This window comes from Lactobacillus sp. UMNPBX19 (genome assembly GCF_002553805.1).
Taxonomy (GTDB): Bacteria; Bacillota; Bacilli; order Lactobacillales; family Lactobacillaceae; genus Lactobacillus.
The window spans coordinates 115,343-161,815 of the sequence record NZ_PCYR01000001.1 but is presented as its reverse complement, the minus strand read 5'-3'; the positions used below and the strand labels follow the sequence as shown (position 1 = coordinate 161,815).

Here is a 46,473-nt window from a genome sequence, read left to right as displayed (position 1 = left end):
TAAGAGTTGGATTGATCGTCTTTTGGTATCTGAAAGTTAGTTTTTTCCCAGACACTTTGTAATTAATCCATTAGTGGATTATTACCATCTTCTTTTTTCTTGATTGCTGGTAAAATCAATCCTAAAGCGATCAAGATAATTGGAGTAATAATATTAAGGAAAAGTGTAAATGGATCAGGAGAGTAAATTCCTAAAATACAACATGCAGCTGTTACAATGAAACACCAAATTCCAGCAGTATACGCAAGACCTTGATTTTTTGTCATTTGATAAGAAGTATCAAATTTTGTTTGATGCTTTCTAAGAGCAATATAAGCTGCAAATACCCATAAATAACGCATTGGCATTGTAGTAGAATTTAATTTAACTAATTGTGCCATAACAGCTTGTGCATCTGGTAGTAAAGCTTGAGCTGCAATTAAACCACCGGAAAGGATAACAACCATCCAAATACCGTTGATATATGCTCAATGTTTATTAACTTTAAGGAGTTTCTTAGGGATGAAGTTTTTAGCTTCCTTACTACCTAATAACATTCTAAGTGGAGCATCGATACTAATAACTAAGGTAGAAAATTGTCCAATAACGTTACACCATGAATAGATATACATAAACAAGCCACCAACATGGTAATATTCACCTAAACGCTGGAATGCCATATAAGCACCGTTTGAAATATATTCATTTAAGTTATTGTTAACGACCTTAGGATCAAACATCAAAGCCATGGCAAATGTTCCTAAAATAGCAGAAATCATAACCATAATAGCAAGAGCCATCATTGCTTTCGGGAAGTTTTTTGAAGGGTCTTTAACTTTATTTACAATAGGGAGATATTTTTTCACATCCACCAACAGCAAAAACTAGAATTGAAAGAGAAGTTAAATACTTAATATTGAATGTTGGCGTTAAACTTTTCCAATTAAAGTTAATTGAATAATATCCTGCGTGAGGGTTAATTGCTGGAGCAGCAAACATCATAATGATAAACAAAATGGACATGATAAACATTGATGATCCAGCAATAGTGGCTAAACTTTTAAGAACAGGAATTCCTTTACTAGTGACCCAGCAGAAAAATAGGAAAACAACTAAAGTAGCAAGTTGAGTCCACGCTGTTGGAAGACCATCGTACCATTTGGTATTTCCAAAAATTCCCCAAGCCATCGCTCTTAAGCCACCGGTACCTTTACTGGAAATATAAACGACGTGACAAGCTCAATACGTCCATCCGGCATAATATGCCCATTTTGCACCCATGGTCGCATTAACCCAAGATGAGACACCACCGTTGGCATTTTTAAATGTAGCGCCTAATTCTCCAACCATTAACGCATAGGGAACAAAATAGAGTAAAAACATTAGAACCCAACTGAAAACGACCTTAGTACCATCGAAGTAAACATAACCATTTACAACATTGCCAAAGCCCCAAACAGTTGAAAATGCCATCATTGCCAGTGTAGACCAAAGCATTTTTTTGGCGTCAGACTTTTTTCTTCTTCGATCATAAAATAACCTTCTGTCTATGTACATAATTAACACCAAGTCTAATTATAACGAAAACGCTTACAAATGATAGGCTATTTCTAAATAAACCGAGTAATTAAATGATACAAAAAAGCAGCCAGCATACGCTGGCTGCTTTTATGCGCCCCCTGAGAGTCGAACTCAGATTTTAAGAACCGGAATCTTACGTGCGATCCATTACACTAAGGGCACGACAAACTAAAATAAGTATATCAGAAAATGTAGAAAGTACAAATTAATTATTCTGAATGATATATCTTGAATTTAAAAAAAGATATTGCTATACTAAAAACTGTCGAGAGAGAAATGTGAATTGAAATATAGTTAATTCGCGTCTCTCTAATATTTTTAAGCTTTTTGGGTCGCTTACCGTCATATGGTGGTATCATTTTTGACCCAATAGAGGGAGCGAGCAATGGACTCGGATTTAACCTTGTTGCAAAGCTTAGTTCCTGATGTTTTAAAAATAATTCGGCAACGTTTTCTTGTTCTTGAACAGATTTCGCTGTTAGCTCCAGTTGGGCGAAGAGTTGTTGCTAAAAAATTAGGATTAAGCGAGCGCAATGTGCGAACTGAAACTGATTATTTACGGCAGTTAGGACTCATTAATATCCAGAGCTACGGTATGGAATTAACTGATAAAGGAAAGAGAACTTTAAAAGAAGCTGCTCCTTTAATCGATCGTTTGTTTAACGCTAGTCAAACTGAAATTGAATTGGCACAAAAATTAGGGATCGATCGAGCTATTATTGTTCCTGGTGATATGGATCGACAAGAGCGCGTTGTTGACTTAATGGGTGAACAACTTAACTCGGCACTTGATTTACTTTTACCATTAGGAAAAAGTATTATTACCGTTTTAGGTGGTACTACTGTGGCGGGAGTGGCACATCATCTTTCTCCTAAATTAAGCCGCTATCGGGATTTGTTATTTGTTCCCGGAAGAGGAGCAGTTGGAGAAAGCGTTGAAATCCAGAGTAATACTGTTGCTCAGATGATGGCTTCTGAGACAGGTGGAAAGCATAAAGGGCTATATTTACCTGAAAATGTTTCATCTGAGGCTTTGACTTTATTGCTTCAAGACACAGATATTGCGAATGCGATTTCAAACATTTATAATAGTGATATGGTGATACATGGAATTGGGAGAGCAGATGTCATGTCAAAAAGACGTGGCTTAGATGTAATGACTAGTTCCAAGCTTCGAAATGATGGAGCTGTGGCCGAATGTTTTGGGTATTTCTTTGACCAACAAGGTAGACTTGTAAAACGTATCCCACGGATCGGTCTTCAATTAGAAGACTTAGATAAAATACCTCATGTATTTGCAATTGCTGCTGGGGCTAGTAAAGCCTCTGCAATTGTAGCTTACATGCATCATGCTCCTAAACAAACGTGGTTAATCACGGATGAAGGAGCCTCAAACTTGGTTTTAAAGGGGAAGTAATTCCCGTTTAAAATAAATTGTTACTTACATATTTCCTAAGGAGGAATATAGGATATGACAGTTAAAATTGGTATTAACGGTTTCGGCCGTATTGGTCGTTTAGCATTCCGTCGTATTATGGATTTAGGCGAAAAGTCTTCAGATATTGAAGTTGTTGCAATCAACGACTTGACTACTCCAGCACTTTTAGCTCACTTACTTAAGTACGACTCAACTCATGGTACTTTCAACCACGAAGTTTCAGCAACTGATGACTCAATCGTAGTTGACGGTAAGAAGTACCGTGTTTATGCTGAACCACAAGCACAAAACATTCCTTGGGTTAAGAACGATGGCGTTGACTTTGTTCTTGAATGTACTGGTTTCTACACTAGCAAAGCTAAGTCAGAAGCTCACCTTAAGGCTGGTGCAAAACGTGTATTAATTTCTGCACCTGCAGGTTCAGACTTGAAGACCATTGTTTACGGCGTAAACGATGATACTTTGACTGCTGATGACAAGATTGTTTCAGCTGGTTCATGTACTACTAACTCATTAGCACCAATGGTTAATGCTTTACAAAAAGAATTCGGCATTGAAGTTGGTACTATGACTACTATCCACGCTTACACTTCAACTCAAATGCTTTTAGATGGTCCTGTACGTGGTGGTAACTTACGTTCTGCACGTGCTGCAGCTATCAACATTATTCCTCACTCAACTGGTGCTGCTAAGGCTATTGGTCTTGTTGTTCCAGAATTGAACGGTAAGTTGAACGGTCACGCACAACGTGTTCCAGTTCCAGATGGTTCTGTAACTGAATTAGTTTCAATCTTAAGCAAGGATGTAACTGCTGACGAAGTTAACGAAGCAGTTAAGAAGTACGAAAGTCCTTCATTTGCATACAACGACCACAATATCGTTTCTAGCGACGTTTTAGGTATGACTGCTGGTTCAATCTTTGACCCAACTCAAACCATGGTAACTACTGCAGGTGACAAGCAATTAGTTAAGACTGTTGCTTGGTACGACAACGAATACTCATTCACTTGCCAAATGGTTCGTACTTTATTGAAATTTGCTACTCTTTAATCATTAATTGTTTATTACTGATTTTAAGTAAGCAGACGAGAGAAGGCGGAGGGAATTACTTCCTCCGCCTTTTTTCAAATAATCTATCGGAGGTAAATTAGTTTAAATGGCTAAATTAATCGTTTCAGACCTTGATCTTAAAGGTAAAAAAGTTTTAGTTCGTGTTGACTTCAATGTTCCAATTAAGAATGGTGTTATTGGTGACGACAACCGTATTGTTGCTGCATTACCAACTATTAAATACATCATTGATCACGGTGGTAAAGCAATTTTGCTTAGCCACTTGGGTCGTGTTAAGTCAGATGCTGACAAGAAAGAATTGTCATTACGTCCAGTAGCAGAACGTTTAAGTGAATTATTAGAAAAGCCTGTAACTTTTGTACCAGAAAACGAAGGTAAAGAAGTAGAAGAAGCTATCGACAACATGAAGGATGGCGACGTTGTCGTTCTTGAAAACACTAGATTCCAAGATATTGACAACGACTTTGGTAAGCGTGAATCTAAGAACGATCCAAAGCTTGGCGAATACTGGGCAAGTCTTGGTGATGTATTTGTAAACGATGCATTTGGTACTGCTCACAGAAGTCACGCTTCAAACGTTGGTATTGCAACTGCTATGAAGAAGGCTGGTAAGCCTGCAGCAGCTGGTTACTTACTTGAAAAGGAAATTAAGTTCTTAGGTGATGCTGTTGAAAACCCAGTTCACCCATTTGTAACTATTCTTGGTGGTGCAAAAGTATCAGATAAGATTGGTGTCATTGAAAACTTAATTCCTAAGTCAGATCACATTTTAATCGGTGGTGGTATGGCTTATACTTTCTTAGCTGCACAAGGTCACAAGATTGGTAAATCATTGTTTGAATCTGACAAGGTAGAACTTGCTAAGAGCTTGCTTGAAAAGGCTGGCGACAAGATTGTTCTTCCAGTTGATAACGTTGCAGCTACTGAATTCTCAAATGATGCTCCTCACGAAGTTGTTGGTGACGATATTCCTGACAACGAAATGGGTCTTGACATCGGTCCTAAGACTGTTGAAAAATTCAGAGATATCTTAAAAGATGCTAAGACTGTTGTATGGAACGGACCTATGGGTGCATTCGAAATGCCAAATTACGCAGAAGGTACTTTGGAAGTTGGTCGTGCATTAGCTGACTTAAATGATGCTGTAACTATTATTGGTGGTGGTGACTCAACTGCTGCTGCTAAGCAATTAGGAATCGCTCCTAAGATCAGCCACATTTCTACTGGTGGTGGTGCTTCACTTAACTACCTTGAAGGTAAAGAATTACCAGGAATCGCTTGTGTTTCTGACAAGTAAAATTAGGAGGAATTTTTAATGCGTACACCAATTATTGCTGGTAACTGGAAATTACACATGAACCCTGAACAAACCATTGAATTTGTTAATGCAGTTAAGGGTAAGTTGCCAGATCCAAGTAAAGTTGAATCAGTTATTGCTGCACCTGCAGTTGATCTTTATGTTTTAAAGAAGACTGCTGAAGGCTCAAACTTACATACTGGTGCAGAAAATGCATACTTTGAAGTTGAAGGTGCCTTTACTGGTGAAACTTCACCTAAAGTTTTGAATGAAATGGGTATTGACTACTGTATTATTGGTCACTCAGAACGTCGCGGTTACTTCCACGAAACTGATGAAGACATTAACAAGAAAGCTAAGGCTTTATTTGCTAATGGCGTAACTCCAATTATTTGCTGTGGTGAATCTCTTGAAACTCGTGAAGCTAACAAGCAAGATGAATGGGTAGTAGCTCAAATTAAAGCTGCTTTAGATGGCTTAACTGCAGAGCAAGTTTCTAAACTTGTTATTGCTTACGAACCAATTTGGGCTATCGGTACTGGTAAGACTGCTTCTGCTGATCAAGCTGAAGAAATGTGCAAGACTATTCGTGAAACTGTAAAAGACTTGTACAATGAAGAAACTGCTGAAAATGTTCGTATCCAATACGGTGGTTCAGTAAAACCAGCTAACGTAAAAGAATTAATGTCTAAGCCTGACATTGATGGTGGTTTAGTTGGTGGTGCTTCTCTTGATCCAGAATCATTCTTAGCATTAGTAAACTACCAAGATTAATTAACAATTTATTTAAACGGAATTAGAAGAAAAAAGGAGAATCTCCATGTCTGTTATTACTGATATTCACGCACGTGAAGTTCTTGACTCTCGTGGTAATCCAACCGTTGAAGCTGAAGTTTACACTGAATTAGGTGGCTTTGGTCGTGCTATTGTACCATCTGGTGCTTCTACTGGTGAACATGAAGCAGTAGAATTACGTGATGGTGACAAGTCTCGTTTTCTTGGTCAAGGTGTTTTAACTGCTGTTGAAAACGTTAATGGTGAAATTGCAAAAGCTATTATTGGCTTAGATGTAACTGATCAACGTTTAATTGACCAAACTATGATTGACCTTGATGGTACTCCAAACAAGGGTCGTTTAGGTGCTAACGCTATGTTGGCTGTTTCATTAGCAAGTGCACATGCTGCAGCTGATGAATTAGGTTTACCTTTATACGAATACTTAGGTGGACCAAACGCTCATGTTTTACCAACTCCAATGATGAATGTTATTAACGGTGGTAAGCACGCAGATAACAACGTTGATATCCAAGAATTCATGATTATGCCAGTTGGTGCTAAGTCTCTTCATGAAGCTGTTCGTATGGGTGCAGAAACTTTCCATACTTTGAAGAGCTTGCTTCAAGAACGTGGTGAATCAACTGCTGTAGGTGACGAAGGTGGTTTTGCACCAAACTTGAAGAACAACGAAGAACCATTTGAAATTTTAGTTGAAGCTATTCAACGTGCTGGCTACAAGCCTGGTCAAGATATTTCTATTGCATTTGACTGTGCAGCTTCTGAATTTTACAACAAGGATACTAAGAAGTATGTGACTGTTGCTGATGGCCGTGAGTACACTGCTGAAGAATGGACTTCACTTATGGAAGACATCGTTGACAAATACCCAGTTATTTCCATTGAAGATCCTTTGGACGAAAACGATTGGGAAGGTTGGAAAGTCTTCACTGAACGTTTAGGTGATAAGGTACAAATCGTTGGTGACGATTTATTCGTAACTAACACTAACTACCTTGAAAAGGGTATTAAGATGGGTGTTGCTAACTCAATCTTAATTAAGCTTAACCAAATCGGTACTTTGACTGAAACTTTTGAAGCTATTGAAATGGCTAAGGAAGCAGGTTACACTGCTGTTGTTTCTCACCGTTCTGGTGAAACTGAAGATACTACAATTGCTGATTTAGTTGTTGCAACTAATGCTGGTCAAATTAAGACTGGTTCAATGTCAAGAACTGATCGAATTGCTAAGTACAACCAATTAATGAGAATTGAAGAAGCTTTGGGTTCAACTGCTCAATACAAAGGGATTCATAGTTTCTACAACTTACACAAACAATTTTAATTAATATTTGAAATAAAAGAAAAAGGGACGTTGCTTTAGGTGACTCCCTTTTTCTTTTAGCATTCATTAGCTAAATATGGTAAAATCAGTACAGTAAGAAATTTAGGTAATGGAGGCAGCGCTTTGTATAATATCGTCATGACGCTACTCATCATTGTTAGCTTTTTAATTATTATTGCTACGTTGATGCAGCCGCAAAAGCAACAAGATGCCTTAAACGCATTGTCCGGCGGTGCAGTATTTAGCGGCCAGACAAAGAAGCGTGGATTTGAAGCATTAATGGAAAGGATTACCGCTGTATTATTGGTTCTCTTTTTTGCTCTTGCTTTGATCTTGGCAGTACTTTCATCCAAGTAAAAAAAACCTTCCGGTCACAGGAGGGCTTTTTTAATTTCTTTTAACTTAACTTATTTTATAAAGAAATTGAGGCAATTTATATAATGACACAGAATGAACGAGTTTTAGCTGATGTTTATGAAACATTTAGACATAATCCTCAAGAACAATATGATGTGGATCAACTTGAAAATGATCTTAGTCGTAGCCAAAGATTGAATTTTCCTGATTTGGTTAAAGCTTTAACTTTTTTAGAGCATAGTAAAAAGATTGTAACTGATGGTCAGGGAAAGTACCAGTTGAATCAATTAAACACCGTTGCTGAAGGTACCTTTAAGGCAAATGATAAAGGCTTTGGTTTTGTCAGATTTGATGATGAAAGCATGGAAGATGCCTTTATTGATAAACATAATACTAAATTTGCTATTGATCGGGACCGCGTTAAAGTAAAAATTATTGCTGGTGCTAATCCATGGAATGGCAAAGGTCCAGAAGGTAAAATCGAAGAAATTACTGAACGTGGTGTAGAAACTTTAGTTGGAGAATTTCATCCATACTCTGATGAAGTAGTGAAATCAAGTGGATTTTACGGTTATGTTGTTAGTGAAAATAGAAAATTAAAGAAATATAAAATTAATATCACTGATAATGGTGTTAAGCCACAAATGGGTGATATGGTGAAAATTTCTATTACTAAATATCCTGATGAAGATCAACCAGATGAAATGCAGGGTGTAGCACTTCTCACAATCGGTAATAAGAATGATCCTGGTGTTGATATCATGTCAATTGTTGTTGATAATGATATTCGGACTGATTGGCCTGAAGAAGCAATGGATCAAGCAAATAACATTCCTGATCATGTAACTGAAGAAGAAAAAAGTAAACGGGTTGATATTACCGATCAACCAGCTGTAACAATTGACGGTGACGATTCTAAAGACTTTGATGATGCAGTCGTAGTTTGGAAACTCCCTAATGGTAACTATCACTTAGGAGTACATATAGCTGATGTATCTCATTATGTAAAAGAAGGCACACCGCTAGATAAAGAAGCTTTTGCTCGTGGTAACAGTACATATTTAGTTGATCGTGTTATCCCAATGCTTCCATTTAGATTATCAAATGGTATTTGTTCTCTTAATGAAGGTGTAGAACGTTTAGTTCTATCATGTGATATGGAAATCACTCCAGAAGGTAAACGTGTTGGATATAGAATTTATCCATCAGTTATGAAGTCACATGGACGTTTAACCTACAATAATGTTAATAAAGTTCTTGATCCAAATAATCATGAAAAGCTAGAGCAAAAGTATGCAGATGCAGCCCCAATGCTTCATGAAATGGCTGATTTACATAATACTTTGTATAAAAAACGTCACCAACGTGGGGCTATTGATTTTGAAGAACCAGAAGCAAAAATTGTAGTTGATGATAAGGGTAAGCCAACAGATATTGTTCTTCATGAACGTGGAACTGCTGAAAAGATGATTGAATCCTTTATGTTGATGGCAAATGAAACTGTTGCCGAAGATTACTATAAGAAACATACACCTTTCCTTTATCGTGTACATGAAACTCCAGATCAAGAAAAAATGCAATCATTCTTTGAGTTTGTAAGTGCATTTGGACTAAACGTAAAGGCTGATCCAAGTGATGTAAAGTCAAAAGATTTGCAAAAGATTGTAGCTAAAACTGAGGGCACACCTGAAGAAGCTGTTGTTCAAATGATGATGCTTCGTAGCTTAAAGCAAGCACATTATTCTCCTGAACCACTGGGTCACTTTGGTTTAGCAGCTGAGTACTATACTCACTTTACTTCACCAATTCGTCGCTATTCTGATTTAATGGTCCACCGTATGATTCATGAATATGCAAATGAAAATATGGATCAAGATATTCAAAAACACTTTAATGCTCAACTTCCAGATGTTGCTGAACAAACTTCAACACAAGAAAGAAAATCAATTGATACTGAGCGAAGTGTAAACGATCTCAAGATGACTGAGTTTATGGCTGATAAAGTTGGTCAAACATTTGATGCAATAGTTTCTTCAGTAACAAGTTTTGGAATGTTTATTCAATTACCAAATACTGTTGAAGGTTTAATTCATATTTCTAATTTAAATGATGACTACTATAATTTTGATGAAAAATCATTAACTTTAACTGGACGTAATTCACATAAGCAGTTTAAGATTGGGATGCCAATAAAAGTTAAGTTGATTAGAGCTGACGTGGAGCAACATCAATTAGACTTTGAAATTTATGATCCGAATGCACCAAAGCGTCCTCAAAGAAGTAATAGTCATAGAAAACGTAGCTTTGATAAAGGACGTAAAAATAATGTAAACAAGAGAAATAGCAATACTTCTCATGTAAACAATGGTCATAATTTCAAGATTCGTCATCGTAAAACAACAGCTGTTAAGTCTAATAAAAAATAATTAGGAAGAAAACGATGAAACAAAAAGCAGATAATTTGATTGCTCAAAATAAAAAAGCAAGTCATGATTATTTTATTAAAGAAACTCTTGAAGCCGGAATTGCGTTAACTGGAACGGAGATTAAATCAATTCGTGCACGTAGAATTAATTTACGGGATGGATATGTTCAAATTATTAATGGATCTGCTTTTTTAGAAAATGTTCATATTAGTGAATATAAAGAAGGTAATCGCTATAATCATGATCCTCTACGATCACGGCGCTTGTTGCTTCATAAAAAGGAAATTGTTCGCTTAGCTGGAATTCAAGCTCAACAAGGAATGGCTATTATTCCTTTAAAAGTCTACTTAAAACATGGATTTGCTAAAGTTTTAATTGGTGTGGGACAAGGTAAGAAGCAATATGATAAACGTCAAACTATTAAAAAGCGTGATCAAGACCGTGAAATTCATCGTAAGTATGGGATTTAGTAGGTGAATTAAATGATTAGAAAGGCAAAATTAACTGATTTTCCTTTAGTTTATCCAATTTTAAAACAAATCTTTGACGAGATGGATATGGATACTATTAAAGCTCTTCCAGAGAGTCAGTTTTATGATTTAATGAAGCATGGCTTTTATTCTCCTCATTATCGTTACTCACATAATCGAATGTGGGTAGAAACAGATGATTTAGATCGACCAATTGGTCTCATAGTAATGTATGGCTATGACGATCAAGGTTTAATCGATATTTCATTAAAAAGTTCTTATCCGAAAGTTGGCTTGCCTCTGGATGCAGTTATTTTTTCAGATAAAGAGGCACTCCCGCATGAATGGTATTTAGATGCTATTGCTGTTTCTCCAAAACACTGGGGAAAAGGAATTGGACAGAAATTAATTAAAATCGCCCCTGAGATAGCACGACAAAATGGATATAAAAAGATAAGTTTGAATGTTGATCAAGATAATCCTAGAGCTGCTCGTTTGTACGATTATGTGGGCTTTAAAACTACTTCTACCATGACAATCGGAGATCGGATGTATAACCATATGGTTAAAAAAGTTAATTAAAATAAAAGAGAATCAATCATTAAAGAAAGATTGATTCTCTTTTTGTTATTAAATTTAAAGAAATATTTAAAAATAACATTAATTACATTATTAATATTGCACACAACTTAAAAACCTGTTAAAATAGTAAAGCTATGTAAGATTGGAGAGTGATCATAGTTTAATTAGAAAGGAAATTAGAATGAAATGCTGGATGAATTACAACGAGTTCAAATGGCTTTACATGATATGTTATCTCAACCAGACTTAAAGAAAATAAATATTTCTAAACTTTGTATTGAAGCCGGAATTAGTAGAAGAACTTTCTATTTACGATATGGAAAAATAAATAACTGTATTGAAGCTTGTATTTTGTTGGAGCTAAAAACAGAGTTACGTAAAAATGAAAAAAATAACTTAAGACAAATTCTTAATAGTTTATGTAGCTATATTCAAAAACATAAACAATATTTCTATAATGCATATAACTTCAGTGAAGAAAACTGTATGTGTGAAAAGATGAGGGAACATTTTTTTCAATATATTCGCTCATATGTTTACAAGCGAGGAAGTTTTTCAGAGCTCATCCTTAAACAATTGACTAATATCCTATATGATCGAATTTGTTTTTGGATTAGTCATAGCTGCAATAAAAGTTATAGTTATTTATTGGAAGATTTAGCAATCATTATTGAATTAATTGATTTTCAAAAGCACGTTTGTTCTCATCAATATCAAGTGTTTAATTTCTCACATTATTATTTAAACTGTGATTAAGAAAGTGCATTAATTTGATTTTGAAAATTAAAAGTTGGCAAAAATAGTGGTTTAGTATGCCACTGTGTAAAAAGCAAACTAATTAAAATAATAAAGGGGACGTCTTCAGGGCGTGAGATATCACAGCTCCAGGTAAGCCCCATGTCAGTGACTAGTGAAGAAACGCTAGCCACTTTTTTAATACCTGAGTAAAATCCGTATCTTCCTTGTTTTAAACTTCCTTTGATCCAATAATTTAACCGAGTAATATAGAATAAATTAGTAAAACGACTATTAAGTTTTTTTACTTTGATTAGAGAATGATTAACCACATCAACACTATAACTTGCTAAAAGATGGTTAGAGTCTAAATAAAGTCGACCAATTTCATTATGGTTAATATCAGTTAAAATGATTGGCTGGTTAAATTCATTAAGATTACCTTTTAAGATATAAACTATTTCACCCTGATCATTTTTTACTGGAATTTGACCACAAGTTTGACCATGTGTAAGTTGGACAGTATAAAGCATAATTTCATCTGCCTTTAGGAAAATTATGTTTATTTACAAAAATGACGAATTGCGTATGCAACTCCATTATTATTGTTACTTTTAGTAATAAAGCTAGCAATTTTCTTGATTTCAGGTGCAGCATTTTCCATTGCTACACCTACGCCAGCCATGCGAATCATTGATTCATCATTAAGATTGTCGCCAATGGCCATTACTTCATTTGGTTGGTAGCCTTGCAAGCGAGCATAATCCATTAAAGCAATCCCTTTTTGAGCTTTAATATTGTTAATTTCGATATTAGTAGAAGAACTCGCAGTGACAATTAAATCACCCATTTTTCCGATTTCTTCACGAATATGTTTAAATACTTTAGGGCCATCAGGATGAAAAGCAACAAATTTCATGGCTTCAAAGTCTGGTTTTTCAAGCAAATCTTTAAAGTCAGAAACATATTTAATTCTCATGATTTCATCTGAGCTAGCAGCAAAAGAAACTGCCTTTTTAAAAGTTAATTTTTTGTTGAGATCAACTAATAGATCAGAAAAGTTAGCAATTCTGCGCAAACGAGAATCTGAATAAACATTATCTGCAGCAACTATTTCAGAGTAAAAACCAGAATCTTTGAGTAATTTATTGATCTTAATGCTTTGGTCTTTAGGAATTGGTTCATTTACAATTAGTTTGCCAGCAGTATTAAAGACCATGGCGCCATTCAAATTAATGAATCCGGTATGAAGTCTGGCTTTAGCAAGTATGCCCTGAGATTCGGAAGGCGCCCGACCTGTTGCAACTAAAAATTCAACGCCTTTTGCTTGTGCTTCTTTTATAGCAGCAATGTTTTCAGATGAAATTTGCATTTGTTTATTTAACAACGTGCCGTCCATGTCACTTGCAATAAGTTTAATCATTTTAAGTCCTCCAATCTTTTATCTATATGATATCATGAACTTGGATTTCTTAGAGAGACAAGAGGATAGAATAAGTATGAAAAAATTAATTGGAAATGATTGGGATGAAGTTTTAGCACCAGCTTTTGAAAGTGAAAAGTATCAAGAATTACGTAATTTTTTAAAGAAAGAATATCAAACGAAACAGATATTTCCCGATATGTATCATATTTTTACTGCTTTTAAATTAACAAGTTTTGCAGATACGAAAGTTGTAATTTTAGGACAAGATCCATATCATAATCCAGGTCAAGCTACTGGGATGAGCTTTAGTGTTAATCCAGGAGTTCCATTGCCTCCATCTTTAAAAAATATTTATAAAGAACTATATGATGATGTGGGTGCAGTCCCAGTAAATCATGGCTACCTCAAAAAATGGGCAGATCAAGGGGTATTACTCTTAAATGCAGTTTTGACTGTACCATATGGAAATGCTAATGGGCACCAAGGTAAAGGATGGGAACTAATTACGGACACAACTATTAAGGCGCTAAGTGACCGAGGAAAAGTTGTCTTCATTTTGTGGGGAAAATTTGCACAAAATAAAATTCCTCTAATTGATGAGGGAAAGAATGTAATTATCAAATCTCCTCACCCTAGTCCTTTTTCAGCAGATCGTGGCTTTTTCGGTTCACGTCCGTTTTCTAGATGTAATGATGCTTTGATTAAATTTGGTGAAAGTCCAATTGATTGGCAATTACCACAAGAAGTAAACCCAGCAGATATGGCATAGTTTTTGTTTTGAGAAAAAGCTTTGAAATTGTAAAATATTATCTATAAATAAAAAAAGAAAGGCTTAATTTGTTATGAAAGTATTTGACTCACTTAAGAAAAAGGCAGAAGAATCAAAGAAAGTAATTGTTTTTCCAGAAGGAAACGATGACAGAATAATAAAAGCTGCTGTTCGCCTCGAAAAAGAAGGTATTGTTAAACCACTTTTGCTGGGAAAGCCTGATGAGGTAATAAAGACTGCCCAAAGTTTGAATGTTGATCTAGGCTCAATTGAAATTATTAATCCAGCAGTTTATCCAGATTTTGAAAAAATGTGTCAAGACTTTGTTGAGCTAAGAAAGGGAAAGAATACTTTAGCCGAAGCAAAGGAAATTTTACAAGATGTTTCTTACTTTGGCACTATGTTAGTATATGAAGGAAAAGCCGACGGGATGGTTTCAGGAGCTACTCATTCTACTGCTAATACTGTGCGTCCAGCTCTTCAAATTATTAAGACTAAAAAAGGTATGAGCCGTGTTTCAGGAGCTATGATCATGGAACGAGGAGATGAAAAGTATATTTTTGCTGATTGTGCTATTAATATTGATCCAAATAGTGAAACTCTAGCTGAAATTGCTTATCAATCAAGTAAAACCGCTGAAATGATTGGTCTTGAGCCTAAAATTGCAATGCTTAGCTTTTCAACTAAGGGATCAGCAAAGGGCCCAATGGTAACTAAGGTGCAAGAAGCGGCTGAGTTAGTACACCAAAAATATCCAGACTTAATTTGTGATGGAGAATTACAATTTGATGCTGCAATTGTTCCTCGGGTTGGAGAAGCAAAAGCCCCAGGTTCTGCAGTTGCCGGACATGCAAATGTGTTTATTTTCCCAGAACTACAATCTGGTAATATTTCTTATAAAGTGGCAGAACGTTTAGGTGGATTCAGCGCAATTGGTCCTGTATTGCAAGGTCTTGCTGCTCCAATTAACGATTTGTCACGTGGATGCAAGACGGAAGATGTGTATTTATTAGCTATTTTAACTGCTGCTCAAGCTAATATGGAGAAATAAAATGAACTCATTAGAAATAAATTCTGATGAACAGATGCAAAAGTTAGGCAACGCAATTGGTAAAAGTAGTAAGGGTCATGATTTATTGCTCTTATCTGGTGATTTGGGTGCCGGAAAAACTACATTAACTAAAGGGATTGCAAGAGCTTTAGGAATTAAACGTCCTGTTAAAAGTCCCACTTTTACAATTGTTAGAGAATATCGGGAAGGTAAGAGACCACTTTTCCACATGGATATGTACCGTCTAGAAGATGGAGACTTATCAAGTATTGATATGCCTGGATATCTAGCTGAAGATGGGTTGGTCGTAATCGAATGGCCGCAATTTATTATTGAAGACCTACCTAATGATTATCTTGAATTATCGATTAAGCGTGTAGATGATTCATGGGATTCTACCAAGCGAATAGTTGAATTTAAAGCTGTCGGAGAAAGAAACAAGCTTTGGTTGTCAGAAATAAAAAAATATTTTGAATAATAAAAAATGGTTAAGCTTAGATAGGCTTAACCATTTTTTTGATTGGATCATCTCCAACACGTTTATTTTCCTCAATTAAAATACCTGCACAAGCTTCGCTATCGCTTAAAGCATTATGGTGGTGCCATAAATTGATATTTAAAGCTTCTGAGACTGTATCTAGTTTATGATTAGGAAGATAGGGTTCAAACGCTTTACTAGTTGCTAAAGTATCAATTGCAAAGTAATGGGGTGCCGGAATATTATAGCGAGCCAGCGATTTCTCCATTACGCGGCAATCAAAGCGAGCGTTATGGGCAGCTACTAACATTCCTGGTTGATATAATTTTTTTATTTTTGGCCAGACTTCAGCCATTGTTGGAGCATTTTTTATGTCTTCAGCTGTAATGCCATGAATTCTTATATTTCTTCCATCAAAAGGCATTTGTGGATTGATAACTGTATAAAAACGATCCACAATTTCATTATTTCTAACCATAACTAAAGCAAGAGAACAGGCACTTTCCGGATGACTGTTTGCCGTTTCAAAATCCATTGCAGTAAAGTTCATTTTTATCCTCTAAATAAAACATTATTTTTCTTTTTAGTATAACACTTAAGGTAGAAAACTATCCATTTAATGCGGTATGATTAAAGAGATGATTATTTAAGGAAAAGAGAGATAAAAATGCAACTGATGGATTTAAAAAAACAGGGGATTGACATTCAAGAAAATATTCCATTGAGCCGTTTTACTTTTACTAAGACGGGAGGACCTGCGCAGTATCTTGCTTTTCCTAAAAATTTAAATGAGCTCGAACTATTAGTAGATACGATTAAAGAAAATAATATTCCTTTAACTGTTATTGGAAATGCTTCTAACTTGATCATTAGAGATGGTGGTATTTCTGGTTTAGTTTTGATTTTGACAAAAATGGACACAATTGTTGCAAATAAAGATGAGGCGACTGTTACAGCGGATGCTGGGGCAAGAATTATTGATACATCTGAAGCAGCATGTGAAGCTGGTCTAAGTGGACTAGAATTTGCGGCTGGTATTCCTGGTAGTGTAGGAGGAGCCGTCTTTATGAATGCGGGCGCCTATGGCGGTGAAACGGAATTTGTTATTAAGTCTGTTCGTGTCTTAACTCGTGCTGGTGAATTTAAGACTTACACACATGATGAAATGGAATTTGGCTATCGCCACTCCTTGGTTCAAGAAACTGGAGATATTGTTGTGAGTGCTACTTTTGGTCTTGAGCCCGGAGATAAATGGGCTATCAAAGCAAAGATGGAATATTTTAATGGTTTACGCAGAGCAAAACAACCACTAGAATATCCTTCTTGTGGAAGTGTTTTTAAACGTCCAGCAGGACATTTCGTAGGACCAATGATTATTAAAGCAGGTCTGCAAGGTAAAAGAATTGGTGGAGCAGAAGATTCAATGAAGCATGCAGGCTTTATTGTTAATGTTGGCGGTGCTACAGCTACTGATTATTTAGATTTAATTCATTTAATTCAAAAAACAATAAAAAAAGACTTTGGTATTGATTTACAAACTGAAGTAAGAATTATTGGAAAAGAAAAAGATTAGATACTAGTACAAAGCTACAAGTAACGGCTTGCAGCTTTTTTTATGAGGTAGATGGTGAGAAAAAAATGAGCGATATTATTAAATTAAAGCATGTTCGTAAGGAATATGATGATGGTTTTGTAGCACTAAAGGACATTAATTTAACGATTGGATCGGGAAAATTTTATTCTTTATTAGGACCATCGGGTTCTGGGAAAACTACTATTTTAAGAATAATTGCTGGATTTAGCGAACCAACGAGTGGACAAGTTTTTTTTGATGGGAAAGATATTACTAATTTAGATGCTGCTAAAAGGAAAATTAATACTGTTTTTCAAAATTATGCTTTGTTTCCTCATATGAATGTTTTTGAAAATGTAGCATTTGGTTTACAAATTAAGAAAAAGAATAAGCAAGAAATAAAATTAGCTGTTAAAGAAGCTTTACACATGGTTCAATTAGATGGTTTTGCGAATCGAGAAATTTCTGAATTAAGTGGTGGACAGCAGCAGCGAGTTGCAATTGCTAGAGCAATTGTTAATCAGCCAAAGGTACTACTTTTAGATGAATCTTTATCTGCCTTAGATAAACGTTTAAGAAAAGATATGCAATTTGAATTACGTGAAATTCAAAAAAAGCTGGGGATTACTTTTATTTTTGTTACTCATGATCAAGAGGAAGCTCTAGCGATGAGTGATGAAATTTTTGTTCTAAATGAAGGGAAAATTCAACAAAGTGGTAGTCCGGTTGATATTTATGATGAACCAGTTAATGACTTTGTTGCTCGCTTTATTGGCGATTCTAATATCTTAAGTGGACGAATGATTAAGGATTATGAAGTAGAATTTGGAAATCATCGTTTTGAATGTGCTGATGCAGGTATTAAACCTGGTGAAAAGGTAGAGGTCGTTTTAAGACCGGAAGATTTAGATATCACTGATATTGAACATGGAAAACTAAGAGTTGTGGTTGAAAGTCAGCTCTTTTTAGGAGATCATTTTGAAATTAAGGCCATTGATAGTGACGAAAATGAATGGTTAATTCACTCAACTAATCCAACTAAAATTGGTAAGAAAGTAGGAGTATATTTTGATCCTGAAGATATTCATGTTATGCGTTTTGGCGAAAGTGAAGCTGAATTTGATAAGCGTTTAGAGGCATATGAAGGAGAGGAGTAAGATATGAAAAAAAGTAAATTGTTTTTTCTCATTCCTTATATTCTATGGATTGGCTTATTTGTTATCGCCCCGATTATTTTGATTACAATTAATGCATTTAAAGGGGATGATGGCTTTACCTTAAAGAATTTTCAGCAATTTTTTGTTAATGGTACTTTTTTAAGAATGACTCTAAATTCATTTTGGTATGCATTCTTAATTACCTTAATTACGCTGCTAATTTCTTATCCAATTGCCTATATTTTAAGCCAAATGAAAAACCAACAATTTTGGCTGTTATTGATTATTTTGCCTACTTGGATTAACTTGCTTTTGAAAGCTTACGCATTTATTGGCATTTTTAGTAAGCATGGACTATTGAATAATTTTCTACGCCTTTTTGGAATAGCACCTGCAAATATTTTGTTTACTGATTTTGCCTTTATTTTTGTTGCAGCTTATATCGAAATTCCATTTATGATTTTGCCAATTTATAATGCAATTTGTGATATTAATCCTGCTGTAATTCAAGCAGCTTATGATTTAGGCGCAAGTAAATGGCAAACATTTATTAAGGTTTTATGGCCACTTTCAAAATCTGGAGTTGAGTCAGGAATTCAAGCAGTATTCATACCTTCACTTTCTTTATTTATGCTAACTAGGTTAATTGGAGGAAATCGAGTAATTACCCTTGGTACTGCGATTGAAGAATACTTTATGACGACTATGAATTGGTCAATGGGTTCGACAATTGGTGTGGTATTAATAGTGTTAATGGTGATTGTTATGCTCTTTACCTCATCAGATCATCATCATAAAAAGGAGATCAAACTATGAAAAAAATAAAATGGTCCCGAATCTATTTTGCTTTTGTTCTGGTTTTGATGTATTTACCCATTTTTTATTTAATATTTTATTCTTTCTCAAGTGGTCATAATATGGATCATTTTGAAAAGTTTACTTTAAGTCATTATCAGGATCTTTTTAATGATAATAGGCTATTAGCCATTTTTCTAGAAACAATTTTACTAGCACTCTTATCTAGTTTAATTGCCACTATAATTGGTACTTTTGGAGCAATTGCAATTAGTCAGACTAAAAATAAAAAAGGACGAAAAACTTTGCTAGCCTTAAATAATGTTTTGATGGTATCACCAGATGTAATTATCGGGGCGAGTTTTTTAATCTTCTTTACTTTTTTAGGGATTGGCTTAGGTTTTGGATCTGTTTTATTAAGCCACATTGCTTTTTCAATTCCAATTGTTGTATTAATGGTTTTGCCCCGCTTAAAAGAATTTGATTATTCTTTAGTAGATGCTGCTCGAGATTTAGGTGCATCCACTTGGCAAGTTTATAGCAAGGTAATGATTCCGGCTATTACACCAGGAATTTTAGCTGGCTTTTTTATGGCTTTGACTTATTCCTTAGATGATTTTGCAGTTACTTTTTTTGTGACAGGAAATGGTTTTTCAACATTGTCAGTAGAAATTTATTCACGTGCGCGCCAAGGAATTAACCTAGAAATTAATGCCTTGAGTACTGTGATGTTTATTTTTGTAATGATTTTAGTACTTATTTATTATGTAATTACTAATCATAAAACTCATATTGGTAAGGGGCGTGCACAATGAAGAAACTATTAATTGGAATAGTGACTATTTTATTAGTCTGCTTTGGCTTAGAAGCTGGGGCCAAACAATTAAATAATAATGGTGTTAGCGCTAATAATAAAAATTTGATTATCTATAATTGGGGTGATTATATTGACCCCAAGCTAATCAAGAAATTTGAAAAACAAACTGGATATCATGTAATTTATGAAACATTTGATTCTAATGAAGCCATGTACACGAAGATAAAACAAGGTGGTACTGCATACGATATTTGCGTCCCTTCAGACTACATGATTTCAAAAATGCGTAAGGCTAACTTACTTGATAAAATTGACACTAAGAAAATTCCAAATTACAAAAATATTGGGAGTGAGTTTTTACATCACTCTTTTGATCCAAAAAATACCTACTCTGTTCCGTATTTTTGGGGAACGTTAGGGATTGTATATAATGATAAATTTGTAAAACCCGGGCAAATAAAGCATTGGAATGATCTCTGGTCCAAGGATTATCGGCATAATATTTTATTAGTCGATTCTGCTAGAGATATTATGGGACTCTCTTTAGCGTCTATGGGAAAGTCTTTGAATACTACTAATTCCTTAGATCTAAAATTAGCAAAAACAAAGTTGGACGGTCTCGGCCCCAATGTAAAAGCAATTATTTCAGATGAATTAAAAATGTATATGATTCAAAATGAAGCTGCTGTTGGAGTAACGTGGTCTGGCGAGGCTCGTACAATGCTAAACGATAATAAACACTTACATTATGTAGTGCCACCTGAAGGCTCAAACTTATGGTTTGATAATTTTGTCATTCCTAGGACCGTAAAGAATAAAAAAGGTGCTTATGCTTTTATTAATTTTATGCTTGATCCTAAAAATGCTGCTCAGAATGCAGAGTATATCGGGTATGCAACTCCTAATGTAAAAGCTCAAGAATTATTACCAAAGGAAATAAAAAACGATAAACAATTTTATCCAAGTAAACAAGCAATGAACAATTTACAAGTTTATCAAGACTTAGGTCCAAAGAAAATTCAAGAATATAATGATCTATTTCTCGAATTTAAAATGTATGGTCGATAAGAGCTGGGTTTAGGTATAATTGAATTTTTAGGAGGGTGGCAATGAAGTTTAATATTGAGCAAATATTTACCTGGCAAAACCTGATGAATATTATTGATATTTTAATTGTATGGTACATTATCTACCGTTTAATTATGTTGGTAAGAGGGACTAAAGCAGTTCAATTAGTTAAAGGGATATCATTAATTATTCTGGTTAGAATTGTAGCTGGGTTGTTACATTTACATACGTTAACGTATTTTGTCGATCAAATTCTTTCTTGGTCAGTAATTGGAATAATTGTTATTTTCCAGCCAGAAATTAGGCGTGGCTTAGAGCATTTAGGTAGATCACCAATTTTTGGTGGGACTACAATGACTGAAAAGCAAGCTGCTGAAAGGATGATTGGAGAATTAGATAAAGCAATTCAGTATATGTCAAAAAGAAGAATTGGTGCTTTGATCACGATTCAACAAAATACAGGACTAGAGGACTATATTGAAACCGGTATTCCAATTGATGCTGATATCACCGGCGAATTATTAATCAACATTTTTATACCTAATACGCCATTGCACGATGGTGCCGTAATTATTCGCAATAATCGAATAGCAGTTGCTGCAGCTTATTTACCTCTTTCTGATAATAGTATGATTCCTAAAAAGCTTGGGACACGTCACCGTGCAGCTGTTGGTATTTCAGAAGTTACTGATGCAATTACTATCGTTGTTTCAGAGGAAACAGGTGGGGTAACTATTACTCGTAATAGCCAGTTTATGCTTGATCTAACTAGAGAAGAATATTTGAAATATTTAAATGCTCAATTAGTTCCAAAAGAGGAAGAAGAAAAGCCAAAGTGGTATCAAAGAATTGTAAATCATGTTTGGAATTGGGGGTCAAATAAAAAATGAAAAAGTTTTTTGATAAACCTTGGTTCTATCGAATTATTGCTTTGATTTTGGCTATTTTATTAGCTGTTTATGTAGCATCTAATCAGCAAGGTTATGTTACTCAAGGCCGACGTGAAGAAACATTAAAAACTGCAACTAAAACCCAGGTAATTAAGGCGCCCTTACAAGTTTCAGTTAATACGGATAAGTACTATGTAACGGGATATCCTGAAAAAGTAAATTTAACTTTAGAAGGATCGAATGCTTTAGTTACATCTACTATTAATACTCAAAACTTCCGTGTCTACATTGATTTAAGTCATTTAAAAACAGGAGAGCATACTGTACCAATTAAGGTAAATGGTTTAAGTAGTCAATTAACTTATAATATTAGCCCAAGTAAAGTACGCGTAAATATTCAAAAGAGAAAATCTCGTACTCTTCCTGTACAAATAGAGTATAATAAGAATGCTGTAGCTCGTGGGTATAATCTTGGAACTGCTAAAAGTGATCCAGAAGTAGTTAATATTACTGGAGCTAAAAGCGAAGTTAACCAAGTTGATCGAGTAGTAGCTCGGGCAAATTTACCAAAGGGAATAGACAGCACATTTGAACGTGAAGAAATGCTGGTAGCACTTGATAAAGATGGACATCAGCTTAATGTCGTTATGGATCCAGTAACGGCATATATTACTATCCCAATTAACTTATCTAAAAAGAAGGTTAAGATAAATGTAACTTCGAAGAATGAATCTTCGACTCATGTTTATTCTTTAACTGCAAAGAAAGAAAATATTGAGATATATGGTGATGAAAATACGCTCAAGAAAATAACGTCTCTTCCTTTAAAGGTCGATTTAAGCGGTATTGATCATGATGTTACAAAAAATATCACACTTAAATTGCCAGATGGCGTTGTTAAGGCATCACCATCAGTAATATCAGTTCGTATAAAAGTAACTGATGCTACTGCTAAAAAAGAATAAAACAAGGAAAGGTTGTTAAAAATTATGCTTAAATATTTTGGAACAGATGGTGTACGGGGGGTTGCTAATGCTGGCTTAACTCCAGAGATGGCTTTTAAATTAGGTCGTGATGGAGGATACGTTCTTACTAAGGATAAAAAGGATGGAGAAAGAGCTAAGGTATTAGTTTCTCGTGATACACGTATTTCTGGACAAATGTTAGAGTATGCATTGATTTCGGGTTTGCTTTCCGTCGGAATTGAAGTTTTAGAAGTTGGTGTAATTACTACTCCTGGTCTTTCTTACTTAGTACGTGCACAAGGTGCAGATGCTGGTGTTCAAATTTCAGCTTCACATAATCCAGTTGAAGATAATGGAATTAAATTCTTCGGCAGTGATGGCTTGAAGCTATCTGATGCTAAGGAAGAAGAAATTGAAAAATTAATTGATGCACCTGAAGATAAACTTCCACGTCCTTCTGCAGAAGGTTTAGGAACTGTAACGAATTATCATGAAGGTGCATCTAAGTACTTACAATTTATTGAAAATACTTTACCAGAAGAATTAAGTGGAATTAAAGTTGTTGTAGATGGCGCTAATGGTGCTGCTAGCGCATTGATTTCAAGATTATTTGCTGATATGGGAGTTGACTTTACTACCATTGCAACTCATCCAGACGGTTTAAACATTAATGATCATGTGGGTGCAACTCATACTAAGAAATTACAAGAAGAAGTTGTAAAACAAGGTGCTCAATTAGGTTTAGCATTTGATGGGGATGCTGATCGTTGTATTGCTGTCGATGAAAATGGTAACGAAGTTGACGGTGATCACATTATGTACGTTATTGGCTCATATCTTGCTGATCATGGTCGCTTAAAGAAAGATACAATTGTTACAACTGTAATGAGTAACCTTGGTTTTACAAAGGCTTTGGAAAGACGTGGCCTTAAAAATATAAGAACACAAGTTGGTGACCGTTATGTTTCAGAAGAAATGAGAGCTAATGGTTATAATCTTGGTGGAGAACAATCCGGTCACGTTATTATCAGCGACTACCACAACACCGGTGATGGGATGCTTACGGGATTACATTTATTATATGTAATGAAGGATACCGGTAAATCCCTCAGTGAATTATTGAGTGACTTTAAAGAATACCCACAACGTTTAATTAATGTTCCTGTTGAAAATAAAAAAGACTGGAAAGAACATAAACGCATTACTGAAGCCATTGAAAAGGTTGAAAAAGAATTAAGTGATGAAGGACGTATTTTTGTTCGTCCATCTGGAACTCAGAGTTTGCTTCGTGTAATGACTGAAGCTCCAACACAAGAATTAGCTGACAAGTACTGTGAAGAAGTTGCTAAGGTTGTTGAAGAAGAAATGGGTTCAAACTAATTATTTTTGGCTTTATTTAAAATTTAATATGGTGATGGTGTTCACCAATTTAACCGATTAATATTTGACGACGCCTACTTTCTTGTATCAACAGGGAGGTAGTGTCGTCTTTTTTTATGCATTTTTGTATAATAGAAAGGAGAGTAACCGATTACATAAGGAGAAAAACTAATGAATATAAAATTAATTGCTGTAGATCTTGATGGAACATTATTAAATGATAAACAAGAAATAAGTGTTAAAACCAAGCAAGCACTTCAAAAGGCATCAAAGATGGGAATAAAAATAGTTCCTTGCTCAGGTAGACCATTTCCAGGTATTAAGGACTATCTTAATGAATTGGACTTAAAGGATTCTACTCAGTATGTGGTTGCATTTAATGGAGCTTTAGTGTTAAATTCTCAAGGAAAAGCAATCGTTGAAGAACTGTTAAGCTATAATGATTTTATCTTTTTTGAAAAGATTGCTGATAAATTACAAGCAAATTTTCATATTGAAGTAAGAGATAAGTTTATTACATTAGATCATTTTATTAACTATTATCTATCACGTGAAAGTTGGTTAACAAGAATGCCAATAGAGGTTTCTGAACTAAAAGATATTTCGGAAGATATTAAATTTACTAAGGCAATGTTTTCAGGATCTCCAGCTGAAATGAAGAATATTTATGGGAATTTATCAGAGGAAGTATTTGAAAGATATAATGTCTCAACTTCAGATGAAACTTTGATTGAGATTAATTCTAAGCATGCATCTAAAGGAAATGCTTTAAAAGAGTTAGCTAAAAAACTAAATTTAAAAGAAGATGAAGTAATGATTTTTGGTGATCAAACTAATGATATTTCTATGTTTGATGTGCCGGGATTCTATAAAGTAGCTATGGGAAACGCGGTTTCTGAGATAAAAAAGCGTGCTAATTTTATAACTAAAACAAATAATGAAGACGGAATAGCGTATGCATTAAGAAGGCTGGTTTTTAATGAATAGACGATTGAAAAATTATTTAAGTGTAGGGATTTTTGCTTTTTTTGGAGGCGGACTGCGAGCCTATTTAAATTTAATCTGGTCACAGACTGGAACTTTGACTGCTAATATTATCGGCTGCTTTTTATTGGCATTTTTTACTTATTTTTTTGTTGAATACCGAGAAGGAAGAGATTGGCTAGTTACTGGACTAAGTACAGGATTTGTTGGTTCCTTTACTACTTTTTCAAGTTTTAATTTAGATACTCTTAAGCAATTAGAAAGTGGGATGAATAGTCAAGCAACTATTTATTTCTTTAGTTCGATCTTTATTGGTTTTTTATTTGCTTATTTGGGAATGTTAGTAGGTAAAAGAACAGGTAGAAAGTTGGCAGAAAAAGCATGATAACAGTTTTAACAGCCGGATTCGGAGCTATTTGGGGAGCAATTTTAAGATATGGCATTACTAACTATGGTAAAAAACATTGGTCTGAGAAATTTCCGTACGCAACGCTATTAATAAATCTTACAGGAGCATTTTTATTGGGATTTATTTTTTCTCGTAAATTCTCACCCTTTATCTATGCTTTGATTGGAACAGGAGTATTAGGCGGTTATACAACATTTTCAACGTTAAACGTTGAATTGCTGTCTCATTGGCGAGATCGTAATTACAGTGTATTCACCCTATATGCATTGCTATCATATGGTGGTGGCTTAATTTTAGTATTTTTAGGATATAAAGTAGGTACTTTGATTTAGATCTCAATAAAAAAAGAATGTATCAGATTCCGATACATTCTTTTTTTGATAGTTATTAATTTTGATTTTTAATCGAAACTTTTCCTACTTTGCTTGAAATATCAATTAAATTAGTTGAATCTTCCTTACCAACATAGCCTTCAATTTTATCGTAATCATCGTTTCCGTAAATAATGGCATCAAGAGGAAAATCAGTTGGACCAATTTTTTTGGTATTAATTTTGAATTTGAAAAATATTGCCGGTGGGACATTAACCGATATATTACCAACTTTACTTTGAATTGATAAATTAAATTTAGACTTTTCAGCCAGTGATAAGTTAATTTTTCCCACATCAGATTTAATATTACCACTTCCAGTAAGATTATTTAGAAGCATTAATCCGGTATCGGTTACTAAATCTATATTCTCACTTGTAAGCCTATTTACAACGATCTTGCCACTTTTAGTATCCACAAAAAAGTTTTTAGTATTAATATTTTCTAATTTCATATTCCCACTGATTGTGTGATAAGATATTTCTTCTTTTGCATTCACATCATTACTGCTCAGTATTCCTGAGTGACCATTAACATGAAAGACATTAGCGGAAGTATTAGAAATGACAATGTCTCCGGATTTTAAGTCTGCTTGTACTCGTTTAAGAGTAGAGTGAGCTAATAGAAAATCTCCTGAAACCGCAGTTACATCTACCATACAATAATTAGAAATTTTATTAATATAGACATCCCCACTTTGATTACGAATAGTTAGAAAACTGGTGAACTCTTTAGGTAAAAATAGCAAAGTTTTATTTTTAAAAATACCAACTAGTTTGCGAGGGCCTTGGGTAATTTTTAAAACATTTCCAACTTTTTCAACCGTTGAGTGTAGGTTTTCAATATCGCGAGACATAAAGTCATGTACGATTAGTTGGGAAGAATTAGTTGGTAAAACTAAAATATCACCCAAGCGGTAGTTAAGATGAATTTCATCAATTTGATTTAATTTTATCTTTAGTTCATTGACTAGTTTTGAATCGAAAATTTTGGCGAAAAAATCATTATATTTTACATAGTCATTTTCTTCTAAACTTTTTAGTTGAGAAAGCATGGTATCAAGATCTGTTAAGTTTAAAAGTGCTTTTTGTTCTGCTTCAACTTGACTAGCACCATGCTGAATTTCTTTTTTTATTAAGTTTTTAATTTTTTTACTTAAAGTATTTTGTAAAGGTTTATTTTCTTTAATATGAGGAAATTTATTGAAAAATTCTTTTAGTTTTTCATCAATCATGCTGAACTCCTTTGATATTTGTTACACTTTTATTATATAGCACTAAAAAATCTATGAATTTACTTTATTAAGTGTAAAAAATAATCTTAAAATTTTCATTAGGAGAAAAAATTGAAATTTGTAAAATGGATTTGGAGATTGGTTGTAGTTGGGCTCATCTATATATCATTAAGTTTAACTTTAACCAGTCCCGTAGAATTAAAAGTAGACAGCACAGCCGGCTTAGTAAAAAGTTCTATTAATAAGGTTGTTGATCAAGCAAATAATAGTGATTTACAAATGGGTGTTAGTTTTCTGCAAGATTCAGGTATTGAAGATACACTCTTGTCGCAGCTGCCTAAAAATATCGAATTAAAGACGTCTTATCAAGGCTTAAATCAATTAAGCACTAATTATTTGGCTAATGATAAGTTAACGGATGCCGATCTGAATTTAAAGAATGATACGCAGCAGGAGCAAGTTTTTAATCAAGTCATATTACAATTGGTAAATGAACAGTTGAGGCAAAATTCTGATTCAGTAAAACAGGCTGCTGAGATTTATCATTTAATTTACTTCTTGTTGATTGGACTGTATATTTTAGCAATGGCTTTAGCTTTGTTTGGAAAAAAAGTAGCCCTTATTCCACTTTTAATTGCGGCTATTGGATCATATGGTGTTTTATCTTATGCAGCCCAGATTGCCACGAGTTCGCTGCATGAAAGTGTGTATAGCGGAATTAATGTAAGCCTAAGCAGTGGATTAACACAAGCTTTAATTACCGCAATTATTGCGGCTGTAGGCTGTCTATTTATTAAAATTAAGCAGAAGCGGGAATAAAAATGCTATTTAAGACAAGTGATAATGTAGAAATTAATTACCAATTAACCGGAAAAGGAAAAATAATTGTTTTAGTTAATGGTTTTGGAGCCTATCAAGAAATATGGTCAGCACAAGTACCATTTTTAAATAAACTAGAGTATCAAGTTTTAACCTATGATCACAGAAATATGGGAAAAAGCCAACGAACAGAAAAAGGCCATACTATTGAGCGTTTGACACAAGATTTGAATGAACTGACATCATTTTTGAAAATCAAACAAGCTATTTTTATAGGACATTCAATGGGGGCTTCTATCATCTTTTGTTTAATGAAAAATAATCCAAAGCTAGTTAAACAAACATTGTTAATAGATCAGTCACCTAAAATGCTTAATGATGAAAATTGGAAATATGGCTTTATGGATTATACAAAAGAAAATTATTTAAAAAAATGCCAAGAAAGACCACGGGTTCATGAAACATATAATGGCTTGAATAATAATGTGTATGCTAAGTTAATGAAGGCCAAGAAAGCCAATCCATTTAATAGAAAAGATAATGTAGATTTGCTTGAAAATCATATGTCATTAGATTGGCGAAAAGTTTTAGAAACAACAACAATTCCAACTACTTTTTTTGTTGCAAAGGAAAGTCCTTATTATCGAGAGGGATATGAAAAGAATCTTAAACAAAAGAATAGCCGAATAAATAGCTTTATTATGTCACCGACGGGACATGTAATTATGGCGGAAATTCCACAGCAATTTAATATAAAGTTAAAAGATATTTTAAAGTAAAAAAGAGGGTCTCTTATTAGAGGCCCTCTTTTTAATAAACTAAATTAGTCTAGTTTTTTATTAATATTTGCCAAATTCTGATAATTTTCTGTCATCCATTTTATGTAACTTGTATCGTTGGGGAGGGTTTCACGAACTTGTAAGATTGGAATATTTTTTGACTTAGCTCTTTTTACAAAATTATTAACAGTTGAACTGCTTACTTGAGAATTTTTAACAAAGAAAGAAATTCCACGATTATTAATTGTTTGGTTCATTTGATGAATAATTTTGGCATTTGGATCTGTTTCATTTTCAATTGCTTCTTCAAAAGCTTTATCACCAATCTTAAAGTGAGTAGCATTTAAGGCATAGTCAAACACTGGCTCGCTGACATATACTGGCTTTTGTTTTGCACCATCAATAGAATCTGCAATTTTTTGTATCTTATTGATTTTTGCAAGATATTTTTTTCCATTTTCTTTGTAGTAAGCTGCATGTTTTTTGTCTATTTTAGAGAGTCGCTCTACTAAATAGTTAACATATTTTTTAGGCATGTTTAAATCAAACCAAATATGCGGATTTGCGCCATTTTTTAGATTCATTAAATCTTCGCCAACTAAAACAGCGGACTTATTAGTTGATTTTGCAAGTTTAGGAAGCCAAGAATCATAGCCCAAACCGTTAGCAACAACAATTTTTGCATTTTGAACTTTTTTTGCGTCTGCAGTTGTTGGTTCAAAGTCATGTGGATCAGTAGCACTGTTAGTAATAATAGCAGTTGCTTTGCCATATTTTCCTAAGACATTTTGTGCGATATCGGCATAAACATTAGTACTTGTTACGATAGAATTTTTATTTGATGAATTTTCTTTTTTTGAGCAGCCAGTAAGAATTAAAACAAGACTACTAATTGCAAAAAAGAAAGCAAAAATCTTTTGATAATGTTTTCTCATTCTATATATTTATCCTTTCGAATTATGTTGTTTAGATCTGCATTCAATATAAATCATAGCAGAATTTACTAATATTTTTTAATTTGCTAATTTATTTTTAGTAATTCGACTTAGTAAGCTTGTGTTATAGTAGAAAGAAATTGTGAATTAAGGTTGATAAAAAATGAAAGCTACAATATATATAACGGGTAGTATTGCTGCATATAAGGCAATTAGTGTTGTACGTGATTTTCAAAAAGAAGGACATGAAGTAAGAGTAGCGATGACCGAAGAGGCAGTTCATTTGATTGGAACACAAACTTTAGCTGCTTTAACGAAGCAACCAGTATTAACTGATCTCTGGAAGGAGAGTAGAGCTGATAAGATCCAGCATATTGAATTGGCCGACTGGACTGATATTGCGGTTGTAGTTCCGGCAACAGCTAACTTTATTGCAAAAATAGCCAATGGGATAGCAGATGATGCTGCAAGTACAACGTTTTTAGCAACTGCTGCACCTAAATATGTTATTCCGGCAATGAATAGCCATATGTGGAGTAATCCCGCATTTCAAAGAAACTTACAGCAATTAAAGCAAGATGGAATCTTTGTAATGGATCCTGATACTGGCCGTTTAGCTGAAGGATATAATGGTAAGGGAAGAATGCCTGAACCAGCAGCAATCATGAACTGGGTAAACTCATCTCTTCAAGTAAATGATGAATTAGCTGGTAAAAAAGTTGCAATTACTGCTGGCGGAACTGTCTCCCCACTTGATCCTGTTCGTTATTTAGGAAATCGCTCTAGTGGAAAGATGGGACTGGCCTTAGCAAATGCAGCTCTTACGGCTGGTGCAGAAGTTGTTTTGATTGTAGGACATGTTTCAGTTCCTATTCCTGCATCATCAAAAATGACAGTTATTCATGTAGAAACGACTGAAGAAATGCTTGCAGCTGTGAAGAAAGCTTTTTCTACTGCGGATGCTTTAATTATGGCGGCTGCTGTAGCGGATTATGAGCCAGTGAACTACATAGATCATAAAATTAAAAAGCAAGATCAAGGAGATAAACTAAAAATTTATTTAAAAGAAACTCCTGATATCTTAAAAACAATGGGAAGTTTAAAGCAAGAGCAGCAAGTTGTGGTTGGTTTTGCAGCTGAAACAAATGATTTACTCGAAAATGCGACTAAAAAGTTGAAAAATAAAAATGCAGATATGATTGTGGCCAATAATGTTAGTCAGGGAGTATTTGGAAGCGATAGGGATAAGGTTACGGTATTAAGAAAAGATAAAGCAAATGAAAATATCGCAGAGACAACTAAAGTAGAAATAGCTAAGAAAATAATTACTTTAGTTGCTGAAGAGCTTGAAAGTAGGAAAGTTATAAAATGAAAAAAACTTTGTTAACTAAGCGAGAAATTATTTTTGTATGTTTAATGATTGCTGTATTACTGGGATTGTTTATTTCTAGTTCAATGACTTATCATGAGCAAGAGATGTCACCGGGATTTATACATCGTCATTTTCCAATTATTGAAAGAATAGTAGGAAATTGGAATATTTATTATGGTGGACGATGGCATAATGCAGTTTTGGACAATGGTGAAGCTGGAATGACACAGTTTGTAATGAGAAAATTTGCTCACTTTTCATCTTATTTTTTATTGGGCCTATTTGCTTGTTTGGGATTAGATCGATTGTTTAAGAAATGGTGTGGTCCTTTATTTATTTGGCTAGGTATTATTGGTTTGGCTGGATTAGACGAATTTCACCAGTATTTAACTGGAGACAGAACACCTAGTGTTCATGATGTAGCGCTTGATTCAGCTGGTGCACTTTTAGCGATCTTAATTTGTATTTTTGTTTATTGGCTTAGACATCGTGCAGAAAAAAGTAATTCCTAGATTGAATTTAAACCTTTAGTGCGTTATGATTGACAAGGTTAACTATATTAAATAAAAAGAAAGAAGGATTCTTATGTCAGGACATTCAAAATGGCACAATATTCAAGGCCGCAAGAATGCGCAAGACGCTAAGAGAGGTAAAGTTTTCCAAAAATTATCTCGTGAAATTTATATGGCTGCAAAGAGTGGTGGTCCTGACCCTTCAGGAAATCCTACTTTACGTATGGTTATGGATAAAGCACGTGCAGCTAACATGCCTAAGACTAACATTGAACGTGCTATTAAAAAGGCTGAAGGTAATTCAGATGAACATTATGATGAAATTACCTACGAAGGTTATGCACCAGGTGGTGTTGCAGTTTTAGTTGAAGCTTTAACTGATAACAAGAACCGTACTGCTTCTGATGTTCGTGTTGCCTTTACTCGTAATGGTGGTTCTCTTGGTGCAACTGGTTCTGTTGCTTACATGTTTGACCGTAAGGGTTACCTTGTAATTGATCGTTCAACTACTGACGCTGATGAAGATCAAGTTTTGCTTGATGTTATGGATGCTGGTGGAGACGACTTGGAAACTAGTGATGATGCATTTGAAATCTACACTGATCCTAAGCAATTTACTGCTGTACGTGATGCATTGGAAAAAGCTGGCTATAAGTTAGCTAATGCAGAATTAACTATGATTCCACAAAACACCACTCCAGTTCCAGCAGATAAGAAAGAGCAATTTGCTCATTTAATTGATGCATTAGAAGATAACGATGACGTTTCTAATGTATATACTGCTGCTGCAGATGATGATGAATAATAATTTATCGCAAAATAGATCTAAAATTATATTTTAGGTCTATTTTTTTGGACTGACCTTTAGGTCAGTCCATTTTTTTTGCAAATTATTTTGAATAATAAAAAATAATTTTGATTTTTTGCGTACTAATAAATATAAAGTAAAAGGAGGGATTAAGAGTGAATGAGATGTCGGAAAGAATTTTAGAAGAGGCGATTGAAAGACATGCTAGTGATATTTTTATCTTTCCTATTATCAATGGATACGAGGTAAAAATTCGAACTGCAATGGGTTTAGATAAAATTCAAGAGTTAAGTCGACATGGTGGAAGAGAGCTCTTAAATTATTTTAAGTTTCAAGCACAGATGGATATTTCTGAACGGCGTAGACCCCAGGTAGGAGCGTATCAGATCGAGTTTAAAAGAAAAAAGATATTTTTACGTTTTTCTAGTGTTGGAGAATTTGCCGGAGCTGAATCTTTAGTAGTTAGGTTGATTTATGGAGAAAAGAATAATAATTACTTTCTTCCGGAGCAGTTTAATTTAATTAAAAAACTTACCAATCAACGTGGATTAATAGTTACAAGTGGGCCAACAGGATCGGGAAAAACTTCAACCATGTATGAGTTAGCGCAAGTGATTGGAAAAAATAAAGTTGTAATGACTATTGAAGATCCAGTTGAAGTGTGGAATCCAGACTTCTTACAGACGCAGGTGAATCTAATTGCGGGGATTACATATCCCGATTTGTTGAAAGCAGCTTTACGGCATAGACCGGATATTTTAATTATTGGTGAAATTCGAGATCAAGAAACGGCAAAAATCAGTATTAATGCGGCGTTAAGCGGACATTTAGTGTTAGCTACTATTCATGCTAAGACGGCTTTGCAAACAATATCCCGTCTTGAAGGATTAGGTATTACTAAAGATGAACTGAGCAATTGTTTAACGGCGGTTTCTTATCAACGATTATTACCTATAAAAGATAAGAATGATGTTGCTTGTTTAATGGATATTGGATATGGAGAAATGCTTAATCAAGCCATCACTAATAACGATAAACGTAGTAATTTGCATGATTGGCAGAATAGTTTAAATCAATTAGTAAAACGAGGAAAGATTAGTGAAAAAACTCAGCAACTTTTTGAAGAAGGATAAGTTAAATAGTGCTGACCAATTGATTTTTATTGATTATTTAAGGCAAGCTTTAATTAATGGATATTCCTTGAATGCTAGTTTGAGACTATTACCAAAAATTTGGAGGGGTAATTCTCGTCAACTTCTTTATGTAAATCAACGAGTAGAAGAAGGAAGTCAGTTAGGGGATGTACTGCAAGAAGTGGGATTTTCTAGTACTTTAGCTGCCCAAATAAATCTAGCAATTATTGATGGAAATCTATTATCTTGCTTAGATCAAATGAGTAAGCTTATTCGATTAAAGAATAAGCAATTAAAGAAATTAAAGGGAGAATTAGCCTATCCAGCGCTTTTAGTTGGGATGATGGTTACCTTGCTAATTTGTATGCAAACATTTTTAAAAACAGAAATGTCTGATAATGACTGGACTAGCAATGTAATGCTTGGTGGTCTAGTACTTTTAGTCATAGTAGCAGTATTTTTTATTAGTAAAACAATTAGATTACTTAATAAACAAGATTATTATGCTCTTAAAAAACTAACAAATTTACCTATGATTGGAGCTGTTTTACGGTTATATGTTCATTATCTAGTTGTGTCTGATTTAGCAGTTTTATTAATTAATGGTTTTTCACTACAAAAAATCTGTCAACTTACTGCTATGCAACCTGATAGGTCATTACAACAAGTTATCGGAATAAAAGTAAAAGATCAACTAGAAAAGGGTACTGAAATTAAAGAAATTATTGAGCAAGAATTTTTCATACCTAATAATTTGGTCATGCTTCTAGAAACTGGAACAACTAGAAAGGAAATTGGAAAGCGTGCCTTATTACTTAGCAAGACACTTTTTTATGAACTGAATCTAAAATTGAATAGCCTAATTCTCAATATCCAACCAATATGCTTTATTTTTATTGGGATTTGTATTTTAGGGATGTATTTAAAGATATTAATGCCGATGTATCACTTAATGGAAACTATGTAGAGGAAAAATAAAATGAAAAAATTAAAACAATTTATTATAAAAAATAGGCAAGTAAAAGGATTTACTTTAGTAGAAATGGTAATTGTAATTGCTATCATTGCAATGCTAATTTTGCTGATTGTGCCAGGACTAAGCAAACAAAAAGATAGAGCTACGAGTAAGACTGATGAGGCTTTAAGAACAACAATTGAGACACAAAGACAGCTGGCTGAAGATAATGGAGATGGAACTTCCTTAGAAGACCTTGTAAAGAAGGAGTATATTTCTCAAAAGCAAAAAGAAAGATATGAAAAATTACAACAAAAATGATTTTTAAAAAATTAAGAGGATTTACTTTAATTGAAACTGTAGTTACATTAGCAGTGGTTTGTCTTCTAGTCTTGATGCCAACCCTTTATGTTAAAAATATCAAGGAACAAGTGGTTTTAGATAATAGTACACGTCAAGTGAAATCCACCATTGATAAGTATTTACATCTGGCCACAGTAAAAAAGAAATCATATTTTTTGTCATATTTTGATAATAATTCTTCGATTCAAATAAAGGAGCCGCATCAGGTTTCACAAGTTTATTTAGATAAACATATTAGAGTTTACAATTTTGATAATCTTTACATTAGTAATCGGGGAACAATTTCACCAAGGACGATTACGATTAAGAATGGTAAGAAAGAAAAGAAAATAAAAATACAAATGACATGGGGAAGAATGGTTGAAGAATAAAAGGATAAAAGGATTTGTTTTCTGGGAAGCATGTTTAGGATTTACAATTGCTTGTTTGGGAGTAATTTTATTAGGCTTGACACTTAAGCAAAATAGGCAAACGGAAAAACAAATTGAAAAAAGAGTAGATAAATCCTATGCTGAATATATTTTTAAACATAGTGATAAAAAAACATTATTAGTCCATGATCATGTCTATTATAGGTAAAAATAATGAAAAGAATAAAAGGTTTTACTTTATTAGAGGCAGTTTTTGCAATTGCGGTTACGATTTTATGTGCGCAAATACTTTTTGGACTCGTAAATACACTTAGAAAAATTAATCATCAAAAAAGTGGAATAGATGAAATTGCATATAGTTATGTACAAGTAAATAATTTTTTAAAAGAAAGTGGGCATGTTGAAGTAAGTACAACTGGATCAGACCCAACTAAAATTATTCTCAGAAAATTTTCTGATAAAAAGAAGAATGATCCAACTTATGAGACGTATGTGATTGATTTAAGCTCAAATGATACTTTAAGAATGCGGACAGATGAGGGTGGACATATGCCTCTACTTTTTAAAGTTAAAAAAATTAGATGTTCTACGTCAAAAGATTCATTTACAATCCTGATAACTGAAAAAGATGGTAGACAAAGTGAAATGTATTTTAAAACAGATTTACCAGAAAAAAAGGAAGTGAATCCAGCTGATGAGAAAGAAAAAAAGAGTTAATCGAGTAAACGGGAGTGTTTTGGTTAGTAGTTTACTGCTTATTAATATCTGTATTACTTTTACGTTAATGTACCAGCATACTTTTACTGAAAATATGGAAAGCAATCTTTCTTTAATAAATTATTTCTCTAAGTAATAAGGAGTGCTTGCTAGTATTTGAGGATACCTATAGAATATTAGAAGGAATATTAAAGAAGGAAGAAAAATGCAAAAAGTAGAAGAATTGTATCCAAAATTTCAGGCAGCTATTGAGCATTTACAAAAGGCTCTTAATGTTTCTTTTTCATCTGCATTGACGGAAACCTTTGATAATTTAGAAAACGGAAAGATCAAAGTTGAGTCAGGTGCTCCCGATAAGGAAACTGTAGCTGAATTGACTGAAGAATATCGTCAATTAGATTATGATAATTTGCCACGGGCATTGAAAGTACAAATATTTACTTTATTAGCTTTAAAAGCCATTACTCAAGATGCTCGTGACTATAACTTGATGCCTACACCATCGGTGGTCGCTACAATAATTGCTTTGATTTGGCAAAAAATTGTTCCTACTGGTAAAAAAACTGTGGTTGATCCAGCCATTGGAACTGGAAATTTACTTTATTCAGTAATTAGACAGTTAATACAAGAGAATCATTCTCAAAATAATTACAATCTAATTGGAATTGATAACGAGGAATCTCTCTTAGACTTGGCTGATATTGGTGCGCATCTTGAAGATTTAAAGATTGATTTGTATTGCCAAGATGCATTAGATCCATGGATGATTCAAAAAGCTGATGTGATAGTAAGTGACATACCAGTTGGTTACTATCCACTAGATAACAATGCTCAACGTTTTGAAAATCATGCTAAAGAGGGACATTCTTTTGCTCATACTTTGTTTATTGAACAAATTGTGAATAATCTTAAGCGTGACGGATTTGCATTTTTGGTGGTACCAAAGTTATTATTTACAGGTAAGGGATCGACTGAATTTATGACTTGGTTAGCTAAAAAAGTAAATATTCAAACAATTGTTGATTTGCCTGATGATATGTTTTCAAGTAAAGTTCAGCAAAAATCAATTTTAGTTTTCCAAAATCATGGTGAAAAAGCTGTAGAGCGTGAAGTATTGGTAGCTAAGTTAGATTCTTTAAAGAAAACAGATTCTCTAGTAGCATTTAATATGAAATTAAATGACTGGTATCAAAACGATAAAAAATAATTTATATAGAGGTATATAAAATGAAAAAAGTTTTAGCAGTAAACTCAGGTAGCTCATCATTTAAGTACAAATTGTTCTCTCTTGATAATGAAGAAGTAATTGCATCTGGTATGGCTGACCGGGTAGGATTACCAGGCTCTGTTTTTACTATGACTTTATCTGATGGTAGTCAACATGATGAACAAAGTGATATTGCTAACCAAGAAGAAGCTGTTCAAAAGTTACTTAGCTGGCTTAAAAAATATAATGTTATTGATTCCTTAGAAGATATTGCGGGCGTAGGTCACCGTGTAGTTGCTGGTGGAGAAGAATTTACTGATAGTACAGTAATTACTGAAGATAATCTTTGGAAAATTTATAATATGAGTGACTATGCGCCTTTACATAACTCAGCTGAGGCAGATGGTATTTATGCCTTCATGAAAGTTTTGCCTAATGTACCAGAAGTTGCTGTTTTTGATACTTCTTTCCACCAAACTTTAGATCCAGTTCAATATTTATATTCAGTACCTTATAAATACTATGAAAAATTCCGTGCTAGAAAATATGGTGCTCACGGAACTTCTGCACGTTATGTTTCTCGTCGTACAGCAGATCTTTTAAATAAGCCTGTAGAAGATTTAAAGATGGTTATTTGCCATTTAGGAAGTGGTGCATCAGTTACTGCTATTAAAGATGGAAAATCTTTTGATACTTCAATGGGATTTAGTCCTGTTGCAGGAATTACGATGAGTACCAGAAGTGGTGATGTAGATCCTTCTTTACTTCAATTTATTATGAAAAAGGGAAACATTACTAGTTTTAACGAAGTTATCAAGATGTTGAATACCGAATCTGGTTTATTGGGTCTTTCAGGAATTTCACCAGACATGAGAGATATTGAAAAAGCTATCAAAAATGGTGATAAGCAAGCTCAACTTACAAAAGATATATTCATTAATCGAATTGTTCGTTATATTGGTGCCTACATGACTGAAATGGGCGGATTAGATGTTTTAGTCTTTACAGCAGGTATTGGGGAACATGATGCAAGTGTAAGAAAGCAAATTATGGATGGTCTTACTTGGCTTGGTCTTGAATATGATGAAGAAGCCAACAAAGCTAATCATGAGGGTGTGATTACTACACCAAATTCAAAAATTACTGCTATGATTGTTCCAACAAATGAAGAATTAATGATTGCACGTGATGTTGTTCGTTTAGCGAAATTAGATAGGTTAAACAAATAAGGTTAAAATCAAAGTTATAGCATTTTAATAGGGACTGTGATATCATTGAAACATCTGGGGATGTTTTGGGATTCGACAGGCGTAGATTCGCGTTGACTGCGATTCGTAGGTCACGTCTACGTTAAAAACGTCACAGTTAAATTATAACTGCAAATAACGAAAATTCTTACGCAGTAGCTGCTTAGTCAGCCTGCGTGATCCAAAGATGGATTGCTCGTGTCTATCTACGGGTCTTACCATTTAACGAGCTACGTTTAACTACTTACCTTAATAGTTAGAAATAAGATTCTTAGGTTAGTTTTGATAGTTTAGCCCTGTTATATGGCGTTTTATCAAAGCGAATTTTAAGTAATATAACTATGATCGTAGATGTTAACGACGAAATACGTTTGGACAGGGGTTCAATTCCCCTCATCTCCATAAATAAAAGCCTGTAAGTTAAATACTTACAGGCTTTTATTTATGTATGTATTAATTGCTATGTTGAAGATTCAAGAATGTGATTAGCAAATTCTGTTTTGAAATAAAACTGATAATCGTTTAACATTCGGCACTAATAAAGGATTTTCTCTAAATCTATACAATTTTTTCTAAATTTTATTTATTTTTTTATAAAAAGATGATAGGCTTTTAGATGAAATGTTAAACGCTTAACATGTAGGAGGAGAAAAGATGTTGGAAAATAAAAATCATAAAAAGATATCTTTAAGCGGAAAATCTTTGTTAATGGGAACCTTGTCTACAGCAGCAATTATATTAAGTGCATCAACTGCAAATGCTGCGACTAATGAAAGTAATACTACAGCTAGTCAGAATCAAACTACTTCACCCACTAATGTAGAAACTAAAAATACAAATAATAGTCAAAGTATTCAAAGAAATGAAAAAGTTGCTAATCAAGCAGCAGAAGCACCAGTAGGTAGTGCCCCAGTCTTAGATACTCCTTCTTCGGCTACGGATACTACACCTGGGACAGATTTAAGTAATAATGGTTCGGAGTCAGTAATTACCGATAATTCCAAGAAGAATGATTCTAAAAAAAAGGATACAACACAAGATATTTCTGAAAAACCTGAGTTAAAAGGAAAAATAAAAGATATTGTTAAAAATTCTGGTATAAATGCGGATGATCTAAACAGTGATCAAATTAATAATCTAAATAAAGTTACATTTGAAGGGAATCCAGAAGACGGAACTAAATTAACGCTAAATGATTTAGACGTAATCGGACAAGCTCTTGTTGAAAGAAATCCTAAATATGCAGTTCCATATTTCAATGCCAAGGAAATAAAGAATATGGATGCTGCGGTAACTAAAGATGCGCAGACCGGTAAAACTGAAACATTGGAAATATGGGATTCATGGCCAGTTCAAGATCCTATAACTGGATATGTATCAAATTATAAAGGATATCAACTTGTTATTGCCATGATGGGGATGCCTAAAAAGAACGATAATCATATTTATCTTTTATATAATAAATATAATGACAATAATTTCTCGCATTGGCGTAATGCTGGATCTATCTTTGGTTATGAAGAAACTCCAGATTTACAAGAATGGTCTGGATCAGCTATTGTAAATAAAGATGACTCTATTCAACTCTTTTATACTAAGAATGATACTTCAAATGGTAAAATTAATGACCAACAATTAGCTACGGCTAATCTAAAATTAAGAGTTGATAATAATGGTGTTTCTATCGTTAGTGTCGACAATGATCATGTGATTTTTATTGGTGATGGCAAAAAGTATCAAACTTATGATCAATTTGCAAATGGCATTAATAGAAATAAGGATAATTATACTTTACGTGATCCACATGTGGTTGAAGAAGAAAATGGTGATCGTTATCTAGTATTTGAAGCAAATACTGGAAGTGATAATTATCAAGGAGATAATCAAGTTTATAACTGGACCAATTATGGTGGTAATGATAAGTTCAACGTCCGTAATTTCTTAGATTATTTTGATAATGATAACGATAAAGCACTCGCAAGTGCAGCTAATGGTGCTTTAGGTATTTTGAAGTTAAGTGGAGAACAAAATAATCCAATTGTTGAGCCAGAAAATGTGTACTCTCCTTTAGTAACTTCATTAATGGCCAGTGATGAAATGGAAAGACCTGACGTTGTCAAAGTTGGAAATAAATATTATTTATTTTCAGCTACAAGATTATCTCGAGGAACTAAAGGACGGATTACGCAACTTGCTAATAAGACTGTTGGAGATAACGTTGCTATGATTGGATTTGTTTCTGATCATTTGACACACGGATATGTTCCTTTAAATGGTTCTGGTGTTGTTTTAACTGCTTCTGTTCCATCAAATTGGCGTACAGCTACTTATTCTTATTATGCAGTTCCTATTGAAGGAAAAGAAGATCAACTTTTAATTACTGCATATATGACTAATCGTGGTGAAGTTGCCGGAAAGGGTAATAATTCTACTTGGGCACCAAGTTTCTTGTTACAACTTAATCCAGATAATACAACTACTGTTTTAGCTAAACTTACTAACCAGGGTGTCTGGGTTTGGAATGATAATAGTGAAAACGATAATATGAAGGGAACTATTAAGAGAGATTCTCAAAATAGTGCAGGTTTGTATGAAGAATGGGGAAAAGTTGTTGATTGGGATGTAATTGATAAACATAATTTGAAGACCCAAAAATCTGCAAATTCAAATCCAGATTCTTCTTCATCAGCTGTTCCTGAAGTTGCGACTGTTTCAGATGATCAAAGTAAGAGTTTAGTTAAGAAGAATACTCAATTAAACGCTACTCAATCTAAGCTTCCAAAGGCTGGAGCTAAGAATGATGTTGCAGCAGTTATTTTAGGTGCTGTAAGTTCAATGCTTGGTGCAATTGGTTTAGCAGGTGCTTCAAAGCGCAAACGTAAAAACTAAAATCTATAAATGAAAAAAGATGAGCTATTAGTTAGCTCGTCTTTTTTTGCTATAAATCTAATTTATCCTAGTATGAAAAACTATAAATTTTCTATAATGAATCAGAAAAGTAATATTGCTATGTAATTAAATCTATAGCATAAACATATATTTAAGTATGCATATCAAATATTAGACAATTACTTTTCATAATTTAGACTAAGTATTAAAAGAGTTAATTAAAAAGGAAAAATTATATGCAGGAAATTAAAGAAAAGTTTTTTGAAGGAGAGCATGCTCTATATGGTCTCTCTAATGCAATTTTAGAAAATGTTACTTTTGGTAATGGAGAATCTCCATTAAAAGAAACTAAAGACTTGGTAATAAAGAATAATATTTTTAAATATAAATATCCTTTATGGTATTCAGATAATATTAAAGTTACTGATAGTACATTTGAAACAATGTCTAGAAGTGGTATTTGGTACATTAATAATATCTCCATTAAAAACTCTAATTTACAAGCTCCTAAGCTGTTTAGAAGATGTAAACATATTTCATTAGATCATGTATTCTTTTCTGATGCAGAAGAAACGATGTGGACTTGTCAAGATATCACCATTAAAAATACGGAAATTAATGGTGATTATTTTGGAATTGTAAAAATATAACTTTGATTAATTGCCAATGAGATGGGGAATATTTAAGCTAGAATAGTAGGAATATTATTTTCAGAGATTGTACTATTGAGAGTAATCAAGGGCTTTGCTACATGAATCATGTCACTTTAGAAAGCTGTATTTTAAATCAAACAACTTTGGCCTTTGAAAAATGTAGTAACATTAACGCGACTATCGATAGTAAGATTACTAGCGTTAAAAATCCTATTTCTGGAGTAATTAAAGCTAAAGAGATTGATACATTAATTATTGATCCAAATAAAGTTGATCCAGAAGATACAGAAATCATTTCTGAAGAAATTATTGATAATAAATTATCAATTTTCCATCAAAATCAAGAGGATGAATAAATTTGAAATATGATTTTAAAACAGTTGTAAATAGTCGTCATACTGATTCAGTAAAATGGAATGTTAAGGATAATGAATTACCGATGTCAATTGCTGACATGGATTTTAAAACCGCACCGGAAATTATTTTAGCAATAAAAGAAAAAATAAAATTAGGAGCTTTTGGTTACGAAGAACCAGGGAAGGATTACTTTAATTCAGTAAGCAATTGGTATGAACTAGAGCATGGTGCAAAAGCTGAACCAAACTGGATGATTTTTGCTACTGGAGTAGTTCCAGCTATCTCATCAATTGTTAGACGTGTTTCTCATATCGGCGATAATGTATTAGTACAAGAGCCGGTTTACAATATTTTTTATAATTCTATTGAAAATAATGATCGCCATGTATTATCAAATGATTTAATTTATAGTAATGGCAAATATGAAATTAATTGGCAAGATTTAGAAGAAAAGCTGGCTAATCCCTTAACTACTTTGATGGTTTTCTGCAATCCGCATAATCCTCCAGGAATTGTATGGAAAAAGAGAGAAGTAGAAAGAATTTCGTCTCTATGCCAAGAAAATAATGTAATTCTTCTGTCTGATGAGATTCATGGGGACTTAGTGCGTAATAACGTCAAATATACACCTGCTTTTTCAATCTTAAGAAGCAATGTAATTAGTTTAGTGTCTCCAAGTAAAACTTTTAATGTTGCCGCTCTTCATGCCGCAACTGTGATTATTCCTGATAATAATTTACGTGATATCATTAATCGCGGATTAAATATCGATGAATTAGCTGAGCCTAATCTTTTAGCTATTCCAGCGACAATTGCCGCTTATACGGAAGGATTTAATTGGTTGCATGAGTTATTAGCAGTAATTGACAATAATTTCGCCTATGTCGAAAAGAAAATTACTAGCCAATTAGAAAATGTAGAAATTTCTTCTGGCCCGGCTACTTATTTAATGTGGCTAGATGTAAGCAAGATTTACTCATGACAGTTACAAATTAGCTGCATATCTTCGAAAAGAGACTGGTTTAATTGTGTCTGCTGGTAGTATATATCGCGGAAATGGTAATGAGTTTTTACGGATAAATTTAGCTTCTCCTAAGTCAATGGTAGAAGATAGAATCAGTAGGTTAATTATTGGAATTAAAAAATATTCAAAAAAATAGTTGAAAGTGGTTTCAAAGTCATCTCAAAAAGATATATACTTTTATTGAGGTGATTTTTTATGGAACCATTATTTTTAACACCATACTTTAGACCAAAAATTTGGGGTGGTCGTAAATTAAATACTGTTTTAGGATATGATATTCCTGATGGAAAGGTTGGAGAAGCTTGGGTAATTTCGGGCTATAAAGATGATGCGTCAACTGTGAATGCTGGTCCATTAAAAGGCAAGACATTACGAGAGGTATATTTAGAACACCCAGAGTTATTTGGCAATCCGAAAGCTAAGGAATTTCCTTTATTAGTTAAATTTTTAGATGCAAATGATAATTTATCTGTTCAAGTACACCCAGATGATGATTACGCTAGAATTCATGAAAATGATTCTGGGAAAACTGAAAGTTGGTATGTGCTTCATGCAGAACCTGGTGCTAAACTTATCTATGGGCACAATGCAAAAAGTAAGGAAGAACTTGAAAAGTGGATTAAAGATGGAAAATGGACAAAGCTTTTACGGTATGTACCAGTAAAAGAGGGAGACTTTTTATATGTTCCATCTGGTACGGTTCATGCTTTAACAAAAGGGATTATGGTTATTGAAACCCAACAATCAAGTGATGTAACCTATAGGTTGTATGATTGGGACCGAGTAGATAAGAAAACTGGTAAGAAGAGAGAGTTGCATATTAAGCAATCTCTTGATACTATTCAAGTACCACATAAAGCCCCGAAGCTGAAAATTACGTCAGAAACTGTTGGAGATGCTAAGATTACTACGTTAGCACAACCACCGATGTCACCACATTTTTATTTATGGCAGATTGATGTTGATGGAGATTTTGCTTGGAGTTTAAATGATCATCCTTATCTTCTAGTATCTGTAATTAAAGGTAGCGGTAAGTTTATTGCTGATGGTAAAGAGTATGATATTAAATTAGGAAGCAACTTTATTATTCCTAACGAAATGAAGAACTTTAGTTTTAGCGGTAACTTACGTTTAGTAATTTCAGCTCCGGGTAAAGAATAAATTTAAGTGAATGGAGTTGGTCAAATGATTTATATTGGTTGCGGGGTAATAATGTTTGTAATCGGGGTCATTTGGTTGATTGCTCCTTCGCCTAACCCTAATCGAATTTATGGATATATGTCCTATTTAGCTTCAGTTAATGAAGCAAGCTACCAGTATGCACAAAAAGTAGCTCGTAATTATTTTATGTTATTTGGTTTGATCCAAACTCTTTTAGGATTAGGAATTCATTTTTTGCATTGGGATCGCTACTTTTTAATTTGGTTGCTTACTTTTTATTTGTTTATCTTGGCTCCGATAATCTTAACTGAAAAGAAATTGCAGGCTTTTTTGCGTGCTCGGCATGAGTTGCCACATGATTATATTGAACCGGATAAGATTAAACATACTAGAGTAAAAGGATTTAAGGACAAATAATGCTAAAGATATTAATGGTTGAAGATGACAATTCTGTTGCGGAAATGATGAAAATGTTCTTTAGTAAAGAGCAGTGGGATGTAGATATAGCTAAAGATGGAGTAGAAGCTGTTGAAATGTTTAAGGCAGATCCAAGCTCTTATGATATCGTTACGCTAGATCTTAATTTACCTAAAAAAGATGGTATAGAAGTAGCAAAGGAGATTAGAGCTATTTCTATCTCAATACCGATCATTATGTTAACGGCTAGAGATTCAGAAACTGATCAGATTTTAGGATTGGGAATTGGTGCAGACGAATATGTTACTAAGCCCTTTAGTCCTTTGGCCTTAATAGCACGGATCAAGGCGCTATATCGCAGAAGCCATCTGGAAAAGGATATGCATGCTTCTAATGGCATAAAATATGATGTAGTAACTAAGCATTTAAAAATTTCGAAGGACCGTCGAGAAGTACGATTTGATGATAAAGTTGTTGAAGGTTTGACCCCTAAGGAATTTGATTTGCTTTATACTATGGCTCAAAAGCCAAAGCAGGTTTTTTCAAGAGACAAACTTTTAGAGCTAGTGTGGGGATATGAGTTTTTCGGTGAGGAAAGAACTGTCGATGCTCATATTAAAAAATTACGTCAAAAGTTAGAGAAAGCTGGTCCGCAAGTAGTTCAAACCGTTTGGGGTGTGGGCTACAAGTTTGATGATTCTGAGGTATAGAAGTTGAAGTTATTCTATCAAGAAATTTTAGGTTTTTTGCTGGTAATAATTACTAGTATTGTAATTATTGGCTCATCAACTATTCATTTTGCGACTATTCAAGCCTATTCTCAAAGTTACACTCGCTTAGAAGGATATGGAACTTCGATTGGAAAACTAGCTTTATCGAAAGATAATCCTAAACATGAATTAGATGCTAAATTTTTGAAAAATTTACAGATAGTAATGGAAGGCGAAGATGTAAATCTTCGCATTTTTAATAATAAAAATAGACAAGTTTATCCAGAAACTACAATGAACTGGGCTTTACCGCAAAAGTTGTTTAAACAATTAAAGAATGGTAAGACGATTCGCATTAGAAATGATCATGAGGATGGACGAGTAAGTTCTTTTTCAAATAAAGATGCATATACTAGTGTAATTGTTCCCTGGCGTAGTAAAGGAAAACTGGTGGGAGTAATCTGGATCGGTTCACGTGTGCAAAATGTGGAACAAATGATTGTACGAGAAAAGCATAATCTGTTGACAGCTTTACTTAGTTCTTTAGTTATTGGTGGGTTGATCAGTTTTATCCTGTCGTACTATATTTCAAGAAAGATTAAGCTTTTATCGAATGCTACTA

47 protein-coding genes, 1 other RNA gene, 3 pseudogenes and 1 riboswitch (1 of these 52 running past the window's edge) are annotated in these 46,473 nt (G+C 33.8%); of the genes and pseudogenes, 45 read left to right on the top strand and 6 right to left on the bottom strand.

Going from position 1 to position 46,473, the window contains the following annotated elements:
- Window positions 1-62 precede the first annotated feature (62 nt).
- Window positions 63-1,511: pseudogene (locus tag CP370_RS00855) on the bottom strand (APC family permease).
- A 434-nt stretch (window positions 1,512-1,945) separates the two neighbouring features.
- On the opposite strand from CP370_RS00855, the gene CP370_RS00850 reads away from it, so the two are divergent.
- The 10 genes from CP370_RS00850 (at window position 1,946) to CP370_RS00805 (ending at window position 12,076) form a co-directional block, all read left to right on the top strand.
- Window positions 1,946-2,977, top strand: coding sequence for a sugar-binding transcriptional regulator (locus CP370_RS00850; protein ID WP_004897703.1), 1,032 nt, complete (start codon window positions 1,946-1,948; stop codon window positions 2,975-2,977).
- A 54-nt stretch (window positions 2,978-3,031) separates the two neighbouring features.
- A complete protein-coding gene (gene gap, locus CP370_RS00845) occupies window positions 3,032-4,048 on the top strand; it encodes a type I glyceraldehyde-3-phosphate dehydrogenase (protein WP_003647012.1) in 1,017 nt (338 codons plus the stop codon).
- 106 nt (window positions 4,049-4,154) lie between these two features.
- The gene (pgk, locus tag CP370_RS00840; RefSeq protein ID WP_087712825.1) at window positions 4,155-5,366 is read left to right on the top strand and encodes a phosphoglycerate kinase; all 1,212 of its coding nucleotides are present in this window, start codon (window positions 4,155-4,157) and stop codon (window positions 5,364-5,366) included.
- A gap of 18 nt (window positions 5,367-5,384) precedes the next feature.
- Complete coding sequence (gene tpiA, locus CP370_RS00835; RefSeq protein ID WP_004893957.1) at window positions 5,385-6,140, top strand: triose-phosphate isomerase; 756 nt, start codon at window positions 5,385-5,387, stop codon at window positions 6,138-6,140.
- A gap of 46 nt (window positions 6,141-6,186) precedes the next feature.
- Window positions 6,187-7,485 carry a phosphopyruvate hydratase gene (gene eno / locus CP370_RS00830; RefSeq protein WP_087712826.1) on the top strand — a complete coding sequence of 433 codons (1,299 nt, stop codon included), beginning with the start codon at window positions 6,187-6,189 and terminating at the stop codon, window positions 7,483-7,485.
- Window positions 7,486-7,608: 123 nt separating this feature from the next.
- Window positions 7,609-7,842 carry a preprotein translocase subunit SecG gene (secG, locus tag CP370_RS00825; protein ID WP_004897700.1) on the top strand — a complete coding sequence of 78 codons (234 nt, stop codon included), beginning with the start codon at window positions 7,609-7,611 and terminating at the stop codon, window positions 7,840-7,842.
- A gap of 83 nt (window positions 7,843-7,925) precedes the next feature.
- Entirely contained in the window at window positions 7,926-10,268 is a 2,343-nt protein-coding gene (rnr, locus tag CP370_RS00820; RefSeq protein ID WP_087712827.1) for a ribonuclease R, read from the top strand.
- Between the two features lie 14 nt (window positions 10,269-10,282).
- Entirely contained in the window at window positions 10,283-10,738 is a 456-nt protein-coding gene (gene smpB, locus CP370_RS00815) for an SsrA-binding protein SmpB (RefSeq protein WP_012846432.1), read from the top strand.
- A 12-nt stretch (window positions 10,739-10,750) separates the two neighbouring features.
- Complete coding sequence (locus tag CP370_RS00810; RefSeq protein ID WP_012846431.1) at window positions 10,751-11,320, top strand: GNAT family N-acetyltransferase; 570 nt, start codon at window positions 10,751-10,753, stop codon at window positions 11,318-11,320.
- 186 nt (window positions 11,321-11,506) lie between these two features.
- Entirely contained in the window at window positions 11,507-12,076 is a 570-nt protein-coding gene (locus tag CP370_RS00805; RefSeq protein ID WP_087712828.1) for a TetR/AcrR family transcriptional regulator C-terminal domain-containing protein, read from the top strand.
- On the opposite strand, the gene CP370_RS00800 is transcribed toward CP370_RS00805, so the two are convergent.
- Both CP370_RS00800 and CP370_RS00795 read right to left on the bottom strand, forming a co-directional pair.
- Window positions 12,073-12,588 (bottom strand): hypothetical protein, encoded by a 516-nt coding sequence (locus tag CP370_RS00800; RefSeq protein ID WP_087712829.1) that lies wholly within the window; start codon window positions 12,586-12,588, stop codon window positions 12,073-12,075. The two genes, CP370_RS00805 and CP370_RS00800, sit on opposite strands and share 4 nt — an antisense overlap.
- 29 nt (window positions 12,589-12,617) lie before the next feature.
- Window positions 12,618-13,478 (bottom strand): Cof-type HAD-IIB family hydrolase, encoded by an 861-nt coding sequence (locus tag CP370_RS00795; RefSeq protein WP_087712830.1) that lies wholly within the window; start codon window positions 13,476-13,478, stop codon window positions 12,618-12,620.
- A 76-nt stretch (window positions 13,479-13,554) separates the two neighbouring features.
- Here CP370_RS00795 and CP370_RS00790 point away from each other — a divergent pair, with 76 nt between their 5' ends.
- The 3 genes from CP370_RS00790 to tsaE all read left to right on the top strand — a co-directional run bounded on the left by CP370_RS00790 (window position 13,555) and on the right by tsaE (window position 15,779).
- A complete protein-coding gene (locus tag CP370_RS00790; RefSeq protein WP_087712831.1) occupies window positions 13,555-14,250 on the top strand; it encodes a uracil-DNA glycosylase in 696 nt (231 codons plus the stop codon).
- 73 nt (window positions 14,251-14,323) lie between these two features.
- The gene (pta, locus tag CP370_RS00785; protein ID WP_087283998.1) at window positions 14,324-15,301 is read left to right on the top strand and encodes a phosphate acetyltransferase; all 978 of its coding nucleotides are present in this window, start codon (window positions 14,324-14,326) and stop codon (window positions 15,299-15,301) included.
- A 1-nt stretch (window position 15,302) separates the two neighbouring features.
- Window positions 15,303-15,779, top strand: a complete 477-nt coding sequence (gene tsaE / locus CP370_RS00780) for a tRNA (adenosine(37)-N6)-threonylcarbamoyltransferase complex ATPase subunit type 1 TsaE (RefSeq protein WP_004893981.1) — start codon at window positions 15,303-15,305, stop codon at window positions 15,777-15,779.
- A 16-nt stretch (window positions 15,780-15,795) separates the two neighbouring features.
- On the opposite strand, the gene CP370_RS00775 is transcribed toward tsaE, so the two are convergent.
- A complete protein-coding gene (locus CP370_RS00775; RefSeq protein ID WP_004893984.1) occupies window positions 15,796-16,329 on the bottom strand; it encodes a 3'-5' exonuclease in 534 nt (177 codons plus the stop codon).
- 117 nt (window positions 16,330-16,446) lie between these two features.
- Here CP370_RS00775 and murB point away from each other — a divergent pair, with 117 nt between their 5' ends.
- The 11 genes from murB (at window position 16,447) to crcB (ending at window position 26,149) form a co-directional block, all read left to right on the top strand.
- The gene (murB, locus tag CP370_RS00770; protein WP_087284003.1) at window positions 16,447-17,352 is read left to right on the top strand and encodes a UDP-N-acetylmuramate dehydrogenase; all 906 of its coding nucleotides are present in this window, start codon (window positions 16,447-16,449) and stop codon (window positions 17,350-17,352) included.
- 65 nt (window positions 17,353-17,417) lie between these two features.
- A complete protein-coding gene (locus CP370_RS00765; protein WP_012846425.1) occupies window positions 17,418-18,509 on the top strand; it encodes an ABC transporter ATP-binding protein in 1,092 nt (363 codons plus the stop codon).
- Window positions 18,510-18,512: 3 nt separating this feature from the next.
- Window positions 18,513-19,325, top strand: a complete 813-nt coding sequence (locus tag CP370_RS00760; protein ID WP_012846424.1) for an ABC transporter permease — start codon at window positions 18,513-18,515, stop codon at window positions 19,323-19,325.
- Window positions 19,322-20,119, top strand: coding sequence for an ABC transporter permease (locus CP370_RS00755; protein WP_004893996.1), 798 nt, complete (start codon window positions 19,322-19,324; stop codon window positions 20,117-20,119). The genes CP370_RS00760 and CP370_RS00755 overlap by 4 nt, the downstream gene beginning before the upstream one ends.
- Window positions 20,116-21,189, top strand: a complete 1,074-nt coding sequence (locus tag CP370_RS00750) for a PotD/PotF family extracellular solute-binding protein (RefSeq protein WP_087712832.1) — start codon at window positions 20,116-20,118, stop codon at window positions 21,187-21,189. The genes CP370_RS00755 and CP370_RS00750 overlap by 4 nt, the downstream gene beginning before the upstream one ends.
- 41 nt (window positions 21,190-21,230) lie before the next feature.
- Entirely contained in the window at window positions 21,231-22,079 is an 849-nt protein-coding gene (gene cdaA, locus CP370_RS00745; RefSeq protein WP_012846422.1) for a diadenylate cyclase CdaA, read from the top strand.
- Window positions 22,076-23,044 carry a YbbR-like domain-containing protein gene (locus CP370_RS00740; RefSeq protein ID WP_012846421.1) on the top strand — a complete coding sequence of 323 codons (969 nt, stop codon included), beginning with the start codon at window positions 22,076-22,078 and terminating at the stop codon, window positions 23,042-23,044. Before cdaA ends, CP370_RS00740 begins: the two co-directional genes overlap by 4 nt.
- Before the next feature lie 24 nt (window positions 23,045-23,068).
- A complete protein-coding gene (gene glmM / locus CP370_RS00735; protein WP_012846420.1) occupies window positions 23,069-24,424 on the top strand; it encodes a phosphoglucosamine mutase in 1,356 nt (451 codons plus the stop codon).
- A gap of 21 nt (window positions 24,425-24,445) precedes the next feature.
- Window positions 24,446-24,508, top strand: a riboswitch (Fluoride riboswitch).
- Between the two features lie 87 nt (window positions 24,509-24,595).
- Window positions 24,596-25,411: a Cof-type HAD-IIB family hydrolase gene (locus tag CP370_RS00730; RefSeq protein ID WP_004894009.1), complete on the top strand. Its 816-nt coding sequence runs from the start codon at window positions 24,596-24,598 to the stop codon at window positions 25,409-25,411.
- Window positions 25,404-25,793 (top strand): CrcB family protein, encoded by a 390-nt coding sequence (locus tag CP370_RS00725; protein ID WP_004897682.1) that lies wholly within the window; start codon window positions 25,404-25,406, stop codon window positions 25,791-25,793. The genes CP370_RS00730 and CP370_RS00725 overlap by 8 nt, the downstream gene beginning before the upstream one ends.
- Window positions 25,790-26,149 (top strand): fluoride efflux transporter CrcB, encoded by a 360-nt coding sequence (gene crcB, locus CP370_RS00720; protein ID WP_011161795.1) that lies wholly within the window; start codon window positions 25,790-25,792, stop codon window positions 26,147-26,149. The genes CP370_RS00725 and crcB overlap by 4 nt, the downstream gene beginning before the upstream one ends.
- A 55-nt stretch (window positions 26,150-26,204) precedes the next feature.
- Here the strand turns inward: crcB and CP370_RS00715 are convergent, their stop codons facing one another.
- Window positions 26,205-27,422 carry a DUF4097 family beta strand repeat-containing protein gene (locus tag CP370_RS00715; protein ID WP_087712833.1) on the bottom strand — a complete coding sequence of 406 codons (1,218 nt, stop codon included), beginning with the start codon at window positions 27,420-27,422 and terminating at the stop codon, window positions 26,205-26,207.
- A gap of 111 nt (window positions 27,423-27,533) precedes the next feature.
- On the opposite strand from CP370_RS00715, the gene CP370_RS00710 reads away from it, so the two are divergent.
- Complete coding sequence (locus CP370_RS00710; RefSeq protein ID WP_087712834.1) at window positions 27,534-28,241, top strand: hypothetical protein; 708 nt, start codon at window positions 27,534-27,536, stop codon at window positions 28,239-28,241.
- Between the two features lie 2 nt (window positions 28,242-28,243).
- Window positions 28,244-29,020 (top strand): alpha/beta fold hydrolase, encoded by a 777-nt coding sequence (locus CP370_RS00705; protein ID WP_012846416.1) that lies wholly within the window; start codon window positions 28,244-28,246, stop codon window positions 29,018-29,020.
- Between the two features lie 44 nt (window positions 29,021-29,064).
- Here the strand turns inward: CP370_RS00705 and CP370_RS00700 are convergent, their stop codons facing one another.
- Complete coding sequence (locus tag CP370_RS00700; RefSeq protein WP_087712835.1) at window positions 29,065-29,955, bottom strand: metal ABC transporter solute-binding protein, Zn/Mn family; 891 nt, start codon at window positions 29,953-29,955, stop codon at window positions 29,065-29,067.
- 163 nt (window positions 29,956-30,118) lie between these two features.
- On the opposite strand from CP370_RS00700, the gene coaBC reads away from it, so the two are divergent.
- The 19 genes and pseudogenes from coaBC to CP370_RS00600 all read left to right on the top strand — a co-directional run.
- Entirely contained in the window at window positions 30,119-31,327 is a 1,209-nt protein-coding gene (gene coaBC, locus CP370_RS00695; RefSeq protein WP_087712836.1) for a bifunctional phosphopantothenoylcysteine decarboxylase/phosphopantothenate--cysteine ligase CoaBC, read from the top strand.
- Entirely contained in the window at window positions 31,324-31,839 is a 516-nt protein-coding gene (locus CP370_RS00690) for a VanZ family protein (protein ID WP_087712837.1), read from the top strand. The genes coaBC and CP370_RS00690 overlap by 4 nt, the downstream gene beginning before the upstream one ends.
- Before the next feature lie 73 nt (window positions 31,840-31,912).
- Window positions 31,913-32,644: a YebC/PmpR family DNA-binding transcriptional regulator gene (locus CP370_RS00685; protein WP_004894030.1), complete on the top strand. Its 732-nt coding sequence runs from the start codon at window positions 31,913-31,915 to the stop codon at window positions 32,642-32,644.
- 158 nt (window positions 32,645-32,802) lie between these two features.
- A complete protein-coding gene (comGA, locus tag CP370_RS00680) occupies window positions 32,803-33,780 on the top strand; it encodes a competence type IV pilus ATPase ComGA (protein WP_087712838.1) in 978 nt (325 codons plus the stop codon).
- Entirely contained in the window at window positions 33,746-34,747 is a 1,002-nt protein-coding gene (locus CP370_RS00675) for a type II secretion system F family protein (protein WP_012846412.1), read from the top strand. Before comGA ends, CP370_RS00675 begins: the two co-directional genes overlap by 35 nt.
- 12 nt (window positions 34,748-34,759) lie before the next feature.
- On the top strand, window positions 34,760-35,056 hold the full coding sequence (gene comGC / locus CP370_RS00670; RefSeq protein ID WP_087712839.1) for a competence type IV pilus major pilin ComGC: 297 nt from the start codon (window positions 34,760-34,762) through the stop codon (window positions 35,054-35,056).
- Window positions 35,053-35,469 carry a type II secretion system protein gene (locus tag CP370_RS00665; protein WP_087712840.1) on the top strand — a complete coding sequence of 139 codons (417 nt, stop codon included), beginning with the start codon at window positions 35,053-35,055 and terminating at the stop codon, window positions 35,467-35,469. The genes comGC and CP370_RS00665 overlap by 4 nt, the downstream gene beginning before the upstream one ends.
- Complete coding sequence (locus tag CP370_RS00660) at window positions 35,459-35,677, top strand: hypothetical protein (protein ID WP_087712841.1); 219 nt, start codon at window positions 35,459-35,461, stop codon at window positions 35,675-35,677. Before CP370_RS00665 ends, CP370_RS00660 begins: the two co-directional genes overlap by 11 nt.
- 5 nt (window positions 35,678-35,682) lie before the next feature.
- Window positions 35,683-36,186: a competence type IV pilus minor pilin ComGF gene (comGF, locus tag CP370_RS00655; RefSeq protein ID WP_012846409.1), complete on the top strand. Its 504-nt coding sequence runs from the start codon at window positions 35,683-35,685 to the stop codon at window positions 36,184-36,186.
- A gap of 205 nt (window positions 36,187-36,391) precedes the next feature.
- The gene (locus CP370_RS00650) at window positions 36,392-37,393 is read left to right on the top strand and encodes a class I SAM-dependent methyltransferase (protein ID WP_087712842.1); all 1,002 of its coding nucleotides are present in this window, start codon (window positions 36,392-36,394) and stop codon (window positions 37,391-37,393) included.
- 20 nt (window positions 37,394-37,413) lie between these two features.
- Window positions 37,414-38,622, top strand: coding sequence for an acetate/propionate family kinase (locus tag CP370_RS00645; RefSeq protein ID WP_087712843.1), 1,209 nt, complete (start codon window positions 37,414-37,416; stop codon window positions 38,620-38,622).
- A gap of 56 nt (window positions 38,623-38,678) precedes the next feature.
- Window positions 38,679-39,045, top strand: a transfer-messenger RNA (tmRNA) gene (gene ssrA, locus CP370_RS00640).
- Between the two features lie 249 nt (window positions 39,046-39,294).
- Window positions 39,295-41,529 carry a glycoside hydrolase family 68 protein gene (locus CP370_RS00635; protein ID WP_087712844.1) on the top strand — a complete coding sequence of 745 codons (2,235 nt, stop codon included), beginning with the start codon at window positions 39,295-39,297 and terminating at the stop codon, window positions 41,527-41,529.
- 236 nt (window positions 41,530-41,765) lie between these two features.
- A pseudogene (locus tag CP370_RS09910) lies at window positions 41,766-42,538 on the top strand (DUF3737 family protein).
- A gap of 2 nt (window positions 42,539-42,540) precedes the next feature.
- A pseudogene (locus tag CP370_RS00620) lies at window positions 42,541-43,699 on the top strand (MalY/PatB family protein).
- A 59-nt stretch (window positions 43,700-43,758) separates the two neighbouring features.
- Window positions 43,759-44,724: a mannose-6-phosphate isomerase, class I gene (manA, locus tag CP370_RS00615; protein ID WP_014567627.1), complete on the top strand. Its 966-nt coding sequence runs from the start codon at window positions 43,759-43,761 to the stop codon at window positions 44,722-44,724.
- 24 nt (window positions 44,725-44,748) lie between these two features.
- Window positions 44,749-45,141 (top strand): SdpI family protein, encoded by a 393-nt coding sequence (locus tag CP370_RS00610; protein WP_004897660.1) that lies wholly within the window; start codon window positions 44,749-44,751, stop codon window positions 45,139-45,141.
- Window positions 45,141-45,851: a response regulator transcription factor gene (locus tag CP370_RS00605; protein ID WP_014567626.1), complete on the top strand. Its 711-nt coding sequence runs from the start codon at window positions 45,141-45,143 to the stop codon at window positions 45,849-45,851. The genes CP370_RS00610 and CP370_RS00605 overlap by 1 nt, the downstream gene beginning before the upstream one ends.
- A 3-nt stretch (window positions 45,852-45,854) precedes the next feature.
- Window positions 45,855-46,473: the beginning of a HAMP domain-containing sensor histidine kinase gene (locus CP370_RS00600; protein ID WP_087284064.1), read on the top strand. The gene runs 833 nt beyond the window's last position; 619 of the gene's 1,452 nt are visible here — the first part of the coding sequence; the start codon lies at window positions 45,855-45,857; its stop codon lies off the right edge, out of view.

Coding starts and splice junctions, on each gene's coding strand:
- CP370_RS00850 (WP_004897703.1), top strand. CDS start 1,946: ATGGACTCGGATTTAACCTTGTTGCAAAGCTTAGTTCCTGATGTTTTA.
- gap (WP_003647012.1), top strand. CDS start 3,032: ATGACAGTTAAAATTGGTATTAACGGTTTCGGCCGTATTGGTCGTTTA.
- pgk (WP_087712825.1), top strand. CDS start 4,155: ATGGCTAAATTAATCGTTTCAGACCTTGATCTTAAAGGTAAAAAAGTT.
- tpiA (WP_004893957.1), top strand. CDS start 5,385: ATGCGTACACCAATTATTGCTGGTAACTGGAAATTACACATGAACCCT.
- eno (WP_087712826.1), top strand. CDS start 6,187: ATGTCTGTTATTACTGATATTCACGCACGTGAAGTTCTTGACTCTCGT.
- rnr (WP_087712827.1), top strand. CDS start 7,926: ATGACACAGAATGAACGAGTTTTAGCTGATGTTTATGAAACATTTAGA.
- smpB (WP_012846432.1), top strand. CDS start 10,283: ATGAAACAAAAAGCAGATAATTTGATTGCTCAAAATAAAAAAGCAAGT.
- CP370_RS00810 (WP_012846431.1), top strand. CDS start 10,751: ATGATTAGAAAGGCAAAATTAACTGATTTTCCTTTAGTTTATCCAATT.
- CP370_RS00805 (WP_087712828.1), top strand. CDS start 11,507: ATGCTGGATGAATTACAACGAGTTCAAATGGCTTTACATGATATGTTA.
- CP370_RS00800 (WP_087712829.1), bottom strand. CDS start 12,588: ATGCTTTATACTGTCCAACTTACACATGGTCAAACTTGTGGTCAAATT.
- CP370_RS00795 (WP_087712830.1), bottom strand. CDS start 13,478: ATGATTAAACTTATTGCAAGTGACATGGACGGCACGTTGTTAAATAAA.
- CP370_RS00790 (WP_087712831.1), top strand. CDS start 13,555: ATGAAAAAATTAATTGGAAATGATTGGGATGAAGTTTTAGCACCAGCT.
- pta (WP_087283998.1), top strand. CDS start 14,324: ATGAAAGTATTTGACTCACTTAAGAAAAAGGCAGAAGAATCAAAGAAA.
- tsaE (WP_004893981.1), top strand. CDS start 15,303: ATGAACTCATTAGAAATAAATTCTGATGAACAGATGCAAAAGTTAGGC.
- CP370_RS00775 (WP_004893984.1), bottom strand. CDS start 16,329: ATGAACTTTACTGCAATGGATTTTGAAACGGCAAACAGTCATCCGGAA.
- murB (WP_087284003.1), top strand. CDS start 16,447: ATGCAACTGATGGATTTAAAAAAACAGGGGATTGACATTCAAGAAAAT.
- CP370_RS00765 (WP_012846425.1), top strand. CDS start 17,418: ATGAGCGATATTATTAAATTAAAGCATGTTCGTAAGGAATATGATGAT.
- CP370_RS00760 (WP_012846424.1), top strand. CDS start 18,513: ATGAAAAAAAGTAAATTGTTTTTTCTCATTCCTTATATTCTATGGATT.
- CP370_RS00755 (WP_004893996.1), top strand. CDS start 19,322: ATGAAAAAAATAAAATGGTCCCGAATCTATTTTGCTTTTGTTCTGGTT.
- CP370_RS00750 (WP_087712832.1), top strand. CDS start 20,116: ATGAAGAAACTATTAATTGGAATAGTGACTATTTTATTAGTCTGCTTT.
- cdaA (WP_012846422.1), top strand. CDS start 21,231: ATGAAGTTTAATATTGAGCAAATATTTACCTGGCAAAACCTGATGAAT.
- CP370_RS00740 (WP_012846421.1), top strand. CDS start 22,076: ATGAAAAAGTTTTTTGATAAACCTTGGTTCTATCGAATTATTGCTTTG.
- glmM (WP_012846420.1), top strand. CDS start 23,069: ATGCTTAAATATTTTGGAACAGATGGTGTACGGGGGGTTGCTAATGCT.
- CP370_RS00730 (WP_004894009.1), top strand. CDS start 24,596: ATGAATATAAAATTAATTGCTGTAGATCTTGATGGAACATTATTAAAT.
- CP370_RS00725 (WP_004897682.1), top strand. CDS start 25,404: ATGAATAGACGATTGAAAAATTATTTAAGTGTAGGGATTTTTGCTTTT.
- crcB (WP_011161795.1), top strand. CDS start 25,790: ATGATAACAGTTTTAACAGCCGGATTCGGAGCTATTTGGGGAGCAATT.
- CP370_RS00715 (WP_087712833.1), bottom strand. CDS start 27,422: ATGATTGATGAAAAACTAAAAGAATTTTTCAATAAATTTCCTCATATT.
- CP370_RS00705 (WP_012846416.1), top strand. CDS start 28,244: ATGCTATTTAAGACAAGTGATAATGTAGAAATTAATTACCAATTAACC.
- CP370_RS00700 (WP_087712835.1), bottom strand. CDS start 29,955: ATGAGAAAACATTATCAAAAGATTTTTGCTTTCTTTTTTGCAATTAGT.
- coaBC (WP_087712836.1), top strand. CDS start 30,119: ATGAAAGCTACAATATATATAACGGGTAGTATTGCTGCATATAAGGCA.
- CP370_RS00690 (WP_087712837.1), top strand. CDS start 31,324: ATGAAAAAAACTTTGTTAACTAAGCGAGAAATTATTTTTGTATGTTTA.
- CP370_RS00685 (WP_004894030.1), top strand. CDS start 31,913: ATGTCAGGACATTCAAAATGGCACAATATTCAAGGCCGCAAGAATGCG.
- comGC (WP_087712839.1), top strand. CDS start 34,760: ATGAAAAAATTAAAACAATTTATTATAAAAAATAGGCAAGTAAAAGGA.
- CP370_RS00665 (WP_087712840.1), top strand. CDS start 35,053: ATGATTTTTAAAAAATTAAGAGGATTTACTTTAATTGAAACTGTAGTT.
- comGF (WP_012846409.1), top strand. CDS start 35,683: ATGAAAAGAATAAAAGGTTTTACTTTATTAGAGGCAGTTTTTGCAATT.
- CP370_RS00650 (WP_087712842.1), top strand. CDS start 36,392: ATGCAAAAAGTAGAAGAATTGTATCCAAAATTTCAGGCAGCTATTGAG.
- CP370_RS00645 (WP_087712843.1), top strand. CDS start 37,414: ATGAAAAAAGTTTTAGCAGTAAACTCAGGTAGCTCATCATTTAAGTAC.
- CP370_RS00635 (WP_087712844.1), top strand. CDS start 39,295: ATGTTGGAAAATAAAAATCATAAAAAGATATCTTTAAGCGGAAAATCT.
- manA (WP_014567627.1), top strand. CDS start 43,759: ATGGAACCATTATTTTTAACACCATACTTTAGACCAAAAATTTGGGGT.
- CP370_RS00610 (WP_004897660.1), top strand. CDS start 44,749: ATGATTTATATTGGTTGCGGGGTAATAATGTTTGTAATCGGGGTCATT.
- CP370_RS00605 (WP_014567626.1), top strand. CDS start 45,141: ATGCTAAAGATATTAATGGTTGAAGATGACAATTCTGTTGCGGAAATG.